Below are 56,707 nucleotides of genomic sequence, written 5' to 3'. Positions count from 1 at the left end.
GCTCGGCTCGGGCCACTTTCAGACGGCCGGCATGTGTTGCGGTTCAGTTCTCCGCAATTCACTCAGCCCCGTCAGGTTGTTTTTCGGGTTGACGCAACCCCGCCGATGCTGACCGTCGACCTGCCGAAGCATGAGGTCTCCTCGTCTCAGGCGCTGATTTCCGGCTCACGGGAAGAGGACGCCCGCCTGCGACTGCTCGACGCGCAAGGCAGGGAGGCTGCCGAGCTGTCCTTCCCGGACCGCACCCATTGGCGGGCGACGTTGAAGGGGCTGATCGAGGGGGAGAATCGCTTCCAGGTCGAAGCCCGCGATGCCTATGGTAATCGTTTGCGCCTGCCATTGCGGATCATCCGAAAAATGCCGATGTCCCCGCCGCCTGATACTGCTCCCGGTCCATCTTCATCCGTCCCGGTTGCCTCGGCGCCGCTGACTCCGGTTGTTGCCGTCTCTCCCCCGGGGAAGACCGGTGGATCGGCGCGGCAGACGGCAGGCGGCGGTCATGTCCCGGAGCTGAAACTGCTCAGTCCCGAGCCCCGCACCTATGCAACCGCTCAGCCGTCGGTTGATTACCGGCTTTCCGATCCGACGGCCCGGCTTGACGTCGAAGTCGATGGAAAACCGGTCGGAATGGTTGATGGTCGACTGCCGCCTCTTGCTGACGGTACTCACCGGTTGCGGCTGAAAGCCGTGGATGCGAACGGCCATACAGCCGTGCAGGAGGTGACCTTCTCGATCGATACGACCGCGCCCGAGTTTGCCGTTCAGTTTGATCCTCGGCCATTGTCGGTGAAACAGTTGACTCTGCGCGGCACCCGTGATCCGGGAGCTTTTATCGATCTGCTGGCGCCGCCCGGCGTGGTGGTCGGAGCCACCCGCTATCCCGTGGAAAACCGTTGGGAGATTGATCTGGACAAGTTGCCGGAAGGTGAGCTGCCCCTGCATTTTTCAGCGCGTGACCGTTTCGGCAATACCAGCCATAAGGATATCAGCCTGCACATCGACCGGACCCCGCCGCACCTGGAGGTCAGCTCGCCCCGGCCCGGCCCCGGTCATGATCCCCGGCCGCCGCTGCTGGTGAAGGGCGAGGGTGGCCCCATGGCCGTGCTGCTGAACGGCCAGCCGGTGCCCGCCGATGCGGGGCAACTCGGTCCGCTGGCTGACGGCAGCTACATCCTGCTGGTGCGGGAACAGGATCTTGCCGGCAACCAGAGCCAGCAGCGGGTCGCTTTTCAGGTCGATACCAGGCCGCCGGAGGTGGTGATAACATCACCGGCGCCGGGGGCGCGGTCCTCCGCCTTTCCGATTGTCGATTACCGGGTGAGTGACGGCAGCGTTCGGGTGCTGCTGGATGACAAACCGGTAGAGGTGACGCCGGGAACCGCCCTGCCGAGGCTTGCCGATGGTCCCCACAGGCTGCAGGTGGTTGCTGTCGATGAGGCCGGCAACGAGGGGCGGGCGGAGGTTGAATTCCTCGTTGACAGCACTGCGCCCGAGGTGGTCCTGCTGTCGCCGGCAAGCGGCCTGACCGCGGACAACACGCCCTTGCTCGAATACGAGGTGGACCGGGGTGAAGTCCGCGTGCTGGTTGATGACAAGGTGGTCGACAAGCGGTCCGGGATGTTTCTTGATCCTCTCTCCGAAGGGGAACACCTGGTGCGGGTTGAAGCCTGGGATGAAACCGGAAACGTCGGTTTCGCCGAACGACGGCTGATCGTGTCAACCGCCCGCCCCGCGCCGGCCGCTGAAGATGAAATTATCGACGACCTTGTCGAGTTCAGCGTGTCTCTGACCCCAGAAGTGGTGTCCCATCGTTACGACGGACTGCTGACCCTCAAGGTCGGTCCTCTTCGCCGGGCCGGGACGACGCTCTATCTGGAACAATGGATTGACAAGAACGGCAATGGGGTCGCCGACTCGGGCGAACAGATCGTCCGGGTGTTCAAGCTGGTGGACGGTCTGGCTTCTCCGAGTCCCCGAGTCCCCGGCGATATTGACGGTAAGGCGGATCGCATGATCACCACCCGTTTCAGTCTCGACCAGCTGCACGACGGTTCACCGGGGCCGATACAGTATGTGCTGCTTGCCATGGGTGACAGTCATGTCGCTGAAACCGTTTTCCGGGTCGTCCCCGAACCCTGATCCAGTCTGCAGAACGAGATGGTGATGTGGAGAGAGCTGTTGACAGCTTATCCCCCTTCTTCTACATTACGCGGCGGCTTGCCGAACGTCACTCATTTCCCCGAGAGGTTCCCGTGGATGTAACCATTGTTATTCCGGCCCGCTACGCTTCGAGTCGTTTTCCCGGAAAGCCGCTGGCCACCCTGCAGGGTCGTCCGATGATCCAGTGGGTCTATGAGCGCAGTTGTTCGGCCCGGTTGGCCTCCCGGGTGCTGGTGGCGACCGATGATGAACGGATCGCCGACGCGGTACGCGCCTTCGGCGGCGAGGCGGTTCTCACCCGCGCCGACCACCCGACCGGAACCGACCGTCTGGCGGAGGTTGCTTCCGGGCTGGAAAGCGAGTTGATCGTCAATGTCCAGGGGGATGAACCGTTGATCGAGGCGGCGGTGATCGATCGGGCGATCGCGCCGCTGATCGAGATGCCCGACCTGCAGATGGGAACCCTGTGCGCGCCGTTGAAGGGGCCTGATGAATTCCTTGATCCCAACGTGGTCAAGGTCGTCTGCGATCAGCGGCAGATGGCGCTCTATTTCTCGCGGGCACCGATTCCATGGCCGCGCGATCATGCCCGGCAGCTCGAAGAGAATTGGGATCGGTGCCCGGCCTTCAGGCATATCGGGCTCTATGTTTACCGGCGGGAATTTCTGCTCCGTTACCCGACCCTGTCGCAGACGCCCCTGGAGATGCTCGAATCCCTGGAGCAGTTGCGTGCCCTGGAGCATGGCGTCGGCATCAAGGTCGTTCCCACGGAGCATGCCGCCATCGGCGTTGATACCCCGGAAGACCTGGCCAGGGTTGAGCGGATACTGGCCGGCCGCTGATCGGTTGTCTGTTTGCGGTTGATGCTTTCCATTTATCGGTGTGGTGTGTAAAATCATTTTTTCAGTGCCGGTCGGATGATGGCCGAGTGAACAGGATCCTGAGTCGGTGAGTTTATGCCGGATGGAGAGTGCAGGTGCCTGCCCTGGATACGGTTCCCAAAAATCTGAGGTGCATAGGTTCACCGGTGATTTTCAGGAATCGCAGGCAGGGCAGTGACGTGTGCTGTCCGCCGGTGATGAAACTCACTGATTCAGGATGATATGCAAGGAGTTTTCATGAAAACCAAGTTTCTTTTTATTACCGGCGGCGTGGTCAGTTCTCTCGGCAAGGGACTCTCGGCCGCCTCCATCGGGGCGTTGATGGAGGCGCGCGGGCTGCGGGTTTCGATGCAGAAAATGGACCCCTATATCAACGTCGATCCGGGTACCATGAGCCCTTTTCAGCATGGCGAGGTTTTCGTCACCGACGACGGCGCTGAAACAGACCTCGACCTCGGTCATTATGAACGCTATACCTCGGCCGGGCTGAGCCGCAAATCGAATTTCACCACCGGCCAGGTTTACGACTCGGTCATCCGCAAGGAACGTCGCGGTGACTATCTCGGCGGCACGGTCCAGGTCATCCCCCACATCACCAACGAAATCAAGGCCAAGATTCTTGAAAATGCCAAGGATGTCGACCTGGCCATTGTCGAGGTTGGCGGTACGGTCGGGGATATCGAATCACTGCCGTTCATGGAGGCGATCCGCCAGTTCCGCACCGATCGTGGTATCGATAACGTGCTCTACATTCACCTCACCCTGGTGCCCTATATTCCGACGGCCGGAGAGCTGAAAACCAAGCCGACCCAGCACAGCGTCAAGGAATTGCGTGAAATCGGCATCCAGCCGGACATCCTGTTGTGCCGCTGTGACCGTGAGATTCCGCGGGACATGAAGGCGAAGATCGCGTTGTTCTGCAATGTCCGTGAAGAGGAGGTCATCACCGCCCGTGATGTCGCTTCGATCTATGAAGTGCCGATTGCGCTGCATGAGCAGGGGCTCGACGAACGGATCATCGAGAAACTCAATATCTGGACCAAGGCCCCGGATCTCACCGGCTGGAAGCGCATCATCAACCGCATTCAGGAACCGGCCGGTGAGACGACCATCGCTATTGTCGGCAAGTATGTTGATCTGACCGAAAGTTACAAGTCGCTTTCCGAGGCCCTGGTTCACGGCGGAATCGCCAACAATTGCCGGGTCAACCTCAAGTATGTTGATTCGGAATCGATCGAGCGGCATGGCATCAATGATACCTTCGAAGGAGTCGATGGCATCCTGGTGCCCGGCGGTTTCGGTGAGCGCGGCAGTGAGGGGAAAATTGCCGCCATCGGCTATGCCCGGGAAGCGCGGATCCCCTTCTTCGGCATCTGCCTCGGCATGCAGATGGCGGTGGTCGAGTACGCGCGCAATGTCTGCCGCATCGAAGATGCCCATTCCTCCGAGTTTCACGACCAGGCCAAAAACCCGGTGATCCACATCATGGAGGAACAGAAGAAAATCAAGGGGAAGGGCGGCACCATGCGTCTCGGTGCCTATCCCTGTGAATTGGCCGAGGGCTCTCTGGCCCGCCGCATTTATGGTACCGACCTGATTTCGGAGCGGCATCGGCATCGCTTTGAATTCAATAACGGCTATCGCGAACAGTTGCGGGAATGTGGACTCGGACTCTCCGGGATCAATCCCGAATCGGACCTGGTCGAGGTTGTGGAACTGGCCGATCATCCCTGGTTTCTCGGCTGTCAGTTCCACCCGGAATTCAAGTCCCGGCCGATGGATCCGCATCCCCTTTTTGAATCATTCGTCGGCGCCTGCCTGAAGCAGGGCGACGGGAAGGATTGATATGCAGTCCGTTGATGTAGCAGGTGTCAGGATCGGTGGTGATGCTCCCCTGGCGCTGTTGTCCGGCCCCTGTGTGATTGAAAATCTCGATCTGACCCTGCGGATCGCCGAATATCTGCAGAGGTTGACCGAAAAGCTCGGTGTCGGACTGGTCTTCAAGGCCTCCTATGATAAGGCCAACCGCTCCTCGTCCCATTCTTTTCGCGGGCCGGGTCTGGATGAAGGACTTGAAATCCTGCGGCGGGTCAAGGATGAGTTCGGTCTTCCGGTGGTGTCCGATATCCATGATATCAGTCAGGTGGCCGCCGCCGCCGAGGTTCTGGACCTGCTGCAGATCCCGGCTTTTCTCTGCCGCCAGACCGATCTGTTGCAGGCCGCCGCCCGAACCGGCAAACCGGTCAATGTGAAAAAGGGCCAGTTCATGGCCCCCTGGGATATGCGCAACGTACTGACCAAGCTGGCCGAAGCCGGTGGCGACAAGGTTCTGCTCACTGAACGCGGCAGCAGCTTCGGTTACAACAACCTGGTGGTTGATATGCGTTCGCTGGCGCTGATGCGGGAGTTCGGGGTGCCGGTGGTTTTTGACGCGACCCACGCCGTTCAGCTGCCCGGCGGCGCCGGCGACGCTTCCTCCGGACAGCGGGAATTCGTTGCCGGGCTTTCCCGCGCCGCTGTCGGCATGGGCATTGACGCACTTTTCTGGGAGGTTCACGAAGACCCCGACCGGGCTCTTTGTGACGGCCCGAATTCTTTGTCGCTGGACAGCCTTGAGGGCCTGTTGACCCAGGTGCTGGAGATTGACCGGCTGGTCAGGACGGTCAATCGTGTTTAACGGACAGAATTCTATGATTGATATTGCAAAAAAGGTTCTGCAGGTTGAAGCCGATGCGGTCCTGGCGCTGCAGCAGCGACTGGACGGCCAGTTCAGTGCCGCGGTGGAGATGATCCTCGCCTGTCGCGGACGGGTGGTCATTTCGGGTATGGGCAAGTCGGGGCTGATCTGCCAGAAGATTGCCTCAACCATGGCTTCAACCGGCACCCCGGCGCTCTTTCTGCATCCCGCCGAAGGTATTCACGGTGATCTCGGCATGATCATGAAGGATGATGTCATCATCGCCGTGTCCAATTCCGGAGAAACCGAGGAGGTGCTGCGCATTCTGCCGGTTATCCGTCGTATGGGGGTGCCGTTGATCGCCATGACCGGCAATCCGCAAAGCACTCTCGCCAAGGCCGGGGATGTCAGCCTCGATGTGTCCGTCGCTGAAGAGGCCTGCCCGTTGGGTCTGGCTCCGACCGCCAGTACCACCGCCACCCTCGCCATGGGGGACGCCCTGGCGGTTGCCCTGCTGGACCGACGTGGTTTCAAAGAAGAGGATTTCGCTCTTTTTCATCCCGGTGGAGCGCTCGGCAAGAGGCTGCTGCTGAGGGTTGAGGATCTGATGCACTGCGGTGAGGAGATTCCCCTGGTTGACGAGGAGACCCTGCTGCGCGACGGGTTGTTCGAGATTACCAGCAAAAAACTCGGCATCACCGGTGTTGTCGATTCTCAGGGCGGCCTGCTCGGAGTCTTCACCGATGGTGACTTGCGGCGTTGCATGGAACGTGGTTACGACGTCCTCAATTCTCCGATCAAAGATGTGATGACGGCCAGTCCGAAGCGGATACTGCGCAACGACCTCGCGGCCAAGGCCCTGCAGCGTATGGAGGCCCACTCGATAACCTCCCTGTTTGTCTTTGCCGACGATCAGGCGGCGGAACCGGTCGGGATTGTCCACCTGCATGACCTGCTCAAGGCGGGGGTGGTCTGATGGAGAACAAACTGCGAACCGTGAGGTTGCTGTTACTCGACGTTGATGGCGTTCTGACGGACGGCCGGATCATCCTCAGCGACTCGGGCGCGGAGACCAAGGCCTTCAATGTGCGTGACGGTCATGGATTGAAATTGCTGCAGCGGGCCGGTATTCAGGTCGGCATCATTACCGGGCGGCAGTCACGGGTGGTTTCCCATCGGATGCGGGAACTCGGCATCGATCTGATCGTCCAGGGGGCCCGGAACAAACTGGAGCCCTATCTGCGGATATTGTCGGATCTCTCCCTGTCTCCGGAGCAGGTTGCCTATATCGGTGATGATATTGTCGATCTGCCGATTCTCACGCGGGTCGGATTCTCCGCGACCGTTGCCGACGGTTGCCCCGAGGTCCGGGAACGGGTCGATTTCGTTTCCCGTTATCCCGGCGGCGGCGGCGGTGTGCGGGAGGTCTGCGAAATACTGCTCAAGGCCCAGGGACACTGGGAGCGGCTGATGGCCCCGTACCTGGCTTGATGACTTCTTACAATTCCTGTGCCAAGTCCCTTCCCGATGCTTTACTCCCCTCGGCGGCAATGCTATACTGGCCCCGTTTATGAAGCAATTTTTTTCCGCCCGACATTTGCTGGTTGTTGCCATCCTGGTGCTTTCCGGGATGCTGGTGCTGGTGATCTCCCGGCGCTACACGCGTATTGAACCGGTTGCGGTGGACGTGCCGGCGGCAGGTGCCGATCTCTCCCTGGCTAAAATCGACTACACCGAAACCCGGGGCGGGAAGGCCTTCTGGCGGTTGCGTGCCGACCGGGCCAGTTATGATCTTGAAACCGGGCGGAGTCGTTTGCATAATGTCCACCTCCGTTTTTTCGGCGCGGGTGAATCCGGTGTTCTGACCCTGGATGCCCGCCGGGGAGTGTGGGATGAAAAGGCCGGTGAACTCGTGGTTTCCGGTAACGTTGTGGCCCGCAGTGAGCGGGGGTATGAATTTTCCACCGATCGTCTCCACTATCGCCAGGCCGAACGACTGCTGTGGACCGATCAACCGGTGAGATTGAGTTCCGGGCAGTTTGAGGTTGAAGCGACCGGGATGCGATTGCTGGTTGATCAGCGTCGGCTGAAGCTCCTGGCCAACGTTCGCTCCAAATGGCTGATCAGGCCGGATGACGAGGAAAAGGGATGAAAACCTACCTGTTGCTGATCTTTCTCTGCCTCTTTTCCGGTGCGGTTCGGGCGGCTTCTGTTGCGCCCGGGGATGCCCCTTTGGAGATTACCTCCCGGCAGCTGGAAGCGGATGATGCCGCCGGGACCGTGACCTTTATCGGTGACGTCGAGGCCCGCCAGGCGGACCTGGTGATCCATGCCGGTCGCCTGACGGTGTACTACCGGGGCGAAGCACGCCAGGTTGAGCGGATTGAGGCTGAGCAGGATGTTCGGGTCATTCAGGGACAGCGGGTCGCCACCGGACAGCATGCGCTCTATCAACGCAGCAGCGGCAAACTGGTGTTGACCGGGAATCCGCGCATCAACGATGGTGCGGACCAGGTTTCCGGCGATAAGATCACCGTGTATCTGAACGATAAACGCAGTGTTGTTGACAGTCGCGGGGAGGGGCGGGTCAAGGCCACCTTTCATCCGCGGGGAAAGCAGAGTGATGCGGACGCTGCGCGCTGAAGGTCTCTGCAAGAGCTACCAGAAGCGCCAGGTGGTGCGGGATGTCGATCTGCAGGTCTCCTCGGGACAGGTGATCGGTCTGCTCGGCCCCAACGGCGCGGGCAAGACGACCTCCTTCTACATGGTTGTCGGGCTGGTGCGCCCCGACCGGGGGCGGGTCTTTCTGGATGACTGTGAACTGACCGGCCTGCCGGTCTACAAGCGTGCCCGGGCCGGTATCTCCTATCTGCCCCAGGAAGCGTCGGTCTTTCGCAAACTGACGGTTGAGGAGAATCTGCTGGCCATTCTTGAAACCCTTGACATCGGTGCCGTCCAGCGGACCGAACGGATGGAGCAGTTGCTGGAAGATCTGCGCCTGACGCATGTCGCCAAAAGTTATGGTTACGCGTTGTCGGGCGGGGAACGACGGCGCCTGGAAATTGCCCGCGCCCTGGTTATCGAGCCGGTTTTTATTCTTCTTGATGAACCTTTTGCCGGTATCGACCCCCTGGCGGTGATCGATATCCAGGGAATTATTGATGGTTTGAAAAAAAATGGCATCGGTGTGCTGATCTCTGATCACAATGTTCGTGAAACCCTCGATGTCTGCGATCGCGCCTATATTCTCAATGCCGGTGAAATTCTCGAATTCGGAACGCCGGAAGAAATTGCCGGCAGCAGCCGCGCCCGGGAAATCTATCTGGGTGAAAAGTTTCGTCTTTAGAAATGAAATGGCTGGTGGTAAGCTCTACCGGAGCACGCACTGAATGGAGTCCTGATGGCCCTGGAATTACGTCAACAACTTAAGATGAGCCAGCAGCTGGTGATGACGCCCCAGCTGCAACAGGCAATCAAGCTGCTCCAGCTCTCCCGTATGGAGTTGCTGGATATGGTTCAGCAGGAGCTGGAAGAGAACCCGATTCTGGAAGAGAGTGGGGAACAGGCGGAGGAAAAGGAATCCGCGGAAAATGAAGTTGAAGATGTAGCGGAAACTGCCGCCGACACCGAAAAGTCTGAAGCGGAACCCGCCAACGAGAATGCCGAGGAAATGCCAGAAGATCCGGCAGGGCTCAAGGATGAGATTGACTGGCAAGCCTATCTCGAAGGTTACACCCAGTCGGGAACCACCGCCGATATCTACGAAAGTGACGACGATCGCCCTTCCTACGAGAACCTGCTGACGCGCAAGAGTACCCTTGCCGAACACCTGATGTGGCAGTTGAATCTGTCCCGTATCGTTGACTGGAAACGTGCCATCGCCGCCGAGATTATCGGCAACCTTGACGCTGACGGCTACCTGCAGGCTTCACTGGAAGAGATTGCCGGAGCCTGCCGGGTGACCGCCGAACAGGTCGAGGAGGTTCTGCTGCTGGTTCAGCAGTTTGACCCGCCGGGGATTGCCTGCAGAGATCTGCGGGAATCCCTGCTGCGCCAGGTTGAACATCTCGGCATGCAGGGTTCTCTGGTTGAGCGGGTGCTGCTCGATCACATCCGGGAACTCGAGGCCCGCAAGTATCCCGTCATTGCCAAGGCGCTTGGCGTCAGTCTCGATGAAGTCCTCGGTGCGGCGAAAATCATTTCCAACCTCGACCCCCGTCCCGGCAGCGCCTATGGCGAGGAAGATGTTCATTACATCACCCCGGACATCTTTGTCTACAAGATCAGTGATGAGTACGTGGTGGTGTTGAACGATGAAGGGCTTCCGAACTTGCGCATCAATTCGTTTTATCGCAACGCCCTTTCCGGCAGCAGGGAAGTCGATGCCAAGGCAGGTGAGTATATCCAGGAGAAAATGCGCGGCGCGCTCTGGCTGATCAAGAGTATCCATCAACGTCAGCGCACCATCTATCGGGTCACCAAGAGCATTGTCAAGTTTCAGCGCGAATTCTTCGACAAGGGCATTGCCTATCTCAAACCCCTTGTGCTGCGTGATGTTGCCGAAGACATCGAAATGCACGAATCGACGATCAGTCGGGTGACCACCAACAAGTATGTGCAGACGCCGCAGGGTCTTTTTGAGTTGAAGTTCTTTTTCAATAGCGGTATAAGCACAACCGGCGGGGACACCATCGCCTCCGAAAGTGTCAAGAGCAAGATTCAGGAAATTATTTCCGGAGAAAATCCGAAAAAACCCTATTCAGATCAGAAGATTGTCGAAATTCTGCGTGAATCCGATATCGATATCGCCCGGCGCACGGTGACCAAGTACCGTGAGATGCTCGGCATCGGATCGTCCACCGAACGTAAGCGACTCTTTTAGGCTGGTCAACGGTCAACGGGGCGATATACTTCAGCTATCGATAACGCCCCACGAGGCATTACCAGGAGGTAGATTCATATGCAAGTTGCCACAACTTTCAGACACATGGAAGTAAGTGCACCCGTTCGTGATTATCTGCAGGAAAAACTCTCCAGGGTCAAGAAGTACATCGAAGAACCGATCGATGCTCAGGCGGTTCTTTCGGTCGAAAAGAAGATCCGTCATCGAGCCGAGGTGACTCTGGTCGCCAAGGGAATTACCATCAAGGGCACCGAGACCACCAACGACATGTACGCGGCCATCGATGCCGTGGTCGACAAGATTGAACGTCAGCTGAAACGCTACAAGGATCGCCTGAAACGGCACAAGCCTTTGTCCGGGAGAGAGCGGCAGGTTCAGAAAACCGTTCTCAAGGCGGAGAGTGTTGATGAAGAGGGTTCCTCGGAACCGATCATTATTCACTCCCACAGTTTTTCGGTCAAGCCGATGTCGGTGGAAGAGGCGGTCATGCAGATGGATCTGCTGCACAAGGATTTTCTTGTTTTCACCAATGACCGAAACGAAGACATTAATGTGGTCTATCGCCGCAAAGACGGCAACTACGGCCTGATCGAACCTCAACAGGGAGCCTGATCTCACATCGGTTCAGGGGGAGAGTCCCGCCACTCTCCCCCTGACTTGTATCCGAACTCAGTCAGAATTATGAAGATTATTGATCTACTTGACCCCGCTGCGATCTCCGCCGACCTGCAAGCTTCCACCAAAGCGGAGGTCCTCGGAGAGTTGACCGATGCCCTGATGCGTGTTGAACCGTCTCTTGATCGCGATGAGGTGGTCGCGATCCTCCAGGAGCGGGAACAGCTCGGCAGCACCGGGATCGGCGATGGAGTTGCCATTCCCCATGGCAAGTTGAGAAAGCTGGACAAACTGTTGATTTCCTTCGGCCGCAGTCGCGGCGGAATCGATTTTGATTCGATGGACGGGCGTCCGGCCCAGCTTTTTTTCCTGCTGGTCGCGCCTGAAGAGTCGGTCGGCGTCCACCTGAAGACCCTGGCGCGCATTTCCAAGCTGCTGAAAAATCCCTCCGTCCGCCAGGCACTCCTTGATGCCGAGGATGCCGAAAGCATCTACGGAATTATCGCTCGTCAGGAGGAGTCCCTTTAGCGTCCCCCCAATGTTTTCATAGCATGGCCCGTGCCGTCCCGGAACAGGCCCCGACTTTTCAGAGGACCGATCCGCATGCCCGGAATCACGATCCAGGATATTCTGAGTGAAAAGGAAGCCGGCCTTGACCTGGAATTGCTGGCCGGTGAAAAGGGCCTGTTGCGTCATGTTCAGGTTCCCCGAATCCAGAAACCCGGTCTCGCTCTTGCCGGGTACGTGACCAATCTTCATCCCGACCGTCTGCAGGTCCTCGGTTCAACGGAACTGAGCTATCTCAACCATCTTCCGGTTGATCTCGCCGAGAAGAACCTGGCCAAACTCTGTAACGTCGATATCTGTTGTTTCATCATCACCAAGGGGCAGGAGCCGCCGTCGATGCTGGTGCGGGAAGTCGAGGCTCGGGGTATTCCCCTGTTGCGGACTCATCACCAGAGTTCCACCTTCATTTCGCTGATCACCCAGTTCCTGGAAGAGCGTCTGCTGCCGTCAACAACGATCCATGGTGTCCTGGTCGATGTCCTCGGTGTCGGGGTGCTGCTGCACGGCAAAAGCGGTATCGGCAAGAGTGAAGTCGCTCTCGACCTGGTGCTGCGTGGCCATCGACTGGTGGCTGATGACGTTGTCAAGGTGAGGATGAAATTGCCGGCGGTTCTTTTCGGTGAGGGGATGGATCTACTTCACTATCATATGGAGATTCGCGGGCTCGGCATTATCAATATCAAGCACCTGTTCGGTGTTGCGGCCATCCGGGAAAGAAAGAAAATTGACCTGGCCATCGAGCTGGTTTCCTGGGAGGACGGACACGAATATGACCGTCTCGGGCTGGAGGAGGAAAAATACAAGGTTCTCGGGTTGGGGATCCCGCTGCTGAAGATCCCGGTTCGTCCGGGACGGAATATCACCAGCATTGTCGAAGTGGCGGCTCGGAACCAGTTGCTCAAGGAGATGGGATACAACAGCGCGGTGGAATTTCAGGACCGGCTGGAAAAACGCATGGCAGAAACCGCCTGGTTGCATTCCCACACCATTATCGGAGATAATCTCGAATGAGCGCCAAACGGGTTCTTGTCATTACCGGGCTGTCGGGTTCCGGCAAGAGCTGCGCCGCCCGCGCCCTTGAAGATGTCGGGTTCTTTGTCGTCGACAACCTGCCATTGCCTTTACTGCCGCAGTGCCTCGGTCTGGCGACCACCTTCCAGCCCGAGGGGGGTGAGTTGGCGGTGGTTGTCGATGTGCGCAACCGCGACTACCTGGCCGAGGCCCGCAGTACTTTCGAAACCCTTGCCAGGACCGGTTTCGAAATCGAGATTTTCTTTTTCGAGGCCAATAATGACGTTCTGACACGTCGTTTTTCCGAAACCCGACGCCGGCATCCCCTGGCCAGTCAGGACCAGGTTGTTCATGGGATCGAACTGGAGCGGGCGCTTCTTGCGGAGATGAAGCAGCTGGCGACCCATTTTATTGATTCTTCCTGGCTGACACCTCACCAGTTGCGCAACCAGGTGATACGTCTGGCCAGTGGGGATCAGTCAAGTCAGCAGCTTGCGGTTCTGCTGCAATCCTTCGGTTTCCGTTTCGGGGTGCCGGTTGAGTCAGACCTGGTTTTTGATGTTCGGTTTCTTCCCAACCCGCATTACCATCCCGATCTGCAGCCGTTGACCGGTACGGATCAGAGAGTTCGAAGTTTTTCTCTTGAAAATCCGGTCGGCAGGTCTTTTCTGCAGAAACTTCAGGACATGCTGCAGTTTCTGCTGCCCCAATACCGTCAGGAAGGGAAGAGTTACCTGACGGTCTCAATTGGTTGTACCGGCGGCCGCCATCGCAGTGTCGCGGTGGTTGAAACCCTGCGCGGCCTCCTGCCCGGTGAAGGATTGCATGTCGATGTTCTCCATCGGGATGCGACCAAGAGGTGAATCAATGATTGGTCTGGTGGTTGCGACCCATTCCCGGTTGGCGGCGGAGATGCTCAATGCCGCCGAAATGATTATCGGCCCCTGTCTTAATGCCCGCGCGGTTGCGATTCTCAAGGAGCAGGGTGTCGAGGAGATTCGCTCCGAGATTGAAGCTGCTGTTGCCTCGGTGTCCGCTGACGGGGATGGTGTGGTGATCATGACCGATATGTTCGGAGGGACGCCTTCGAACGTCAGTCTGTCATTTCTTGAACCGGGAAAAGTCGAGATCGTCACCGGGGTTAACCTGCCGATGGTGATAAAATTCTTCAACAGTCAGGAGTCTCTTTCACTGGCCGAACTTGCCGCCCTGCTCAAAGCTTATGGCCAGCAGAGTATTACCCTGGCCAGTGATTTTTTGCGTCAGTAGTTTTATCAACCTGAATCAGGCAGGAATTTTATGCTCCGGCGGTGTGGGTGCCCTGATTCCGGCTCAAGGATATAACGAATGAGTGTTGTTCTCGCCCGTATTGATAACCGGTTGATTCACGGCCAGGTCCTGGAGGCCTGGGTGCCTCATACCCAGGCGGACTGTATTGTCGTCGCCAGTGACAAAGTGGCCGGGGAGCCTTTACGCCGCGCAGTGATGACCGCTTCCGTACCGAAGAATATCAAACTTGTTATTGGTGGATTGACCGAGCTGGCTGAGCTGGTCCGGCAGGGGATGTTTGCCGGTCGACGTGTTCTGCTGTTGTTTGAAACGTCCGCTGACGCTCTGCAGGGTCATCGGCTGGGATTGCCCTTCGACCGCCTCAACCTGGGCAACATGCACGCAGGAGCGGGCAAGCTGCGCTGTTCCTGTACCATCTCGCTCGATGACGACGACATTGTCAACCTACGTCGCCTGGAGGAAGAACAGGGAGTGAAGATCGTGTCCCAGTGTATTCCCGCTGATCGCGAGCGTCCCTGGCGCAAGCTGGTGCAGACGGGAGCCTGAGGTGAGCTGGACCGTTTTGTTGTCGGGAGGACTGATCGCCATTGTGGCCGGGCTTGATCGCACCGCCCTGCTGCAGATCATGTTGTCCCGGCCGTTGGTGGCGGGATCCCTGCTTGGCTGGTTGCTGGGCGTCCCTGAAAGCGGGTTGCTGATCGGGGCACTGTGTGAACTGCTCTGGCTGTCGCGCATGCCGGTCGGTGCCGCGATTCCGCCGGATGACACCCAGGTCGCTGTCGGTGCCACCTGCCTGACGGTTCTGCTCAATCCCGCGGGTGGGTTTGCTCCGGAACCGGTAGCGCTCTTTGCCCTGTTGCTGGCAATGCCGCTGGGAAAGGTCGGTCAATGGTTCGACCGGTTGGCGCGAAACTGCAACAGCCGGCTGTTGCGACGCGCTGAGAGAGCCGTGGCTGACGGTCATGAAGAACAGATTGAACGCCTGCATCTGCGGGGCGTGCTGCATTTCGCCGGAGCGGCTCTGGCGACCTTCGTGGTTGTCGTGGCGGGGGGGATGCTGATCGGGATGCCCCTGCTGCCAAGGGCTGTTCACCTGCTTCAGCCGCTGACCGGTGAGTTGGAACTGCTTTTTCCCCTGGTCGGGGCGGCGGTCATCCTGGCGACTCTGCATGTCAGCCGTGCTCTGACCCTGTTCAGTACGTCGTTCGTGACCGTGCTGCTGACGATCTGGCTGCTATGAAGAACGCCCGAGGACAGATCAATGCCCTGCTGGTTGGTCGTTGCGCGTTGCGATCCTTTCTGCTTCAGGCCAGCTGGAATTTCGAATCTCTGCAGGGATTGGGAGCCCTTTATGTTCTGGCCCCGGCGTTGCGCTGTCTCTACCGGGGAGAAGAACGAAAACAGGCTTTTCAGCGTCATCTCGGCTATTTCAACAGCCATCCCTACCTGGGAGCCGCCATTCTCGGATCGGCCATTGCCCTGGAGACGGATGCCGTTGCCGGGACCCCGCAGGACGGGGTTTCGGCAAGTGATTTCAACGGCATGATGATGGCGCCTTTCGCCGCCATGGGGGATGCTCTGTTCTGGGGGGGGATTCGTCCCCTGGCTGCGGTGCTGGCCCTGTTTTTCGCGGTCCGCGGATCGTTGCTGGCCTGTGCCGTGTTGCTGCTGGTTTACAACCTCCCGCACCTGTTCTTTCGCTTCTGGGGATTTTTTCGGGGCTGGCAGCGGGGTGCGGGGATTGTTGCAACCATCCAGCGCTGGCATCTGCCCGATCTGGCGATCCGCATCAAGGAGGCAGTCGTTATCCTGCTGGGTGGTTTGTGCGCTATGTGGGTTTCGATGATGCTGCATGACAAGGGGCTGCCGCCCGCGGTCGGTTTTGTTGCTCTGCCGGTGGTCGGCTTCTGTTGCTGGCTGGCGCGCAAGGGTGTTTCTCCTCTGGCCATGATCTACCTGGGGACCTTCCTGACGCTTGCAGTGAGGGTCCTGAAATGAACCTGAATCAGTGAGCCCCTTGTTGGTGGATAGCACAAGTCATTGATCTGTCTGAGCTTCCCCAAAATCACCAGCGAACCTGTGGGTGCGCTTCAGATTTTTGGAAATCTCATTCAGACCAGGTACTTGCACTCTCCATCCAACAGGAACTCACGGATTCAGGATGATAGCTGAAAGGCAACGCTGAATAATGATCGAAAAGGAATTTACTATTATCAACCGGTTGGGACTGCATGCCAGGGCGGCTGCGCAACTGGTGCAGACCGCCGGACGATTCTCGGCGGATGTCCTGGTCAGCAAAGACGACCTGGAAGTCAACGGCAAGAGCATCATGGGAATTCTGATGCTGGCCGCTCCCCGTGGATCGACCATTTCCGTCAGCGTCAACGGCCCTGATGAAGAGGCGGCCCTGAAAGCATTGGAAGAACTTATTAATGATGGCTTCGGTGAAGACTGAAATAAGTCCCGACACATTTCTGGTTGGTATCGGTGTGTCCCCGGGGATTGCCATCGGCGCGACTCACCTCGTCAACCGCGCCCGTATGGCCGCGCTTGAGCGTCGTATCCGCAAGAGCGACGTCGATGTCGAAATAGCGGCCTTTGAGGAAGCGGTTGAGATTTCCCGGCAGCAGCTCCACGAGGTCAAACGGCGGGTCGCCGATCGCCACCTGGCCGAACATCTGTACATCATTGATACGCACCTGCTGATCCTGGAGGATCAGATGCTGCACGCCGAAACCCGGCGTGGTATCCGTGAAGATCTGCTCAATGCCGAAGGGGCGCTGAAGCGCGCTCTCGACCAGTTCCGTTCGGTGTTCGAGAGCATTGAGGATGAATACCTGCGTGATCGCGGGTCGGATGTGGAATCGGTTGGAGAACGGCTGTTGCGCAATCTTACGGGAGAGTCGGAACAGTCGCTGTCCGGCATCGATCGAAAAGTCGTGGTTGTCGCCCACGACCTTTCACCGGCCGATACCATGCAGATCGACAAGGACAAGATCATCGGTTTTGTCACCGATGTCGGCGGCCGTACGTCGCATACCGCAATTCTGGCACGATCCCAGGGTATCCCGGCGGTTGTCGGATTGGAAAACGCGACCGCGCTGATCCCCGGCGGCACGCCTTTGATCGTCGATGGCTCCAGCGGCACCGTTATTCTCAACCCCACGCCGGAAACGTTCCGGGAATACCTGCAGAAGAAGCAACGTTACGAATATGGTGAAAGGGAACTGCTCAGTTACCGCAGCCTGCCTGCTGAAACTCCTGATGGCCATCGACTGGTGCTGCGATGCAATGTTGAATTACCGTCCGAAGTACCCCATGCCCTCGCCCAGGGGGCCGAAGGGGTCGGCCTGTTCCGCTCCGAGTTCCTGTATCTCGGCAGACAGTTTCCCCCGGACGAGGAGGAGCAGTTCGACGCCTATCGCGAAATTGCCACCGCCATGGCGCCCCATGAAGTCACAATCCGCACCCTCGATGTCGGTGGTGACAAGTTCGTTCCCGAGATCAATCTCTCCGATGAGGTGAATCCGGCTCTCGGATTGCGCGGAGTCCGCTTTTCCCTGGCCGACCGGCAGCTTTTGAAAATCCAGTTGCGGGCCATCCTCAGGGTGTCGGCCCTGGGACCGGTCCGGGTGATGTTCCCGATGATTTCCGGTGTTTCTGAAATCCGCGCCTGCAAATCGATTCTTCATCAGGCCATGGCCGAGTTGAGTCGCGAAGGTATCGATTTTGACGGCAGGCTTCCGGTCGGCATCATGATTGAGACTCCTTCAGCCGCCATGATTGCCGACAAGCTGGCCCGCGAGGTCGATTTCTTTTCGGTCGGCACCAATGACCTGATTCAGTATTGTCTGGCGGTGGATCGGTCCAATGAACATGTCGCCTATCTTTACGAACCCCTGCATCCGGCCATTTTAAGGGCCCTGCAGATGATCTGCAGTGCCGCGCGGCAGGCGGGGATCAAGGTGGCGATGTGCGGCGAGATGGCTGCGGAACCCCTCTACCTGCCGATCCTGATTGGTCTCGGTTTCGGTGAACTCTCGATGAATGCGCCCTGTATCCCGCGCGTAAAACGGGTTGTGCGCCAGATTCGTTATTCCGAGGGAAAAGAATTGCTCGAAAAACTGCTGCAGATGTCGACCGTTGCAGAAGTCACCCACTGCCTCGAAGAAGAAATGATGACCCGGATTCCCGACCTGTTCGGCAAGACGGATATCTAAAGAGGGTGAACAGGCGATCAATCTTGACAGTTTCGTGTTTGGCCTCCTAGAATGACCCGCTTATATCTCACGCATAAACTGAAGGAGTATGCCCCATGGCTATGACCGACTTTCTGTTTACCTCGGAATCTGTCAGTGAAGGACATCCTGACAAGGTTGCCGACCAGATATCCGACGCAATTCTCGACGCGATTCTCACTGAGGACAAAAAAGCGCGTGTGGCCTGTGAGACACTGGTCACAACCGGGATGGCGATGATCGCCGGTGAAATTACCACCAGTGCCTATGTCGATATGCCGGAAATCGTTCGGCAGACCATCCGCGAGATCGGTTACGACGATTCGGCGATGGGGTTCGACTGGGAAACCTGCGCGGTGATGACCAGTATCGACCGGCAGTCGCCGGATATCTCCCAGGGCGTGACCGAGGGAGAGGGCCTGTTCACGGCCCAGGGGGCCGGGGACCAGGGACTGATGTTCGGCTATGCCTGTAATGAAACCCCTGAGCTGATGCCGATGCCGATCATGTTCGCTCACAAGCTGACCCAGCGGTTGGCCGAGGTGCGCAAGAGCGGTCTGCTCAATTTCCTTCGTCCGGACAGCAAATCCCAGGTTTCGATCCAGTACATCAACGACAAGCCGATTCGGGTCGACGCGGTTGTTATCTCCTCGCAGCACAACCCCGATGTTACCTACGACAATCTGCGCGAAGGGATTATCGAGGAAGTGGTGAAAAAGATCATTCCGGCCGACCTGATCGATGAACAGACCAAGTACTTCATCAACCCGACCGGGCGTTTCGTGGTCGGCGGACCGATGGGTGACTGCGGCCTGACCGGACGCAAGATCATCGTTGATACCTATGGTGGCCAGGGCTCGCATGGCGGTGGTGCCTTCTCCGGCAAGGATCCGTCCAAGGTTGATCGCAGCGCGTCCTACATGGGGCGTTACGTGGCCAAGAATATTGTCGCCGGCGGGCTGGCCGATAAATGCGAGGTCCAGCTGGCCTACGCCATTGGCGTCGCCGAACCGGTTTCGGTCATGATCAATACCTTCGGCACCGGGAAGATCCCGTCCAACGATATCGCCAGGATCGCGCAGGAGGAATTTGACCTGACCCCGCGCGGTATTATCGAGACTCTCGACCTGCTGCGACCGATTTATCGTCGCACGGCCGCCTATGGCCATTTCGGCCGCGAGCTTCCCGAGTTCACCTGGGAACGTACCGATCGGGCCGACAGCCTGAAAAAGCTGGCGGGACTCTAGCCGGTTCAGGAGGCAGGAGCGGGACTGTAGCTCGAGCCCCCGATTTTCCGGTAGACGGCGGGCCGCGAGTCCCGCCGTTTTTTTAATGACCGCTTCCAGGGCGAACCAGCCGCAGCTTTCGATCATTGTCCCGGTTCTCAACGAGGCGGCGGCGATTGCCGACTTTCTTGCCATGCTGCAGCGGCAGGATGGGCTCTTTTTTGAAGTCATCTTTGCCGATGGCGGTTCAGTCGATGAGGGACGGGAACTTGTCCGGCGGCGAGCGCAGAAAGGTTTTGCGACCCGCTGGATAGAGGCGCCGCGGGGCAGGGCGGTCCAGATGAATCGGGGGCGGGCGGCAGCTCGCGGCCGATTTCTTCTTTTTCTGCATGTTGACAGCCGATTGCCGGACAGTCATGCGCTGGCAACAGCTGTCGAACAGCTTGCCGCGTCCGGTGAGGGGATGATTGCCGGTCATTTCCGGCTTCTTTTCGGCGACGCGCCGCCCGCCCTGCGGGAAAAACTGCTCTATTGGGAAATCAAGGCCCGTCTCGACCGCCCCGGCTGTACCCACGGCGACCAGGGGATGCTGATGGCGGCAACCGTCTTTGATGCCCTGGGCGGGTTCCCCGAAGACTGGCCGCTGTTTGAAGATACCCGTCTGGCAGAGCGGCTCAGGCAGCGCGGTCGATGGTTGCTGTTGAACGCCGAGATCGAGACCTCCGCGCGTCGCTTTGCCCGTGAAGGGTTGCGTCAACGGCAGCTGCTCAACGCCCTGCTGATGAATTTTCGTGCCCTGGGGATGACCGAGTTTTTGACCGCGACCGGGCCGATCTATCGTCAACAGGCGGAAACCGGTGAATTGCGGCTTGCTCCATTCCTGCGGCGCTTTCAGGCCATGATCGCCGAACGCCAGTTGCAAAAACGTCTGCAGCTCTGGTACCGGACCGGTCGCTATGTCCGCGGTAATGCCTGGCAGTTACTGCTTGCCCGGCGGATACGCTCCGGGCGCTGGACCCTGGAAACATCTCCGGCGGAGATCGAGCGGCAGCTGCGCGGGTTTGATCGTTGCTTCAACCTGTTGACCGACAATCCGGTCGGTCATGCCCTGGCGGGATTGTTGACCTGGATCTGGTTTCAGCTGCAGTTGCGGCGGGAATGCGGAACGGATGCCTGAACCGGTGCGGATCACCGTTTCAGGGTAACCCTGGGCCCGTTCTGATCGGGCGGCATAACAAGGAGTTGATAAATGATGACTGCAAAGCAGGATTTCAAGGTCAAGGATATCGGCCTGGCCGATTTCGGTCGGCGGGAAATCGAACTGGCCGAGGTTGAAATGCCGGGCCTGATGGCCCTGCGCGAAGAATATCGTGAACAGAAGCCGTTGCGGGGCGCGCGTATCACCGGTTCGCTGCACATGACCATCCAGACCGCGGTGCTGATCGAAACCCTGGTTGAACTCGGAGCCCGGGTGCGATGGGCATCCTGCAATATCTTCTCAACCCAGGACCACGCCGCAGCGGCGATTGCCGCGGCCGGTGTCCCGGTGTTCGCCTGGAAGGGGGAAACTCTTCAGGAATACTGGTGGTGTACAGAACAGGCCCTGTCCTGGCCGGATGGCGAACTGCCGAACATGATTCTCGACGATGGCGGAGATGCCACCATGATGGTACTCAACGGTGCCGCCTGGGAACGGCAGGGGCTGCCCGAGGTCAAGACGGACGATCCGGAGGACTGGATCGAGCTGATCAACTGCCTGCGACCGACGATCGAAGCCGGCAGCGGACGCTGGAGTGCCACCTGTGATTCCATCCGCGGGGTGACCGAAGAAACCACCACGGGCGTTCACCGCCTTTACCAGCTGCAGCGGGACGGTCAGCTTCCTTTTGCGGCGATGAATGTCAATGATTCAGTCACCAAGAGCAAGTTCGACAACATCTACGGCTGTCGTCACAGCCTGGTTGACGGCATCATGCGCGCCACCGACGTGATGCTTTCCGGCAAGGTCGCCGTGGTCTGCGGCTATGGGGATGTCGGCAAGGGGTGCTGCCAGTCCCTGCGCGGGCAGGGGGCCCGGGTGATTGTCACCGAGATCGATCCGATCTGCGCTCTGCAGGCGTTGATGGAGGGTTACGAAGTACGTACTCTCGACGAGGTGGTGGAGAAAGCCGACCTGTTCGTGACCACCACCGGCAACCGGGATATCATCACCGCCGCGCAGATGCAACGGATGAAACATAACGCCATCGTCGGCAATATCGGACATTTCGACAATGAAATCGACATGGCCGGACTGGCGAGAATTCCGGGGGTCCGCAAGGTCAATCTGAAGAATCCGCAGGAGCATGGCAACCAGGTCGACCAGTGGGTTTTTCCCGACGGGCACGCGATCATTGTGCTGGCCGAGGGGCGATTGCTCAACCTCGGCTGTGCCACCGGCCATCCGTCCTTCGTCATGTCCAACAGCTTCAGCAACCAGGTCATTGCCCAGATCGAACTCTTCTGCAACGGCGATCGCTATGACAAGGAGGTTTACGTGTTGCCGAAGCGGCTTGATGAAAAGGTCGCCCGGTTGCATCTCGACAAGCTGGGGGGCAGTCTCACCCGGTTGACTGCCGAACAGGCCGACTATCTCGGCGTGCCGGTCGACGGGCCCTACAAGCCGGATCATTACCGGTATTGACAAGGGATGCCGGGCAAGCCCCGGATCAGCAGCAACAGCAAAGGCCCCGCGGTGAATGCCGCGGGGCCTTTGCTGTCATGGAGGCACCTGTTTCAACGAATCGTTGCTTCGTAGATATTGCTCTGCCGGCCGCTCGGGTTCTGGATTCGGAACCGGACCCGCTGCAATTGCCCGCTGACCTGGTAACGGGTGTAGCGCAGGGTGTTGCAGTCGATATATTCGACGTTGTCCTTGTCGCGGGGATGGAAACGGCCGTAAGCGCTGATCGGCTTGCCGTTGACCAGCAGTTTCGACCGGGGGCTGAAGTTGCGTCCGGAAATGATCAGCTGATAGGCGTTGACCAGGTCATCACCGACACTGATGTCGTCGATGGTCGGTTGATCGGAAACCGTGATGTTGAAAGGGATGGATGTGTCGCCGGCCGGATTGACGACCTGAACCCGGTGGTTGCCTGCCGCAAGCGGGGGCAGGGTCGCGCTGAGCGATCCGGATTCGGAGCGTTCGGTGGCCACGGCCGCGCCGTCGAGCAGAATCTTGGCCCCCTTGGCAAAGCCGCTGCCGGTGATCTGAAGTTCCGTGCCGTTGTCAGATGCCTGGCAGTTATCGATCTTGGCCGGCGAAATCCCCTTGATAAGCGGCCGTTTTTCCACCAGGTGCAGAATAAAGGCCTGCTGCGAGGTGGTGTTCCCCTCGGTGACGAAGATGACATAGTCTCCGGGGGCGAGACCCTCCGGGATGCGGACCGACAAGCGACCGTTCTGCAGGGTCGCCGGCGTCAACATGGAGTTGCCGAGCATGACCAGGGTCCGCTGGGAAAACGGCCCGCCGGTAAGGGTTACTCTCTCCCCCGGGGAGGTGGTCGAGGGTTGTACCGAGGTGATGTCGAGAGCCTGGCCGGAGACGGCCGGGCCGAGGCTGAAGAGCAGCAGCAGAATGATTCGTATCATGGCATTTTTCATCTCCAAACTAAAACATATCCCCGGGGCAGTTCAAGCAGGTCTGATTTGCCCGTGGAACGTTTCCCTTTGTGTTGTGTTGCTACTGGCGGGTGTTGAGCAGCATCCATGTGCCGAGCATGCCAACCAGCAGGTTTCCGGACCAGGCCGCCAACCAGGGGGGCAGGGCGCCCGCATAGCCGAAGGCGAGCAGGGTCGCCTGCAGCAGGAAATAGCTGATGCCGATGGCAATGCTGATGCCGATCCCAAGCGCCAGGTTGCTGGCGCGACCACGCTGCAGGGCGAAGGGGATGCCGAGGAAGGCCATCACCAGGCAGGTAAAGGGGGTCGCGATGCGGGCCTGCAGGTCAACCCGGGCGCGGGTGGCGTCGTAGCCTTCAGCTTCGAGTTGACGCACCTGGCGGTAAAGGTCCTGCAGTCGGGCTTCATCGTTGCGGCGCACCGCGGCATTGAAGTTTTCCGGTTTTTTCTGCAGAGGATAGGGCAGCAACTTCTTTGCCGAGAAATTCTTCAGATTCCGTTCGCCGGAGAAATCATGGATTTTGACGTACTCCAGAATCCATCCCGCTGACGCGTCGTAATACGCTTTTTTGGCATCAAGACGGCGTCTCAGGTGAAAGTTCTGATCCATTTCATAGATCGTGACACCCTGCAGCTGATTTTTCTTCGGTTCGGCGAGACGGATGAAGATGATGTTGCGCCCCTCGCGGAACCACAGCGAGTCCCTCTTCATGGCCAGCGGAGGCTGCCCGCTGACTTCGGTGCGCATGATGTACTCGGTTTTGTGGGCCGCCAGGGGAGTGACCAGGTCCCCGCCGACCAGCAGCAACAGTGATACCGTCAGGGCGGCCAGGACCAGGGGGCGGGAAATGCGTACCAGGCCGATACCGCAGGCGCGCATGGCTGTCAGTTCGCCGTGCCGGGACAGGCCGCCAAGGGTCAGGAAGGTTGCCAGCAGGACTGCCAGGGGGGTTATGTCCTTGAGGATGATGGGGATTTTCCAGAAGAAGTAGGCCAGGTACAGGTTGATGGCCGCCTTGTGTTCAAGAAAGTCATCCACCTTTTCGAAAAATTCGACCAGAAGATAGATGCCGCCGAAGGCGGCCAGGGCCAGGGCGAATATCCTGACGTAGTTTTTCAGCAGGTAACGGTCGAGCAGGCGCATGTCAGTTCTCGCGGCGGCCCGGTCGCCAGATGCCCTGGACCAGGCGGATCAGGTGGTCGAGATGGCGCAGACGACGTTCATGCAGGGCCTGCCGGTAAAGAACGGTGCCGAGCAGCAGAAACAGCAGTGGCGGCGTCCAGAGGGTCAGGGCTGCCGGCCAGTGCTGTTCAACCACCAGGGTTCCGGCAAATGAGGTTGCCAGGTAGTAGGAGAGGTAGACCAGCAGACCGATGGCGAAACCGCCGCCCTTGCCCGACCGGTTGGATTGTATGCCGAGCGGCAGGGCCAGCAGGGCGAACAGCAGGGGGATTGGAATCATGCTGAAACGATGGTGCAGCTCGGCCCGGCTCTTGAATTGTTCCGCAATGGAATCGGTGTTTTTTACCCGTTTCAGCAGGTTTGCCAGGGAGAGTTCCTTGACTTTCTGACGGCCGGGGGGCTGGCCGACCTGGTCGAGAGGCAGGTTGATCGCATAGTTGTTGAAATCAATCACCTGGTAGGTGTCTTCGGTGCTGTCCTGCGGGTAGCGGTGGATCTGTCCCCGGCTCAGTTGCAGGGTCAGGCTCTGACGTTTCGGGTCGGAAAGGAAACGACCTGATTCGGCGACAATCGTTGAGGGGGTCGTCCCCATGCGTTGATCGGAAATGAAAACGCCTTCAAGCGTTGAGTTGCGTTCGTCGAGGTTGTCGGCATAGAGAACCATCCCCGGAAACTCTGTCTGGAAAACCCGCGCCTGCAGACCGACACTGGTTCGTTGGCTGAGAATTTTGAAAATCCGGCCACGAAACGCGGAATAGCCCAGAGGTTTCAGGTAGAGGGTCAGTGAGGCGGTCACCAGGCAGGCCACGAGGGCCATGATCAGCGCCGGACGCAACAGGTGGTTGAGGCTGAGTCCGCTTGCCTTGAGGGCGATGATTTCCGCATCGGCCGAAAGCCGGGAAAACGCCAGCAGGGTTCCAAGCAGGATGGAGAGGGGCAGGGTGATGCTGAGAAAGGAGGGCAGCAGATCGACGAGCAGGTGCAGGATATCCTGCAGGGGAACCCCGTTGTTGATCACCAGACGGGCCAGTTTGAGAGTTCGCCCGGCAAGCAGCACAAAGGTGAAAACCAGCAGCGACAGCAGGGTCGGTGCGGCGATTTCCCTGAGAATATATCGGTCGATCCGGGTCATCAGCATAACCGCATCATACTATTATAGGGGTGCCGGGATGTAAACCTGGATGGGTGTCGCGGAGTGCTTTTTTTCACTTGCCTGAGCTCCTTCGGCATGTTATAGAAACGCGTTGTCCAATTCACACGTCTCCTGATCCGGTCGGGGGTCTTCCGGCACTGCCTGGAAGCCGTTCGGAGCTGAGGGGGGCGGAGGTTCAAACCACCTAGCAGAGGAGCAGTATCCGATGGCCCAGATCACCATGAAACAATTGCTTGAGGCCGGTGTCCATTTCGGTCACCAGACCCGCCGCTGGAACCCGAAAATGAAGCCCTATATTTTCGGCGCCCGCAACGGCATCTACATTATCGACCTGCAGAAAACGGTTCGATACTTCAAGACCGCCTACGCCTTCGTCCGCGACGTCGTCGCCGACGGTCAGAAGGTTCTCTTCGTCGGCACCAAGAAGCAGGCGCAGGATTCGATCCGCGAAGAAGCCCTGCGGGCCGATCAGTTTTTCGTCAACAACCGCTGGCTCGGCGGCATGCTGACCAACTACGCGACCATCAAGGCCAGTATCGAGCGGTTGAAGAAAATCGAGGCCATGTCCACTGACGGCACCTACGAGCTGCTGACCAAGAAAGAGGGGCTGCAGCTTGACCGTGAGAAGACCAAGCTGGAAAAGAACCTCGGCGGGATCAAGGCGATGAACAAGCTGCCCGGTGCGGTTTTTGTCATCGATCCGAAGAAGGAACAGATCGCCGTTCATGAAGCGCGCAAGTTGAAGATCCCGGTGGTTGCCGTGGTTGATACCAACTGTGACCCGGACGAAATTGACTATATCATCCCCGGCAACGATGACGCCATCCGCGCCATTCGCCTGTTTGCCTCCAAGATGGCCGATGCCTGTATCGAAGGGGCTGAACTGCGGCAGGCGGCGTTGCGTACCGAGGCTGAGGGCGGTGAAGAGGCGGCTGCCCCGGAGGTTGCCGCCGAAGCCGTGACGACCGAAGGCCCCGAGGTGATCACCAAGACCGAGGCTCCGGTTGAAGCACCGGCTGAAAAACCGGTCGAAGCTCCGACGGAAGGCTGATTTTCAAGTCAGCAGAAAGCACTTGAGGCGGCCGGGTATCCTGGCCGCCTTTTTTCCACAAGCACTGATAAGTCTAAGCAAGCAGGGTTCAGGTCTGCGTGACCGGGAACCCGAGGAGGATGACGTGGCAACAATTACTGCGAAAATGGTTTCCGAACTCCGTGGCAAAACCGGTGCCGGAATGATGGATTGCAAAAAAGCGTTGAACGAAACTGACGGCAACATGGAAGAGGCGATCGACTACCTGCGCAAGAAAGGGCTTTCCGCCGCCGCCAAGAAGGCCGGCCGGGTGGCCGCCGAGGGGATGATCGCGGCTGCCGGTTCCGGCAATGCCGCCGCCCTGGTCGAGGTGAACGCCGAAACCGACTTTGTCGCCAAAAATGATAAATTTCAGGCCTTTTCGAAGGGGGTCGCGGAAGCGGTTCTGGCATCCGCTCCGGCCGATGTCGAAGCCCTCAAGGCGGTTGAATTTCCCGGCAGCGGCCGGAACGTCGGAGAGGAGCTGACCCACCAGGTGGCGACCATCGGTGAAAATATGAACCTGCGTCGTTTCGCCCGCTTTGAAGTCGCTTCCGGCTCTGTCGCCTCCTATATCCACGGCGGAGGCAAAATCGGCGTGCTGGTTGAACTCTCCTGCAGCGCCGGCGACAGTGAAGCCCTTCAGGGGCTGGCCCGCCAGATCGCCATGCATGTGGCGGCAGCCAATCCTCAGTACCTGACGCGTGACGAGGTTCCCGCCGAAGTTGTCAATCGCGAAAAGGACATCATGCGCACCAAGGCGATTGAGAGCGGCAAGCCGGAAAATATCGTCGACAAGATCATCACCGGCCAGATCAACAAGTTCTTTGGTGAAATCTGTCTTGTCGAGCAGGCTTTTGTTATCGATCCCGACCAGAAAGTCGGCAAGGTGGTGGAGTCGTTCGGCAAGGAAAATGACTGTGAAATTCAGCTGACCCGCTACGTGCGCTACCAGCTGGGCGAAGGAATTGAAAAGAAAGAAGACGATTTCGCCGCTGAAGTTGCCGAACTCGCGAAATAAGCAGCCGGGAGGTTTCATGGCCGAAGAGCCGAGATTCAAAAGAATCCTGCTCAAGTTGAGCGGAGAAGCCCTTGCCGGTGAGCAGGGTTACGGTATTGATCCTGTTGTTATTCAGGATATTGCCGAAGAAATCCGTGATGTTGTCCGCCTCGGCGTGCAGGTGGCCCTGGTGATCGGCGGCGGGAATATTTTCCGTGGCCTGGCGGCTTCGTCGCGCGGTATGGACCGGGCCAGCGCTGATTACATGGGCATGCTGGCCACGGTCATGAACAGCCTGGCGATGCAGGATGCCCTGGAGAAGCTTGGCGTGCTGACCCGGGTTCAGTCGGCGATCGAGATGCAGGAAATTGCCGAACCCTATATTCGTCGCAGGGCGATGCGCCACCTTGAAAAGGGACGGGTGGTGATCTTCGGCGCCGGCACCGGCAATCCCTACTTCACGACCGACACCGCGGCCAGTCTGCGCGCCATGGAGATCAGTGCCGAGGTCATTCTCAAGGCGACCCGGGTGGATGGTGTTTATGATACTGACCCGATGAAAAACCCCGATGCGGTTAAATTCGACAGCCTGACCTATCTCGATGTTCTGGAGAAGGGGCTGCAGGTCATGGATGCGACCGCCACTTCGCTGTGTATGGACAACCAGTTGCCGATCGTGGTATTTGATTTGACCGAAAAAGGCAATATCCGCAGGGTTGTCCTCGGGGAAAATATCGGCACGACTGTCAAAGGAGGCTGAGAGATGCTCGATGAGGTGAAGAAAAAAGCCGGCGCTGCCATGGACAAGGCGATTGAGGCTCTCAAGCGGGATCTCGGTAAAGTTCGAACCGGTCGCGCCTCCCTCTCGTTGCTGGAGGACGTCAGAGTTGACTATTACGGCACCCCGACTCCGCTCAACCAGGTCGGCACCCTGGCGGTACCCGAGCCGCGGCTGATTACCATCCAACCGTGGGAAAAACAGCTGATCCCCGAGATTGAAAAGGCTATTTTCAAAGCTGATCTCGGTCTCAATCCGTCCTCGGACGGGCAACTTGTGCGTATTGCGATTCCCGCTCTTACCGAAGAGCGGCGCAAGGAGATGGTCAAGGTCATCAAGCGCATGGGCGAAGACTGTAAAATTGCCATTCGCGGTGCCCGGCGTGATGCCAATGACGCACTGAAAAATCTGCTCAAGGAGAAGGATATTACCGAGGATGAGCAGAAGCGTACTGAAAAGGATATCCAGGATCTTACCGACCGTTATGTGAAGAAGGTCGATGATGTTCTGGACGTAAAAGAACAGGAAGTCATGGAGATCTGACCTCCATGAAATTAACGACCAAGGAGAAAGAAAAATGCTGAAAATTACTGATGAATGTATTTCGTGCGGGTCCTGTGTTGACTCCTGCCCGGTTGGCGCCATTTCCGAAGGCGACAGCAAGTATGAAATCGGTGAGGATTGCACCGAGTGCCAGGCCTGTGTCGACACCTGCCCGGTCAGTGCGATTGTCGAATAACCGGAATCAGTTCTGAACCAAACAAAAGGGGCGCCTGCAGGGCGCCCCTTTTGTTTGGTCGGCAGGCGGTTGCCTGGATGATGGTTTCATGGTATTTTCAACGCTTCAATGAAATAGGGCATTGACAAGGGCCCAGAGGGTAGCCCGTGTTGCTGCAATCCTGACTGCCGGTTTTGGCCCGGCCTGATCCGATCCCCTGCCGAGTGAGATTCTGAAGATGCACATCCCCCGACATCTGGCTGTCATCATGGACGGCAACGGCCGCTGGGCCGAAACTCGTTGCCTGCCCCGTATTGCCGGGCATCGTCAGGGCGTCAGGACGGTGCGGGAAATTGTCCAGGAGTGTCAACGCCTGGGAGTGGATTATCTGACTCTTTACGCCTTCAGTTCCGAAAACTGGGGCCGTCCCGATGACGAGGTGTCGGCCCTGATGGAACTGCTCAGTATTTACCTGCGCGAGCAGTTTGACCTGATGCTGGAAAAACGCATCCGGTTGCGGGTGATCGGTGAGATTGAACGCCTGCCGCTGCCGGTCCGCCGGGTTCTTGAAGAGACGGTCGCCAAAACCGACGACCATGATGGCATGGTCCTGACCCTGGCTCTTTCTTACGGCGCGCGAAACGAGATTTTGCGTGCTTCCCGGCGTCTGGCCGCCCGGGTCGCTGCCGGTGAATTGTCGCCTGACGCGATTGACGAAGAGTTGTTTGCCGACAGCCTCGATACCAACGGGATGCCCGATCCCGACCTGTTGATCCGTACCAGTGGCGAGATGCGCATCAGTAATTTTCTGCTCTGGCAGATCGCCTATGCCGAAATGGTTTTCACACCGGTGCTCTGGCCTGATTTCGGGGTGGAAGAACTGCACTGGGCTTTGACTGAATTCACCAGGCGCGAACGCCGCTTCGGGTTGACCCGTGACCAGGTTGACCGTCGTTCAGGGGAGAAGGGCCATTAAACAACGCATTCTAACCGGTCTTGTCCTGCTTCCGCTGCTGATCCTGCTGCTGGTTTATGCCGGTCCCGGGTTGTTCCTCGGATTCCTGGCGGTTGTCTCCCTGGTGGCCCAGCATGAATACCAGGCGATGGCGGTGCCTTCCTGTGGCCGATTGATCCAGGTTCCGGCGCTCGCTGTCGGCCTCGGCCTGATGGTGTTCGCCGGCCTTGGCCAGTCCGCTGCGGCGCTCTACCTGCTGGTTGCCGGCGTATTGTTGCTGGGGGCGCTGTTTCTTTTTCACCATCGTGATATTCATCTGGTCGCCCGGGACCTGGGACTGACCCTGTTCGGTATCTGCTATCTTCCGTTGTTGCTGGCCATGGTGGTGTTGCTGTTTGCTCTGCCCGACAGCGGGCGACAATGGGTCGGCCTGGTGCTGCTGGTCGTGATGCTGGCGGACACCTTTGCCTATTTTGTCGGTTCGGCAATCGGAAAAACTCCTCTCTACCCGGCCGTCAGCCCCAAGAAAAGCCGTGAAGGGGCAGTCGGCGGCCTGGTCGGCAGTCTTATCGGCGGGCTGCTGGCGCAACTCAGCTTCTTTCCCGAGCTCGGATGGGGACACGCCTGCCTGGTCTCGTTGCTGCTGAGTGTCTGCGGCCAGTTGGGCGACCTGTTCGAATCCCTGCTCAAGCGCAGTTTTCAGGTCAAGGATTCCAGTCAGTTGATCCCCGGTCACGGCGGACTGCTGGACCGCCTCGACAGCCTGTTGTTTGCCTTTCCCGCCGCCTTTTTCTACGCCAGCCTGTTTTGGGGAGATTGATCGGGATGCGCAAAGGACTTGCCCTGCTCGGCGCCACCGGTTCCATCGGTTGCAGTACCCTGGAAATCGTCGATGCCCACCCGGACCGTTTCAGGGTCTGCAGTCTGACCGGTGGCCGCAACCTGCAACGGCTGCTGGAGCAGGTGCGTTGTTACCGGCCGTCTCTGGTTGGTGTTCTCACTGCCCGGGATGCTGAATGGTTGCGGGCCGAACTGCGGGATGACGCAATCGAAGTCTGTCACGGTGAGGAGGGCCTGGTCCGGTGCGCGGCCGTACCCGGAGCCGATATCACCGTGTCTGCCATTGTCGGTGCCGCCGGCCTGGTTCCGACCATGGCGGCGATCGAGGCCGGGAAGGATATCGCCCTGGCCAACAAGGAAACCCTGGTCACGGCCGGCCCCCTGGTGATGGCCGCGGCCCGCCGCCGCGGTGTCTCCATCTTGCCGGTTGACAGCGAACATTCGGCCATCTTTCAATCTCTGCAGGGGCAGCAGGGCAATGCCGTACGGCGCGTGATTCTGACGGCATCCGGGGGACCGTTCCGCGAGACGTGCCTGGCTGATCTGCAGTCGGTCACCCTTGCCCAGGCTCTCAATCACCCCAACTGGAGCATGGGGCAGAAAATCACCATCGACTCGGCCACCATGATGAACAAGGGGCTGGAGGTGATCGAAGCCCGTTGGCTGTTTGATCTCGAGCCGCGGCAGATCGATGTTCATATTCATCCCCAGAGCATCATCCATTCGATGGTCGAATACCGGGACGGTTCGGTGATTGCCCAGCTTGGCGTGCCTGACATGAAGGCACCGATCGCCTACGCTCTGTCCTATCCGGAAAGGATCGAACTGCCGCTCGCGCCCCTCGATCTTTGTCGACTGGGACAGTTGACATTTTCAGAACCCGATCCGAAACGCTTCGGTTGTCTGGGACTCGCTTACCGTGCCCTTGAACTGGGCGGTACCGCGCCGGCGGTCCTCAATGCCGCCAACGAGGTTGTTGTCCAGGCTTTCCTGGACGGCCTTATCGGTTTTATGGAGATTCCGAAACTGATCGCTTCAGCCCTTGACCGGCACCAGGTGCAGGCGCTCGATTCGATTGACGACGCCCTGCAGGCTGACCGCTGGGGCCGTGAACAGACCCGGCAACTTATCGAAGCCGGAGAAGAGGTTGCTCGATGATTACCCTGTTTTCAGGAATCCTGATGCTCGGGGTGCTGGTGTTCGTCCATGAACTCGGGCATTTCTGTATCGCCAAGTGGAGCGGAGTCAAGGTCCTCAAGTTTTCGCTCGGGTTCGGTCCGCAGCTTTTCTCCCGCCAGTGGGGTGAGACCGAGTACCTGATCAGTGCCATCCCTCTCGGCGGGTACGTGCAGATGCTCGGTGAGGGCGGCAGTGAAGATGGCGAGGAGGCCGAATTGAGCGAGGCGGAGAAGGCCCGCTCGTTCGCCCATAAGCCGATCGGCATCCGTACCGCCATCGTTGCCGCCGGGCCGATCATGAACCTGGTGCTGCCGTTTGTGTTGCTGCCGATATCATTCCTGATCGGGGTCAATGTCCCGGCTTTTCTTGATTCAGCGCCCTGTGTCGGTTACGTGGTTGCCGACAGCAGTGGAGCCGCCGCGGGGATCAGGGCCGGGGACTGTATCCTGGCCGTCAATGGTGATCCGGTTGCCAGCTGGAACGAGACCAACCAGGCCTTGATCGGGCATGCCGGGTCGCAGTTGGTGCTGTCCGTTGATCGTTCCGGCCGGCAGCTTGAGCTGCCGTTGAAGGTGATCGGGGACGATATCGAGGATCTGCAGTTACAGGCACTCGGTCTGTTGCCGCCCCGGGCGGCAACCGTCGGCGCCGTTTCTCCCGAGATGCCGGCCGGGAAAGCCGGCATGCAGGTCGGAGACCGGATTCTGGCGATTGACGGTACACCGGTCACCTCCTGGTATGATCTGAAACGGTTGATCCAGCAGGGCGGCGGGAAATCCCTGGAGTTTACCCTCGAACGCGGCGGGATGCAGGTCAGGCTGGACATCGCTCCGGAATCCCGGGATGGGGGCTACCTGATCGGCATTGCTCCCGCCGAGGAGAGCGTCTTCAAGCGGTTCGGGCTCGGCGCGTCGATTCGGGCCGGTGCCGGACAGGCTGTTGACATCATCAAACTGACCCTGGTGTTTATTCAGAAACTTTTTTCCGGCCATGTTTCCGCCAAGAATATCGGCGGCCCGATCATGGTGTTCCAGATGGCCGGGCAGGCGGTTCAGTCCGGGGTCACCACGGTGTTGACCATTCTCGCCTTTCTGAGCATCCAGCTGGGGATTCTCAATCTGCTGCCGATTCCCATCCTCGACGGCGGGCACCTGTTCTTCTACCTGTTCGAGTTTGTCTTCCGGCGTCCCTTGTCGATGCGTGCCAGGGAAATGCTGCAGCAACTCGGGCTGGCCCTGATCGTGATGTTGATGGTACTGGCCTTCTATAATGATTTCACCCGTCTGGATCTGTTCGGAGGTCTGTTCAGCTGGCTTTCGGGAGGGGCGGGTGGCTGATTTTCTGCTGGCGGTTGACACTTCAACGCCCGGTGGCAGTGTCGCTCTCTACGATGGGGATCAGTTGCTGGCCGAATTCTTTCGTCGTCTTCCGGGCACCCACAGCGACTGGCTGCTGGCGGCCATTGAACAGCTGCTCGGCACGGCCGGGATCCAGGTCGGGGATCTGGGGCTGCTGGCGGTGGTTCGGGGACCGGGCTCTTTTACCGGCCTGCGCGTCGGGATGGCGACCGTCAAGGGCCTGGCGATCGGCTCCGGTGTGCCGGTTGTCGGCTTGTCCTCGCTGGCGGTTCTGGCCGCGGCTGTTCCTTTTGCCCGCATGCCGGTCTGTACACTGCTCGATGCCCGAAAAAAAGAAGTCTATGCCGGGCTGTTTGACACCTCGCGGGGACAGCCGGTTGCCCTGGGCGAGGAACGGGTTCTGGATCCGGAGAAACTGCTGGCAACCCTGGACGGCGATATTCTCTTCGTCGGAGACGGTGCCATCGCCTATCGTACCCTGATTGTCGCCCGCCTTGGCGAGCGCGCCCATTTCGTTCCGGCGGCCCATGCCGCGCCTCGCGCCGGCGTGATCGGGAGGCTCGCTCGTGATGCCGCAACCTCCTTGGGAACGACATCTCTCGCGGCGCTGAAACCGGTTTACCTGAGAGCTTCAGAAGCCGAAATTAACTGGGAAAAACGCCATTCTGCCGGCTGATTCGCGGTTGACAAGGCATTTCCCTTTGGTTATTTTAGATCCACCGAATCGTTTCCTTTTACCCCAACTGCAGGAGGTGGCCAATGCCGGTGAGCGATCAGGTTCTGGTTGAACAGCTCTGCAACGAAAACCCCCGTTTTCGCAAGCTGTATGAAGAACATTTATTGCTTGAAAAGCAGCTCAATGAAATGGACCAGAAGACCTATATGACGCCGGAAGAAGAGTTGGAGCGAAAAAAAGTACAGAAGTTGAAATTGGCCGGCAAGGATGAGATGGAAGGGATCTTGAGGTCACTCCGATCCTGAAATTCCATCACAGACCTGTTGGCAAAGGGTTTGAGCCGGGCGGCTTGAACCCTTTGCTTTTATGGGGGGATTTTCCACCTGAGAGGAGTTGCACAAACCATGAGCGATAAACGCAGCGACGCAATCACCAGGGGCTTCGAACGCACGCCGCACCGGGCCCTGCTCAAGAGTACCGGTGTTCCGGAAGGGCAGATGGATCGCCCCTTCATCGGCATCGCCTCCTCCTTTACCGACCTGATTCCGGGACACACCGGCATGCGCGACCTGGAGCGGTTTATTGAGAAAGGCGTTCACAGTGGCGGCGGTTATTCCTTCATCTTCGGCATTCCCGGTGTCTGCGACGGTATCGCCATGGGGCACAAGGGGATGCACTACTCGCTGCCGACCCGCGAACTGATTGCCGACATGGTGGAGTCGATCGCCGAAGCGCATCGGCTCGACGGCCTGGTACTGCTGACCAACTGCGACAAGATCACCCCGGGGATGCTGATGGCGGCGGCCCGGCTCGATATTCCCGCCATCGTCGTCACCGCCGGACCGTCGATGACCGGCACCGGGCGCGAGGGCAGGCGTTTCTCCTTCGTCACCGACACCTTTGAGGCGATGGCGCAGTACAAGGCCGGCGTGATCGATGATCAGCAGCTGAAGATGTGCGAGGATCATGCCTGTCCGACAGCCGGTTCCTGCCAGGGGTTGTTTACCGCCAATACCATGGCGATTCTCACCGAGACCCTGGGCATGAGCCTGCCGCAGTGCGGGACGGCGCTGGCGGTCTCGTCCCTGAAGCGGCGAATTGCCTTTGCCTCCGGGGAAAAGATTGTCGACCTGGTGCGTGACGGCATCACCCCGCGGCAGATTCTGACCCGGGCCGCTTTCGAGAATGCCATCCGTGTCGACCTTGCTCTCGGCGGCTCGTCCAACACCGTTCTGCACCTGCTGGCGATCGCTCACGAGGCCGGCGTCGAACTGCCGCTCGAACTTTTTGATGAACTGGGTCGCACCACCCCGCAGCTGGCCTCGATGAACCCGGGTGGACAGCACTTCATGGAAGATCTTGATGCCGCCGGCGGGGTGCCCGGAGTTCTTCATCAGCTGGGTGACAAGGTCAGGGACAATCCGACCCTGTTCGGTCTTGGTGTCCGGCAGATCGCGGACAGCGTCGCCTCGGTTGACGAGGAGGTTATCCGGCCGCTGGACAACCCGGTCCGCGCCGAAGGCGGACTCGCCATCCTGCACGGCAATCTCGCCCCGAAGGGGGCGGTGGTCAAGCAGTCGGGGGTTTCGGAACAGATGATGACCTTCGAAGGTACCGCCCGTTGTTTCGATTCCGAAGAGGCGGCCATGGATGCCCTGATGGGGGGACGGATCAAGCCCGGTGACGTGGTGGTGATCCGTTACGAGGGACCCAGGGGTGGACCGGGGATGCGGGAGATGCTGGCTCCGACGGCGACCCTGATGGGGCTTGGCCTTGGTGACAGTGTCGCGCTGATTACCGACGGCCGTTTCTCCGGCGGCACCCGCGGCCCCTGCATCGGTCATATTTCGCCGGAGGCAGCCGAAGGCGGGCCGATTGCCCTGGTCGAGGACGGCGACCGGATCCGCCTGGATATTCCCAACCGCAGTCTCAGCCTGCAGGTCGCCGATGAGGTTCTGCAGCAGCGCCGGGCGGCCTGGAGCATGCCCGAGCCGAAAATCCGCAGCGGCTGGCTGGCCCGCTACGCCAAGGTGGTGACGTCGGCTCATACCGGGGCCATCTGCGAATAGCTCTGGACCGGGCGTTCCGGCCGTCCGCAGTCATGCAACGCCGGGTTTCTGTTTGTCCGGCGGCGGGTTCCGCCGTTTTCGGGATAGGGGAGTTGTTCTGAATCAGTGAGTTCCTGTTGGTTGGAGAGTGCAAGTGCTTGGTCTGAATGAGATTTTCAAAAATCTGAAGCGCACCCACAGGTTCGCAGGTGATTTTTGGGAAGCTCAGGCAGGCCAATGACTTTGTGCTGTCCGCCAGCAAGGGACTCACTGATTCAGGACTTTGCCAAGGATCGCGTCGGAGGAGATCCGGTTTTCACCGTCGGCCCGATCGCAGTCTTCATTTTGGGGAGGAGGTTTTTGTGAAAAAGACAGGTTCACAGATTTTATTGGAATGTCTGCAGATGGAAGGGGTGGATACCGTTTTCGGTTACCCCGGGGGCGCGGTTATCAACATCTATCATGACCTTGTTGACTATCCCGGTCTCAACCACATCCTGACCCGGCATGAGCAGGCCGCGGTTCATGCCGCCGACGGTTATGCCCGTGCCACCGGCAAGGTCGGCGTGGCCATCGCCACCAGCGGTCCCGGCGCCACCAATACCGTGACCGGAATCGCCACCGCCTACATGGATTCGATCCCGATGGTGGTCATCACCGGCCAGGTGCCGACGCCGCTGATCGGCAACGACGCCTTCCAGGAGGCGGACATGGTCGGCATCACCCGGCCGATCACCAAGCACAACTACCTGGTGAAGGATATCCGGGACCTGGCACGCATCATCAAGCAGGCTTTCTACATCGCCCGCACCGGTCGTCCCGGCCCGGTCCTGGTTGATCTGCCGAAGGATGTCCAGGTGGCTACCCATACCTTCTCCTACCCGGACAAGGTTGAGCTGCGCGGCTACAAGCCGACGGTCAGCGGCAACATCCGCCAGGTGGAAAAAGCCGCCAAGATGATTCTTGCCGCGCGCAAACCGGTCATCTACGTCGGTGGCGGCGCGACCCTCTCCAACTGTCCCGAGCAGCTGAGGCAGTTCGCCGAAACCATCCAGGCGCCGGTGACCACGACCCTGATGGGGATGAGTTCTTTTCCCAGCCGTCATGAGCTTTCTCTCGGCATGCTCGGCATGCACGGTACCTACTATGCCAACATGGCGGTGACCAACAGCGACCTGCTGATCGCCATCGGCGCCCGTTTCGATGACCGGGTGACCGGCAAGATCGCCACCTTCGCGCCCCATGCCAAGATCATTCATGTCGATATCGACCCGACCTCGATCAAGAAGAACGTCCGGGTTGATCTGCCGATTGTCGGCGATCTCAAGGATGTGCTGCAGAACCTGGTCCGGAAGCTGGCCGAACATGCGGACGAAGTGGCCGACATGACGACCGAGACCGAAAGCTGGCGCCGTCAGATCCTGGACTGGAAAACGGAGCACCCGCTGACCTACCAGCCGTCGGAAACGGAAATCAAGCCGCAGTTTGTGATCGAGAAGATCCGCGAACTCTCCAATGACGACGCGATCATCGCCACCGAGGTCGGCCAGCACCAGATGTGGACCGCCCAGTTTTTCCAGTTCACCCAGCCGCGGACATTTCTCTCCTCCGGCGGCCTCGGCACCATGGGCTATGGACTGCCGGCCGCGCTCGGCGCCCAGGCGGCCTTTCCCGAACGGCAGGTGATCGACATCTCCGGGGACGGATCCTTCCAGATGAACTCCCAGGAGATGGCCACCCTGGTCCAGTACGGCCTGCCGGTGAAGATCGTGATCCTCAACAATAATTACCTGGGTATGGTCCGGCAGTGGCAGCAGCTGTTCTTCGATCGTCGCTACAGCCAGACGGTCCTTGAACTGCCGATCGATTTCGTCAAGCTGGCCGAGGCGTATGGCGCCACCGGTCTCCGGGCCGACAAGCCGGACCAGGTCGAAGAGACCATCAGGCAGGCCTTTGCGACCCCGGGACCGGTGATCATGGAATTCAAGGTGGCCCGGGAGGAGAACGTGCTGCCGATGGTTCCGGCGGGCCGCAGTATTCATGAAATGGTGCTGGCCTCCTGACGGCCGACCTTTTATCCAGGGAGGAAATGAACATGCGACACACCATATCCGTGCTGGTGGAAAATGAATTCGGGGTTCTGAGCAGGGTTTCCGGACTCTTTTCCGGCCGCGGGTTCAATATTGAAAGTCTTTCGGTTGCTCCGACCCTCGATCCTTCGGTTTCGCGGATGACCATCGTCACCACCGGTGACGATCAGGTCCTGGAGCAGATCACCAAGCATCTCAACAAGCTGATCGATACCATCAAGGTCATCGATTTTACCGGCACCGACTACGTCGAACGTGAACTGGCGCTGATCAAGGTCAATGCCGAGGAAAGCCTGCGTGCCGAAGTGCTGCGCATCGCCGACATTTTCCGCAGCAAGGTGGTCGATGTCGGGCCCCGTTCCTACACCCTTGAAGTGACCGGGGCGCCCGGAAAGATCAATGCTATCCTCGAACTGCTCCGGCCCTTCGGCATCAAGGAGATCGTCCGCACCGGTCCGGTGGTGCTGGGGCGGGGCGAGAAGGGTGGCAAGGGCTGATACTGCCTGCTGACCGGATGATCTTCAGGGGCGCGACGGGCAAAAGGTTTTTGCACGTCGCGCCCCTTTCATGTTATAAAAGCTGGTCTTTTTCGCGATTGGAACCAGGCCTGCGGGACGGCTTTCGACAGACTCGATTCACGCCTGGTGCCGCTTTTTTCAGAAGGGAATTTTCTGGTGCGCAATCAGAACCAACCGGTGGCCGTGGAGGGTTATCCCTTTATCGCCCTGTTTGCTTTTTTGACCCTGGTCTTCGCCCTGCTGGGGTGGGGACTGCTGACGCTGCTGCTGCTTGCCCTGACCCTGTTCACGATCTACTTCTTCCGCAACCCGGAACGACTGGTGCCTGAAGGGGACGACCTGGTCATTGCTCCGGCGGACGGCAAGGTGGTTTTTGTCGGCGAGGTCGAGGAGGATCGTTATTTCAAGGCCCCGGCGCTTAAGGTCAGCATCTTCATGTCGGTGTTCAATGTCCATGTCAACCGCGTTCCCTGCGGCGGCAGGGTCGTCGACATGTACTATCAAAAGGGATCCTTCTTCAATGCCGCGCTCGACAAGGCCAGTCGTGACAACGAGCAGGCCGGGATTCTGCTCGAAACCGACAGCGGCAAGCAACTGCTGTTCGTGCAGATCGCCGGGCTCATCGCCCGGCGCATCGTGACCTATCCGGGCATCGGCGATGTCCTGCAGACCGGCCGGCGATACGGGTTGATTCGTTTCGGCAGCCGGGTCGATGTCTACCTGCCCCTGGACACCGAGGTCCGGGTACGGTTGGGAGATCGGACCATTGCCGGTGAAACCGTCCTGGGACAATTGCCATGAGCCGTAAAGATTTTCGTGATCGGCGGGAAAATCTCCGCAAGGGTGTCTATATCCTGCCCAACCTGTTCACCACCGGCGGTCTCTTCGCCGGGTTTTACAGCATCATCGCCACCATCCACGGCAATTACGACGTTGCGGCCTGGTTTATCCTGATTGCCACGGTTTTTGACGGACTGGACGGTCGGGTGGCCCGGATCACCAACACCACCAGTCGCTTCGGTGTTGAATATGATTCCCTGGCCGACCTGGTCGCCTTCGGGGTTGCTCCGGGAGTGCTGATGTACATGTGGGCGTTGCGCCCCTTCGGCAAACTGGGCTGGCTGGCGGCGTTTCTGTATGTGGTCTGCGGCGCTTTGCGCCTGGCCCGCTTCAATGTCCAGGCCAATACCGTTGAGTCCAAGCGCTTCGTCGGTCTGCCGATCCCGGCCGGGGCCGCCATGGTGGCCTCCTGTGTACTGATCTTCTATTATTTCGGCGGCGCCGGGACCATCCGCAAGGTATCGGTGCTGTTGCTCATCTATTCGCTGGCCGCGCTGATGGTCAGCAATATCAGTTACTACTCCTTCAAGGATCCGGACCTGGTCAAACGTCAGCCGTTCGGCTTCCTGGTGCTGGCGATTTTCCTGATCATCATCATCGTCGCCCGCCCCGAGGTGATGCTCTTTTCCCTCTGTCTGATCTACACCGTTTCCGGTCCGCTGGGGGCTGTGTTCCGTTTCGGGCGGCCGAAAAAGAAGCGGGCCGGGAAAGGTTCGGGGGATGGCGGGGTGGCCGAAACCTGATCCCGTCTTGCCGGCGCGGCCAGGGGGGGATGGACCTGAATCAGTGATGGGCTCACTGATTCAGGATGGAATTTCCCTTGACAGGTTCGGCGTCGGTCTGTTTAAGTTACAGAACACTTTTTGTAAAGGCGTTGAAGAGGAGTAGTAGACACCTCTGCCGTTTCAGAGAGCCGGCGGTCGCTGCAAGCCGGTACGGTAAGCTGTCGAACTCGCCTTGGAGCCGTGGAAGTCAACCGGTCTTTGCCGCCAGCTTCCACCGTCATCCCGCGTCAAGGGACAATCAAGGTTCGTCGCCTGCTTCGGCAGTCGGCGGATGAAACAGGGTGGTACCGCGAAGCGAAAGCTCTCGCCCCTGATCGGGGCGGGAGCTTTTTTACATGGGCGGTTCTTTTCCGCCGACTCGGCGTTGCGTTCCCTCTTTGCTTGTGCGACGTAGCTGCCGCTACGCCTCCGCGCTCATCGGGACGCGCCTTGATTCTGCGAAAAATTCCTCGCCCCTGAAACGGCGGGGGCGATCTTCCCGGTTGATTGCGGGAAAACAGAACAGACAGACAAGCCTTGAAAGGGGGTGGTCCTGGTGGAAGATGACCTGGGTGACCTGGGTCGGACAAGTCGTTCGAAATCTATCGCGTTATACGTTTCAACCCGCAGGGCTGTCCGCGGCAACGAGCTGTTGATGCCCTGCCAGAGGAGGCATTCATGAGCGAACAACGTAAAATTACTATTTTCGATACCACCCTTCGTGATGGCGAGCAGTCCCCGGGCGCCAGCATGAACATTGATGAAAAACTGCGCATCGCCCATCAGCTTGAAAAACTCAATGTCGATGTCATCGAGGCCGGGTTTCCGATTGCTTCGATCGGTGATTTCGAGGCGGTCAAGAAGATCGCCCAGTCGATCAAGGGGCCGCAGATCGCCGGTCTCTGCCGGTCCGGATTCAAGGATATCGACCGTGCCTGGGAGGCGCTGCAGTATGCCGGTGAGCGGGGCCGCATTCACACCTTTATCGCCACATCCGATATTCACATGGAGCGCAAGCTGCAGATGGAGCCTGCACAGGTCCTCGAGGCGGCGGTCAAGGCCGTCGAGCACGCCCGCGGCTATACCGGCAATGTCGAGTTCTCCTGCGAGGACGCGGTTCGGACCCGGTTGCCGTTCCTGGCGGAAGTGGTCGAGGCGGTCATTGCCGCCGGTGCCACGACGGTCAATATTCCCGACACCGTCGGCTATGCCATTCCTTTCGAATTTTACGAGATCATCAAGTACCTCAAGGACCACGTCAAAAATATCGATGACGCGGTGATTTCGGTCCACTGCCACAATGATCTCGGCCTCGCCGTCGCCAATTCGCTGGCCGCCCTGCGCGCCGGTGCCGGTCAGATCGAATGTACCATCAACGGCATCGGCGAGCGGGCCGGCAACTGTTCCCTGGAAGAGGTGGTGATGGCACTGCGCACCCGGCATGACATCATGCCCTATACCACCGACGTCAACACCGAGCATATCTACAACGCCAGCCGGCTGTTGTCGACGGTGACCGGCATCTCGGTGCAGCCGAACAAGGCCGTGGTCGGTGCCAATGCCTTCGCCCACGAAGCCGGTATCCATCAGCACGGCGTGATGATGGACAGCGCTACCTATGAAATCATGACGCCCGAATCGATCGGCCTGAACCGGAACAAGCTGGTTCTCGGCAAGCATTCCGGGCGGCACGCTTTTATCGCGCGACTGGAGGAACTCGGCTACGAACTTCAGAAAGAAGACATCGAGCGCGCCTTCGTCCGTTTCAAGGCACTGGCGGACGCCAAGAAAGAGATTTTCGATGAAGATCTCGACGCCATCGTCGCCGATGAGGTGATCCGGGTTGACGAACGTTTCAAGCTGCTGCAGATGAATGTCTCGTCCGGCTCCTTTGCCGCGCCGACGGCAACCATGGAGATGGATGTCGAAGGAGAGCGGAAGAAGGTGGCCGTTCTCGGCGCCGGTCCGGTGGACGCCGCCTTCAAGGCGATCAGGCAGTTGACCGGCAGTAACGCCGAACTGCGACAGTACGCGGTCGGTGCCATCACCGGCGGCACCGACGCCCAGGGAGAGTGTACCGTGCGGCTGAGTGAGGGGGGACGCGAGGTCATCGGCCAGGGGGCTGATGAGGATATCATCGTCGCCTCGGCCAAGGCCTACATCAACGCTCTCAACAAGATGGCCTCGGTGATCGAGCGCAAGCGCGCCTCGCTCTGATATCCGGGCGGGAAAATAAGCTGAAGCCGGCAGGATGCATCCCCGTCCTGCCGGTCTCCAGATCCTTTCGAACCAGAAAATTGCCAACACTGTCAAGGAGTTGAAATGGGACAGACGATTGCGGAGAAGATTTTCGCCGCTCACCTGCGGGATGAGCCCTTTCCGGGGACCAGGGTCCTGGACCTCGACCGGGTTCTCTGCCACGAGATTACCACCCCTGTCGCCATTGCCGACCTGCAATGGCGGGGTAAGGATCGGGTTTTCGATCCTGACAAGATCAAGGCCGTTATCGACCACGTGACCCCGGCCAAGGACAGCAAGACCGCCATCCAGGCGAAGATGCTGCGGGACTGGGCGCGTCGGCATGAACTGAAGGATTTCTTCGATGTCGGCCGCAACGGTGTCTGTCACGCGATTTTTCCCGAGAAGGGGTTTATCCGGCCGGGTTTTACCGTCATCATGGGGGACTCCCACACCTGCACCCACGGTGCCTTCGGTGCCTTTGCCGCCGGTGTCGGTACCACCGATCTCGAGGTCGGCATCCTCAAGGGGGTCTGCGCCTTCCGCGAACCGAAGACCATCCGCATCAATCTCAACGGCGAACTTCCCGAAGGGGTTTACGCCAAGGACGTGATCCTGTTCGTCATCGGTCAGCTGGGTGTCAACGGCGCCACCGACCGGGTGATCGAGTTTCACGGCCCGGTGATCGAGGCAATGAGCATGGAGTCGCGCATGACCCTCTGCAACATGGCGATCGAGGCCGGCGGAACCTGCGGCATCTGCCCGCCCGACGCGGTCACGGTTGACTATCTCTGGCCTTTCATCGCCGAGGAGTTCACCGACCGGGAGGCGGCCCTCGCCGACTACAGCCGCTGGTTGCCCGACGCCGACGCCGAGTACGACAAGGTTCTCGATTTCGACCTCTCCACGCTGCAGCCGCACGTGACCTTCGACTACAAGCCTGATTGCGTCAAACCGGTGAAAGAGATGGCGGGAACCCGCGTTGACCAGATCTATATCGGCAGCTGCACCAACGGCCGGATCGAAGACCTGCGGGTCGCCGCCGGGATTCTCAAGGGGCGTCGGATCGCCGACTCGGTTCGCGGCATCGTCTCCCCGGCCACCCCGCAGATTTTCCGCCAGGCGATGGACGAAGGGATCATGGATGTCTTCATGGATGCCGGCTTCTGCGTCACCAACCCGACCTGCGGCGCCTGTCTCGGCATGAGCAACGGGGTTCTCGCTGAAGGGGAAGTCTGCGCCTCGACCACCAACCGGAACTTCAATGGTCGGATGGGCAAGGGGGGCATGGTCCACCTGATGAGTCCGGCGACCGCCGCCGCCACCGCCGTAACCGGTGTCATCACCGATGCCCGCGCATTGCTCAAGGAAACCGCGGCCTGACCGCAGAGGAGAGACCATGTCCAGAAAACAGTTCGGCGGTCCGGCGCTGCTGCTTGACCGCTCCGATATCAATACCGATGAAATCATTCCCGCCAAGTATCTGACCGAGGTCACCAAGGAGGCACTGCAGCCCTACATGCTTGAAGATCTCAAGCTGGAAGGGTTCGATCCGGCTTCGGCCGCCGTGCGCGAGGCGCGGGTGGTGGTCTCGCGCGAAAATTTCGGCTGCGGGTCCTCGCGTGAACACGCCCCCTGGGTGTTCGAGGTCAACGGAGTACACACCATTATCGCCGAGAGTTACGCGCGCATTTTCCGCCAGAACATGTTCAACGGCGGCATGCTTGCCATCGAACTGCCGAAGTCCGACATCGACCGGATCTTTGACCTGCAGCAGCAGGGCCAGGTCGAAATCCGGGTGGATGTCGATGCGCAGGAACTGGTCGCCTGCGCCGGTGACAAGGAACTGCGGTTCAATTTTGACATCACGCCTTTTGACAAGGCGTTGGTTGAGGCAGGGGGGTGGGTCGAGTTCGCCGACGCCCGTTATTGAGGGAGGACGCGGCCTTTTCCGCCAACTCTGCGTTGCGACCCTCTTCGCTTGTGCGACGTAGCTGCCGCTACGCCTCCGCGCTCATCAGGTCGCGCCTTGATTTGATGAAAAATCCCGCGTCTTGAGGCTGTGGTGAAAGGATACGCAGATCGTCTTCGTTGAACCGGGAGGGAGGACGCGTGCTTTTCCGCCAACTTGAGCGTTGCGGCCTTCTTTATTTTTGCGACCAAGCGAACGCTACGCCTCCGCGCTCATCGGGGCGCGCCTTGATTTGACGAAAAATTCCGCGTCTCCGGCCATTGTACCGGGTAAGTTGACGACAAGAATCCTTTGTTTTTATGCAAGGCGGGGGCGAACCTTCGGGTTTGTCCCCGCCTTGCATCTTGCGGGAAACCTGCTCAGGGGTTTTTAATATTAAAATCCCTGGAATTCTCTGACATCCTTCCGAAAAGACGTAAAATTCATTAAGGCATTGATCGCATCGGTTTCAAAGGAGGTCATCATGTCGGTTCCGTTCTCTCAACAACTCAGTCGTGACGAACTTGCCCTGCTCAAATTCTATCGGCAACTGCCCCCGGAAAAGCAGCTGGAAATTCTGGAGACGGCCGAATACTCGGTCAACGACCTGTGCCGCATGCGCGAACTTGCCGGGCGGCTGGTAGAAACCCGTCTGCCGGTCGATGACTGGGGATACGCCTGAGAGATCCCGTCCGGGATTCTCTTTCTTCACGGTCGCGGCTTTCTCGTCGACCTCGTTCACTCCCTTCCCGGTAAAATTCGTTGACATCATCTCTGCGCCTTCCTATAGTTGCAACCGCTTGAAAAAAGGTCTTTTCTTTCTTTTTCCGGTTCAATAAACCGGGGTTTGCCCCGGCCAATCTTAGGAGTTGTTGTCATGTCCCAGCAGTATAAAATTGCGGTCCTTCCCGGTGACGGAATCGGGCCTGAAGTCATGGCCGAGGCCATGAAGGTTCTCGATGCGGTCGAGTCCCGTTTTTCGGTACGCTTTGAACGTACTTTCGCCAATGTCGGCGGAATCGCCATCGACCGGGATGGCAAGGCCCTGCCGGAAAAGACCATCGCCGTCTGCCGCGAGTCGGACGCCATCCTGTTCGGTTCGGTCGGCGGTCCGAAGTGGGAATCCCTCCCTCCCGACGAGCAGCCGGAGCGGGGCGCGCTGCTGCCGCTGCGCAAGATTTTCGGGCTGTTCTGCAACCTGCGTCCCGCCATCATTTTTCCGGCTCTGACCGGCAATTCCTCGCTGAAGACCGAGGTCATCGAGGGTGGCTTCGACCTGCTGGTGGTGCGCGAGTTGACCGGCGGGATCTACTTCTCCCAGCCCAAGGGGATCGAAGGGCAGGGGGCGGAGCGGACCGGCTTTGACACCATGCGCTACAGCGAGGTCGAAGTCGAGCGGATCGCCCACGTTGCTTTTCAGGCGGCCCGCAAACGCGTCGGCAAGGTCTGTTCCATCGACAAGGCCAATGTGCTGTCCACCTCGGTGGTCTGGCGCGAGGTGGTGGAGCGGGTTGGAAAAGAATATGCTGATGTTGAACTGACCCACATGTACGTCGATAATGCTGCCATGCAGCTCTGTCGTTGGCCCAAGCAGTTTGATGTCATGCTCTGCGGCAACCTGTTCGGCGATATTCTTTCCGACGAGGCCGCCATGCTGACCGGTTCTTTGGGTATGCTGCCGAGTGCGTCCCTGGCCGAAGGATCCTTCGGTCTTTTTGAGCCGTCCGGCGGCAGCGCTCCGGATATTGCCGGACAGGGGGTGGCCAACCCGATTGCCCAGATTCTTTCGGCCGGGATGATGCTGCGGTACTCGCTGGGATTGACCGAGGCGGCGGATGCCATCGACCGGGCTGTGGAGGCGGTGCTGGATGCGGGCTTCCGTACTGCCGATATCTACCAGGGGCTTGAGGGGGAGACAAAAACCGACACCTCCGGCATGGGAGATGCCATCGTTGCAGAACTCTGATTTTCACGACCTGAATCATGGGTTCAAATCGACCCGGCAGTGCTGCCGGGTCGATTTGTTGCGTGAGGACGCTGGCTTTTTCATCAACTCTGCGTTGCTGCCCCGCTTCACTTGTGCGACGTAGCTGCCGCTACGCCTCCGCGCTCATCGAGGCAGCGCCTTGATTTGATAAAAAATCCAGCGTCTTGGAACTGTGGTGTGGATGGGTCTGATTGTGATAAGTGAAACGGTTGCTCAGCGGTTGCGGCCACCGGGAAATGGAACCATCTATCCCGCGGTTGCCGGGGTGAGGGGGCAGGCATGAACCCGCAAACCGCTCCCGGTCTCGGTCAGTTTCACCCGGGTGACTCATGGTTACACCGTTTCGACGCGCGCGGGAAGTTACTGTTGCTGCCGCTGCTGATCATGGTGACCTTCAGGGCCGCGGGGTTCTCCCTGCTGTTGCCGGCCCTGCTCGGTATCGTTCTGGCGGAGATCAGCGGTTTCGGCATCGCGGCCCTGCTGCGCGGGCTGCGTCCGCTGCGCTGGCTGCTGGTGACGACGGTGCTGCTGCATCTCTTCATGACCCCGGGACGGACTCTCGGGCCCTTTTCCTGGCTTTCCTATGACGGCCTGCTGCTCGGGTTGCAGAATGCTTCCCAGCTGTTGCTGGCGATGCTTTTTGCCTGCCTGCTTTCCCTGACGACTTCTCCGGATGAACTGGCGTCAGCCCTGGTCTCCCTGCTGCAGCCGTTGCGGCGGGTCGGGGTGCCGGTTGCACGCCTGGCGGCATTGCTCAGCCTGACCCTGCATTTCGTTCCCCTGCTGCGTGACGAGGGTCTGGCGGCCTGGCGCCGGTCCGGGGCGCAGTTGTCCGCCCTGAAACGAGGGTCACTGCTGGAACGGGGCCGTGTCGCCGCCGGGTTGATTGAGCCGCTGATGCTGCGCCTGGCCGATCGTGCCGAGCAGATGGCGCGGCGTATGGCCGCGGGGGAGGTGTTGGCCGAAATCGACATCCTGCCGGCCATGAAGACGCCGCTCAGGCTGCAGGTTCTCTGCGGCTGTCTGCTGCTGTTTTTCTGGGGGTGGTTGTAATGCGGATACGGTTGCTGCTTGAATATGACGGGACCGACTTCTGCGGCTGGCAGGTCCAGGCCCGCGGACGCACGGTGCAGGGGACGGTGGAGGAGGCCCTGCGGCAGATTCTGGGGGAGGAGGTGCGTCTTCATTCTTCCGGCCGTACCGACGCGGGCGTTCACGCGCGCGGCATGGTGGCGCATTTTGATCCACCCCGGGAGCTACCGCTGCGGGCCTGGCGCGAAGGGCTCAATGCCCTCCTGCCGGACGACCTGGCGGTACGCGAGGCGGCGGAAGTCGCTGCCGATTTTCATGCCCGTTTTTCGGCCCGCGGTAAATGGTATCGCTACAGCCTGCTCCCATCCCCCTGCCGACGACCGCTGCTTGGTCGCACCAGCTGGCAGATCAGGAGTGAGCTTGATCTGCCGGCCATGGTGACCGCGGCCGCTGATTTTGTCGGTGAACATGATTTTTCCGCCTTTCGTGCCGCCGGGTGCGCCGCTCGCACCACGGTGCGGCGCATTGACAGTATCGACCTGGTACGGGAGGGTGAGTTGCTGCACTGGGATATCCGGGGCAGCGGCTTTCTGAAAAACATGATTCGCATCATGCTCGGCACCCTGGTGGAAATCGGGCTCGGCAACCGGCCGACGACCGATGTCAGGGAGCTGTTGGCCGGCTGCGAGCGTTCCCGCGCCGGTCGTACGGCGCCGCCGCAGGGACTCTGTCTGCAGGAGGTTTATTACTGATGCGGTGACCGGGCGGGAAAGCTTGCTCTTGCAAACCGGCGGGGGGCGGCTATAGTCAATCAGGTGCTGTTCTGTCCTGTTGCCGGAGGTTCCCGTTGAAACGAGCATTGCGCATTCTGGTCCCGATCGATTTTTCCAGTTACAGCTGGCAGACCCTTCACTTCGCTCTGAGTCTGCAGGATATGCTGGAACCGGTGCTGGTGCTGCTGCATGTCCTGCCGGTCGCCGACTACAGTGAGTTGGGACTGTCCATCGGGATGGACCAATCGCCGCCGGAACGGGATGTGCTGCAGCACCTGCAGCGCGAGGCGGTTTCTCATCTCCCGGCGGTCAATGCTCCGAAGGTTTTGTATCGGGTCGGACACGGGGTGCCGTTTACCGAGATCTGCCGATTCGCGGAAGAAGAGAAGGTCGACCTGATTGTCATCGGCACCCATGGTCGCACCGGATTGTCCCACCTGCTGATCGGCAGCACCGCCGAACGGGTGGTGCGTCATGCCTCCTGCCCGGTACTCTCGATCAAGCCGAAACTCCTCTGATTCTCGAGTGCAATCCATCGAGTCGCCGGGCCTGGATCGGTGAAGGCAACGAAGCAGGTTCATCCGTCACGACACCCGAATCCTGAAATTGCCGGTGGATTTTGGCTTGACATGACAGGTTTTTTAAACTAGTGTTCGTTGTTCTGTGAGCCCCGTATAAATCACAGTTTAAGAATAGAGAGGATCGCATGAGTACCAAAGCTGCTAAACCTGCCACCGTGCAGAAAAACTGGTTCGTCGTTGACCTGGAAGGCAAAGTCCTTGGCCGGGCCGCGGCGCAGATTGCCCATGTGCTTCGCGGCAAGCACAAGCCGATCTACACCCCGCATGTCGACACCGGCGATTTCGTCGTCGTCCTGAATGCCGACAAGGTGAAGCTGACCGGCAACAAGCTCGCTGCCAAGACGTATTATCGGCACTCCGGTTTTCCCGGCGGTCTCAAGGAGATCACCGCGGAAAAACTGCTGGAGAAGAAACCCGAAGAGTTGATCAAGGCTGCTGTCAAAGGGATGCTGCCGAAGAATAAACTCGGTCGCCAGATGTTCCGCAAGCTCAAGGTCTATGCCGGTGCCGAACATCCCCACGCAGCTCAGCAGCCCAAGAACCTGGACATTCAGGGCTGAGATTCAGGAGATAGATGATGGCTGAACAGAGATTTTACGCCACTGGCAAGAGGAAGACTTCGGTTGCCCGTGTCTGGATCAAGCCGGGGAACGGTGAGATTACCGTGAACCAGAACAGTATCGACCAGTATTTCGGTCGTGAAACCTCCAAGATGGTTGTTCGCCAGCCGCTGGAATTGACCGACAACCTCGGTAAGTGGGATGTCTGGGTCAATGTCTGTGGCGGTGGTGCTTCCGGCCAGGCCGGTGCCATCAAGCACGGCATCACCAAAGCGCTGGTCGAGGCCAATCCCGAACTGCGCGGCGTGTTGAAAAAGGCCGGGTTCATTACCCGTGACAGCCGTGTCAAGGAACGTAAGAAATACGGTCGCCGCGGCGCGCGTCGGAGCTTCCAGTTCTCCAAGCGTTAACCGCAACGGGCCTTTTTTCGCCCGCAGCAATTGTTTCAACCTTGCGAGGGGAGCCCGATACGGCTCCCCTTGTTTTGTTAGGGCGCCGGCTTTTTCATCAACTCTGCGTTGCAGGCCCGCTTCGCTTGTGCGACGTAGCTGCCGCTACCCTGATTCAGTGAGTTCCTGTTGGATGGAGAGTGCAAGTGCTTGGTCTGAATGATCTTTTCAAAAATCTGAGGTGCACCCATAGGTTCGCTGGTGATTTTTGGGAAGCTCAGGCAGATCAATGACTTGTGCTGTCTGCCGACAAGGGACTCTCTGATTCAGGGTTATGCCTCCGCGCTCATTGGGCTGCGTCTTGATTTGATAAAAAATCCGACGCCTTGGAACGGCGGTGCGGATATGGACCCGATCAACGTTGTTGAAACTTATGCTGGCCGGCTTTTTCATCAACTCTGCGTTGCAGGCCCGCTTCGCTTGTGCGACGCAGCTGCCGCGCTCATTGAGGCTGCGTCTGGATTTGATAAAAAATCCAGCGTCTTGAAACTGTGGTGCAGATTGGTCTGATTCAGGGAACCCGTGGATTCGGGTTGGAGCTTAAGCGTATGAATATCAAAGTTGCCGTTGTCGGCGCCAGTGGTTACACCGGGGTGGAGTTGCTCCGGCTGTTGGTTGGACATCCGCAGGCCGAGTTGGTGTGCGTGACCTCGCGGCAGTTCGCGGGGCAGCCTGTGGCGCGGGTTTTTCCCTCCCTGGCGGGACGCTGCGAGCTGGTTTTTGAAAATCTCGCCGCGGCGGAGATCGCCGCCCGCGCCGAGGTTGTCCTGACCGCCCTGCCGCACCAGGCGGCGATGGCGGTGATCCCCGATCTGCTTGTCGCGGGTTGCCGGGTGGTTGATCTTTCGGCCGACTACCGGCTCAGGGACGCCGCGGTTTACGAGCACTGGTACCAGCCTCACAGCAGTCCGCAGCTGCTCGCCGAGGCGGTTTATGGTTTGCCCGAGCTGTTTCGTGAGCAGGTGCGTCCGGCCCGCCTGGTCGCCAACCCCGGTTGCTATCCGACCAGTGTCGCTCTCGGGCTGGCGCCGCTGTTGCGGCAGGGGTTGATTGACCCCGATTCGCTGATCATTGACAGTAAGTCGGGGACCAGCGGGGCGGGGCGGGGCGCAAAGCTCGGCAGCCTCTTCTGTGAAGTGAACGAGGGCTTCAAGGCCTACGGGGTCGCCGGCCATCGGCACACTCCCGAGATTGAACAGACCCTGAGTATTCTTTCCGGACGGGAGGTGACGGTCAGCTTTACCCCGCACCTGCTGCCGGTCAGTCGCGGCATTCTTTCCACCTGCTATGCCGCGTCAAGGCAACAGTTGTCAACGGCTGACCTGGTCGAGATCTATCGGCAATTCTATGCCGACGAGTATTTTGTCCGGGTTCACCCGGTCGGCAGCCTGCCGAATATCAACCAGGTTGCCGGCAGCAATTATTGTGACCTCGGCATGGTTGCCGACGAACGGACCGGGCGGATCATTGTGGTCGCGGTTATCGACAACCTGGTGAAGGGGGCGGCCGGGCAGGCTGTCCAGAACCTCAACCTGCTGGCCGGCCTGCCGGAACAGACCGGGCTGGAAGCCCTGTCCGCCTTTCCCTGATGCTGGAAGGAGCCCGCTGAGATGACCTGTGGAACGGATCATTGCGCCTGCACCTATACCACCTGCAGCCGACGCGGCAACTGCTGTGCCTGTGTCGCCTATCATCAGAGCAGGGGGGAATTCCCCGGCTGTTTCTTTACCCCGCAGGGGGAACGCAGCTATGATCGTTCGCTGCGGAATCTGATTCAGGATCGGGGATGAGCAGGGCGTCGCATTGACGCGGAGGGCGGACAACGCGGCAGACAGGCGTTTTTGTTCAACCTGTCAGACCGCGGAATGCATCTCCGCCTGCCAGGTGACGAACCGGTTGCGGCCTTCTTCCTTGGCGCGGTAGAGGGCCCGGTCCGCCAGATCGAGCAGTTCGTAGATGTCCTTGCTGTCGTTGGGGTATTCAGCGATGCCGAGGGAGAGGGTCAGCGTTCCGTTCGGCTGGCTTTCCTCTTCGCCGGGGAAGCTGTCGTTCATGACGCAGGAGCGCAGTTTTTCCGCCGCCGCTTCCGCACCGAGTTTATCTGTTTTCGGCAGCAGGACGATAAACTCTTCTCCACCGAAACGACCGACGAGGTCGATGCCGCGGGTATTCTGCAGCAGGATATCGGCCACCTTCTTCAACACAATATCCCCCCGCAAGTGCCCGTGCGTATCGTTGAACGCCTTGAAATGATCGATGTCGGCCATGATCAGGCTGAAATGAGAATGGTAGCGCTGCGCCTGCGCGACTTCGCGCTTGAGAATCATCTGGAAATGCCGTCGATTGGCCAGTCCGGTCAATTCATCGGTATTCGAGAGACTGCGCGCCTGTTCATAGAGCTGGCTGTTCTCGATGGCGATGGCGGCCTGGTTGGCGACCGCCTGGACCAGGTTGATATCACTTTCGGAAAAGGCGTTGGTTTCGATCTTGTGCAGGTTCAGGACCCCGGAGAGGCGCTTTTTGACCACCAGCGGCACGCTGACCATTGAGCCGCCGCTGTGGCTCTTGCCCTTGTAGCCGAGGTTGCGTTTATCGTTCTTCAGATCGGGAATGGAGAGCAGTTGCTGGGTCAGGGCGGCTTTGCCGGTGATTCCTTCGTCGAGACGGAAGGTCATGCCCTGCAGCAGTTCCGGGTCGATACCGTGGGTTTTGCGCACCAGCAGTTCTTCGCTGCCGGCATTGTAGGTGAACAGCACCATCCGGTCGCAGTGGATCAGATCCTTCAGCACCCCCATCATCCGGTCGAACAGGATGCCCAGGTCGAGGGTTGAGGTCATGGCGCGATTGAGCTGAAACAGCCCCGACATCTCCTTCAGGTGGGCGCGCAGTTCGTGATTGGCGCGTTCGATTTCGGCGTTCTTCGCTTCCAGCAGCTCGCGGTATTTAAGCTCCTCCCGCTGTTCCGTCAGTTGCCGCTGCTGGTCGATCTTCTCCTTGTAGAGTTCGTCAAGTTGGCTCACCATGCTGTTGAAGGATTGGGCCAGTTTGCCGATTTCATCATTTCCGAGGTCGGGCAGACGATAGTCAAGCTGCCCGCGGCTGACGGTTTCAGTGGCCTGCAGCAGGGTTTCCAGCGGCCGCAATTGTCCGCGGATGAAGCGCAGGAAGAAATAGCCGAAGATGATCAGGGCCAGCAGGACAGTGATCGCCGAGCGGGTGGCCAGGCTGCGTACCAGCATGCCGAGATCGCGGGTCGGCAGGCTGACGCCCAGCAGAACCAGGTCCGAGGTTCCCAGGGGGACGGCAAAAAACTGGGTGCGGGTGGTGGCGGTCGCTTTGTTGACCCGGCGTCCCGCGATCAGGCGACTGATTTCGTCGGCGGACAATCGCGGCGGGGAGGCTTCCGGCCGGTTGCTGACCAGGTGGTTGCCGTTGCGGTCAAGCAGGTGGCAGTCCCCCCGGCTCGGTTTCATCAGGGAACGGAAGAACTTCTGTCCCAGGGTCCGCCTGATCATGATATAGCGCTGATCTCCGGCTGTGTCCTTGAGGGGTTTGACCAGGACCAGGGCGGGACTGTCCGGCAGGGCGGGAAAGAAGCGAATCCTGGTCCTGCCGCTGCGCCGGGCATGGGTGACCATCTGCTTCAGCTGCGGTTGCTCAAGGCTTCCGATCTGCTGTTCAGACCAGATGCGGACGCTCAGCTCCTGGCTGGAGAGGCCGTTGAGGTGTGCCGCCAGGGGAATGGTTCCGGTTTCTTCGGGGTCATCAGGAGACAGGGCCACCAGCAGGTTGGCGAAGGTTGTCAGCCTTTGCTCCTCGTTTTTAATCGCCATCTCCAGCAGGCTGTGCTGGTCGTCGAGTTGCTGATCGATTGACTCGGAGAGTGAATCGCTGGTCAGTTGAACCGAGCCGATGGTGGCGGTCAGCCCGAGCAGGACCAGGACCAGGAAAAAGGGCAGCAGGATTTTCTGGGAGAGGGGCAGATGGTTGAACCTTGTGAGCATCGGGAGACTCATCCTCCGCTTCAGGCTGCCGAGGCTTCTTCTTCAAACATGCGGATGAAGGCCATGGCAACATCGGGATCGAACTGGCCGCCGGCATTGCGGCGGATCTCCTCAATAGTCACCTCATGACTCAGTGCCTTGCGGTAGGGCCGGTCGGTGGTCATGGCGTCGTAGGTGTCGGCAACCGCCAGAATCCGCGCTTCAAGCATCAGGTCGTTGCCGGCGATTCCTTTCGGATAGCCGCTGCCGTCATACCGTTCATGGTGCTGCTGGATAATGGCCCGGACATCACTGAGGAAATTGATCGGTTCGAGAATCTTGACGCCGATACTGGGGTGCTGGCGAAGGATTTCGATATCTTCACTGTCCAGCTTGGCGGTCTTGTGCAGCAGTGATTCGCAGATGCCGATCTTGCCGATGTCGTGCAGGATGGCCGCCTGTTCGAGCCGTTTGAGGGTTTCCGCCGGCAGGTTCATGAATTCGGCCAGGCGCAGGGCGTAACGCTTGACCCGTTCGGAGTGGCCGCGGGTGTAGGCGTCACTGGCCTCGACCGCCGACACCAGCGCCTGCACCGTGCTCAGGTAGGTACTCTGCTGTTCTTCGTAGAGCCGGGCGTTCTTGATGGCGATGCTGGCCTGGGCGGCGATGGTGGTCAGCAGTTCCAGGTCTTCACCGTCGAAGGGGTTTTCATCCCTGCGGTTGGCCATGGTCAGAGTACCGATGACCTCTTCGCCGATCACCAGCGGGGTGCAGATGACCGTTTCGCGGGTGAATCCCAGGCGGCTGACCCGGCTGAATTCGCGCGATTCATCGATGTTGCTGATCAGCAGCGCCTGGTTGTTTTTGATCACCCAGTGGGACACCCCGCCCGGTTTGATCGGGATGCGCATCCCCTTGTCGATATGCTCGGGCAGCCCTTCGGCGGCGCCGATCTTCAGCGTCCAGGAATCACGGTCGAGCAGCAGCAGGTAGCCGACGCGCGCCTGCAGCGTTTCCACCGTGCGGTGCAGCAGCAGGGCGAAGAGGCGTTCGATGTCCATGGTCGCGTTGATCGACAGCCCCAGTTTGTGCAGGGCCTGCAGTCTGCTGACAGCCTCTTCGAGGTTGGTGTTGCGGTCTTCGAGTTCGCCCGCAAGGTCGGCGATCTTGTAGTTGGCTTCCTCGATTTCCTCGATCCGTTCTTCGAGGGTGATGTTGAGATATTCGATCTCCTTGAGGCGCTCCTCAAGGGTGATGTTCATGTTGCGGATTTCATCGTGGTGGGAGAGTTTTTCCTCGGCAATGGCCATCTCCCGTTCGTGATGAACCGTCTGGTCGAGCAACTGCTTGACGCGGTCGACCATCAGGTTGAACTTCTCCGACAGCAGCTCCATCTCGCGGGAACTGCGGATCTTGGTGCGGGCCCGCTCGAAATCCCCCTTTTCCAGGAAATTCATGGCGACCGCGAAACGGCGCAGGGGGCCGTCGACGTAGAAGAGGATGAACCCACCGAGGGTGATGATCATGATCGCCGCCATCCCCAGCGAGGTCAGCAGGGTTGCCTGGCGGCCCTTGCGCTGCATCATCGCCATCTCGGAGAGCGAGAGGTGGACATTGAGGATGCCGAGAACCTTGGCTTCGGGATCGTGGCAGCGGTGGCAGGTGGGAGCGTTGTTGATCGGCACCAGGGTGGTGTGGTGGTCTGTCCTGCTGGTATCGTCGATATAGGAATAGTTGCCGGAACGATAGGCGAGCAGATCCGAGGCGGCGATCAGGTCACCGGTCTCCTCGGCATCGGCGGAGATCAGGATGCGTCCCGACTCGTCGAAGATCCGGACCGATTCAATCGCCGGTTCCCGACTGATGCGCTCCAGGATACGGGCCACCTCGCTGTTCTGGCCGCTGGCCATGTTGGCGATGATACTGTTGCGGATCGTCTCGCCCAGCACCCGGCCGTTCTGGTCGGCGAATCGCTGCAGCATCGCCTGCTGGGTGTCGAAGTTGTGCCACACGGCCAGCGCCACTGCGATCAGCATGATCAGGGTCGTCAACCCGAGGATTTTAATTTTCAGTGAATTCATGCCCGCAACAAAACCCAGTACTGATTTCAACCCCGGTCCCGCCGGAAGACGGGGTCGTTGGCCAAAAGCCCGAATCGTGACCGATCACCCTGTGCTGCCATCGGTCGTCACCTAAGCCAGGTACCTGTGGTAACGATCGGAAATTACAACGCAATTCAAATCTCATGGAAGCAATCTTGACAGTGTATACGGCAGTTTCTAAACTGCCCTGTCACAATTGACAGTGGATTTGGTCTGCAATATGCCTGCCATGAAACCCTTGGAATTTTATGAGGAATTTCTTATGAGTCAGCTGCTCATCGCCTGCGGCATGGTCATGATCCTGGAAGGGATTCCCTGGTTCCTTTCTCCGCAACGGATGCGGCTTTTCGTCGTCCAGCTGGCGTCCATGCCCGACGCCGCCCTGCGCCTGGCGGCGCTGGCGAGCATGGGGGCGGGGTTGCTGCTGGTGTACCTGGTGACGCGGTAGCTGGTTCAGGGGGATGATTTGCTGCCGTGATGCGTGTACAGGTGGCCTTGTTGCTTTCTCCACTCACGTGATGCTTTCGTAAAAACCTCACCTGTGAATCGTCTGGAGGGCTATGGTGCCCTTGCAACTGGACAGTTTGAATATGGCGGTTGAAGCCCTGGAAAGATCCCTGCGCGCGGCCGAAGAAGAGACGGACGGGTTGAGCG

58 protein-coding genes and 1 other annotated feature (1 of these 59 cut by a window edge) are annotated in these 56,707 nt (G+C 59.2%); of the genes, 53 read left to right on the top strand and 5 right to left on the bottom strand.

Annotation, left to right across the window (positions count from 1 at the left end):
* The 23 genes from B5V00_RS09740 to ahcY form a co-directional block, all read left to right on the top strand.
* Positions 1–2,139 carry the 3' portion of an Ig-like domain-containing protein gene (locus tag B5V00_RS09740; protein ID WP_085010599.1) on the top strand. It extends 756 nt beyond the left edge of the window, so the window shows 2,139 of its 2,895 coding nt (coding positions 757–2,895); its start codon lies beyond the left edge, outside the window; its stop codon occupies positions 2,137–2,139.
* A gap of 113 nt (positions 2,140–2,252) precedes the next feature.
* Positions 2,253–3,002 carry a 3-deoxy-manno-octulosonate cytidylyltransferase gene (kdsB, locus tag B5V00_RS09735; protein ID WP_085010598.1) on the top strand — a complete coding sequence of 250 codons (750 nt, stop codon included), beginning with the start codon at positions 2,253–2,255 and terminating at the stop codon, positions 3,000–3,002.
* A gap of 276 nt (positions 3,003–3,278) precedes the next feature.
* Complete coding sequence (locus tag B5V00_RS09730; protein WP_085010597.1) at positions 3,279–4,886, top strand: CTP synthase; 1,608 nt, start codon at positions 3,279–3,281, stop codon at positions 4,884–4,886.
* A 1-nt stretch (position 4,887) separates the two neighbouring features.
* The gene (gene kdsA / locus B5V00_RS09725) at positions 4,888–5,718 is read left to right on the top strand and encodes a 3-deoxy-8-phosphooctulonate synthase (protein WP_085010596.1); all 831 of its coding nucleotides are present in this window, start codon (positions 4,888–4,890) and stop codon (positions 5,716–5,718) included.
* A gap of 13 nt (positions 5,719–5,731) precedes the next feature.
* The gene (locus B5V00_RS09720) at positions 5,732–6,694 is read left to right on the top strand and encodes a KpsF/GutQ family sugar-phosphate isomerase (RefSeq protein ID WP_085010595.1); all 963 of its coding nucleotides are present in this window, start codon (positions 5,732–5,734) and stop codon (positions 6,692–6,694) included.
* A complete protein-coding gene (locus B5V00_RS09715; protein WP_085010594.1) occupies positions 6,694–7,209 on the top strand; it encodes a KdsC family phosphatase in 516 nt (171 codons plus the stop codon). The genes B5V00_RS09720 and B5V00_RS09715 overlap by 1 nt, the downstream gene beginning before the upstream one ends.
* Before the next feature lie 79 nt (positions 7,210–7,288).
* Positions 7,289–7,870, top strand: a complete 582-nt coding sequence (lptC, locus tag B5V00_RS09710; RefSeq protein WP_085010593.1) for an LPS export ABC transporter periplasmic protein LptC — start codon at positions 7,289–7,291, stop codon at positions 7,868–7,870.
* Positions 7,867–8,361, top strand: coding sequence for a lipopolysaccharide transport periplasmic protein LptA (lptA, locus tag B5V00_RS09705; RefSeq protein ID WP_085010592.1), 495 nt, complete (start codon positions 7,867–7,869; stop codon positions 8,359–8,361). Before lptC ends, lptA begins: the two co-directional genes overlap by 4 nt.
* Positions 8,342–9,064 carry an LPS export ABC transporter ATP-binding protein gene (gene lptB / locus B5V00_RS09700; RefSeq protein WP_085010591.1) on the top strand — a complete coding sequence of 241 codons (723 nt, stop codon included), beginning with the start codon at positions 8,342–8,344 and terminating at the stop codon, positions 9,062–9,064. Before lptA ends, lptB begins: the two co-directional genes overlap by 20 nt.
* A 54-nt stretch (positions 9,065–9,118) precedes the next feature.
* Positions 9,119–10,600 (top strand): RNA polymerase factor sigma-54, encoded by a 1,482-nt coding sequence (rpoN, locus tag B5V00_RS09695; RefSeq protein ID WP_085010590.1) that lies wholly within the window; start codon positions 9,119–9,121, stop codon positions 10,598–10,600.
* Between the two features lie 78 nt (positions 10,601–10,678).
* Positions 10,679–11,233 carry a ribosome hibernation-promoting factor, HPF/YfiA family gene (gene hpf / locus B5V00_RS09690; RefSeq protein WP_085010589.1) on the top strand — a complete coding sequence of 185 codons (555 nt, stop codon included), beginning with the start codon at positions 10,679–10,681 and terminating at the stop codon, positions 11,231–11,233.
* A 69-nt stretch (positions 11,234–11,302) separates the two neighbouring features.
* Positions 11,303–11,764 (top strand): PTS sugar transporter subunit IIA, encoded by a 462-nt coding sequence (locus B5V00_RS09685; RefSeq protein ID WP_085010588.1) that lies wholly within the window; start codon positions 11,303–11,305, stop codon positions 11,762–11,764.
* A gap of 75 nt (positions 11,765–11,839) precedes the next feature.
* The gene (gene hprK / locus B5V00_RS09680; RefSeq protein WP_085010587.1) at positions 11,840–12,814 is read left to right on the top strand and encodes an HPr(Ser) kinase/phosphatase; all 975 of its coding nucleotides are present in this window, start codon (positions 11,840–11,842) and stop codon (positions 12,812–12,814) included.
* Positions 12,811–13,677, top strand: a complete 867-nt coding sequence (gene rapZ / locus B5V00_RS09675; RefSeq protein ID WP_085010586.1) for an RNase adapter RapZ — start codon at positions 12,811–12,813, stop codon at positions 13,675–13,677. The genes hprK and rapZ overlap by 4 nt, the downstream gene beginning before the upstream one ends.
* 4 nt (positions 13,678–13,681) lie before the next feature.
* Positions 13,682–14,083 carry a PTS sugar transporter subunit IIA gene (locus B5V00_RS09670; protein ID WP_085010585.1) on the top strand — a complete coding sequence of 134 codons (402 nt, stop codon included), beginning with the start codon at positions 13,682–13,684 and terminating at the stop codon, positions 14,081–14,083.
* Between the two features lie 78 nt (positions 14,084–14,161).
* Entirely contained in the window at positions 14,162–14,650 is a 489-nt protein-coding gene (locus B5V00_RS09665; protein WP_085010584.1) for a PTS sugar transporter subunit IIB, read from the top strand.
* Between the two features lies 1 nt (position 14,651).
* Positions 14,652–15,344 (top strand): PTS sugar transporter subunit IIC, encoded by a 693-nt coding sequence (locus tag B5V00_RS09660; protein ID WP_172399696.1) that lies wholly within the window; start codon positions 14,652–14,654, stop codon positions 15,342–15,344.
* The gene (locus B5V00_RS09655; protein WP_085010582.1) at positions 15,341–16,102 is read left to right on the top strand and encodes a PTS system mannose/fructose/sorbose family transporter subunit IID; all 762 of its coding nucleotides are present in this window, start codon (positions 15,341–15,343) and stop codon (positions 16,100–16,102) included. The genes B5V00_RS09660 and B5V00_RS09655 overlap by 4 nt, the downstream gene beginning before the upstream one ends.
* 190 nt (positions 16,103–16,292) lie before the next feature.
* Positions 16,293–16,559, top strand: a complete 267-nt coding sequence (locus B5V00_RS09650; protein ID WP_085010581.1) for an HPr family phosphocarrier protein — start codon at positions 16,293–16,295, stop codon at positions 16,557–16,559.
* Entirely contained in the window at positions 16,540–18,324 is a 1,785-nt protein-coding gene (gene ptsP, locus B5V00_RS09645; RefSeq protein ID WP_085010653.1) for a phosphoenolpyruvate--protein phosphotransferase, read from the top strand. The genes B5V00_RS09650 and ptsP overlap by 20 nt, the downstream gene beginning before the upstream one ends.
* Before the next feature lie 95 nt (positions 18,325–18,419).
* Entirely contained in the window at positions 18,420–19,589 is a 1,170-nt protein-coding gene (gene metK, locus B5V00_RS09640) for a methionine adenosyltransferase (RefSeq protein ID WP_085010580.1), read from the top strand.
* An 85-nt stretch (positions 19,590–19,674) separates the two neighbouring features.
* Entirely contained in the window at positions 19,675–20,745 is a 1,071-nt protein-coding gene (locus B5V00_RS09635) for a TIGR04283 family arsenosugar biosynthesis glycosyltransferase (protein ID WP_085010579.1), read from the top strand.
* A 72-nt stretch (positions 20,746–20,817) separates the two neighbouring features.
* The gene (gene ahcY, locus B5V00_RS09630; RefSeq protein ID WP_425432583.1) at positions 20,818–22,251 is read left to right on the top strand and encodes an adenosylhomocysteinase; all 1,434 of its coding nucleotides are present in this window, start codon (positions 20,818–20,820) and stop codon (positions 22,249–22,251) included.
* A 92-nt stretch (positions 22,252–22,343) separates the two neighbouring features.
* Here the strand turns inward: ahcY and B5V00_RS09625 are convergent, their stop codons facing one another.
* From B5V00_RS09625 to lptF, 3 genes are all read right to left on the bottom strand, one after another.
* Positions 22,344–23,198, bottom strand: a complete 855-nt coding sequence (locus B5V00_RS09625) for an IPT/TIG domain-containing protein (protein ID WP_172399695.1) — start codon at positions 23,196–23,198, stop codon at positions 22,344–22,346.
* A 91-nt stretch (positions 23,199–23,289) separates the two neighbouring features.
* Entirely contained in the window at positions 23,290–24,372 is a 1,083-nt protein-coding gene (gene lptG, locus B5V00_RS09620; protein WP_085010577.1) for an LPS export ABC transporter permease LptG, read from the bottom strand.
* A 1-nt stretch (position 24,373) separates the two neighbouring features.
* Entirely contained in the window at positions 24,374–25,549 is a 1,176-nt protein-coding gene (gene lptF / locus B5V00_RS09615; RefSeq protein ID WP_085010576.1) for an LPS export ABC transporter permease LptF, read from the bottom strand.
* A 220-nt stretch (positions 25,550–25,769) separates the two neighbouring features.
* On the opposite strand from lptF, the gene rpsB reads away from it, so the two are divergent.
* The 29 genes from rpsB (at position 25,770) to B5V00_RS09475 (ending at position 51,758) form a co-directional block, all read left to right on the top strand.
* Entirely contained in the window at positions 25,770–26,615 is an 846-nt protein-coding gene (gene rpsB, locus B5V00_RS09610) for a 30S ribosomal protein S2 (RefSeq protein WP_085010575.1), read from the top strand.
* 124 nt (positions 26,616–26,739) lie between these two features.
* Positions 26,740–27,654, top strand: a complete 915-nt coding sequence (tsf, locus tag B5V00_RS09605) for a translation elongation factor Ts (RefSeq protein ID WP_085010574.1) — start codon at positions 26,740–26,742, stop codon at positions 27,652–27,654.
* A 16-nt stretch (positions 27,655–27,670) separates the two neighbouring features.
* Positions 27,671–28,393 carry a UMP kinase gene (pyrH, locus tag B5V00_RS09600; RefSeq protein ID WP_085010573.1) on the top strand — a complete coding sequence of 241 codons (723 nt, stop codon included), beginning with the start codon at positions 27,671–27,673 and terminating at the stop codon, positions 28,391–28,393.
* Between the two features lie 3 nt (positions 28,394–28,396).
* Positions 28,397–28,954, top strand: a complete 558-nt coding sequence (frr, locus tag B5V00_RS09595; RefSeq protein WP_085010572.1) for a ribosome recycling factor — start codon at positions 28,397–28,399, stop codon at positions 28,952–28,954.
* Between the two features lie 34 nt (positions 28,955–28,988).
* Positions 28,989–29,150 (top strand): 4Fe-4S binding protein, encoded by a 162-nt coding sequence (locus B5V00_RS09590; protein ID WP_085010571.1) that lies wholly within the window; start codon positions 28,989–28,991, stop codon positions 29,148–29,150.
* A 217-nt stretch (positions 29,151–29,367) separates the two neighbouring features.
* The gene (locus tag B5V00_RS09585; RefSeq protein WP_085010570.1) at positions 29,368–30,105 is read left to right on the top strand and encodes an undecaprenyl pyrophosphate synthase; all 738 of its coding nucleotides are present in this window, start codon (positions 29,368–29,370) and stop codon (positions 30,103–30,105) included.
* Positions 30,065–30,904: a phosphatidate cytidylyltransferase gene (locus B5V00_RS09580; protein ID WP_085010569.1), complete on the top strand. Its 840-nt coding sequence runs from the start codon at positions 30,065–30,067 to the stop codon at positions 30,902–30,904. Before B5V00_RS09585 ends, B5V00_RS09580 begins: the two co-directional genes overlap by 41 nt.
* Positions 30,905–30,909: 5 nt before the next feature.
* Positions 30,910–32,082: a 1-deoxy-D-xylulose-5-phosphate reductoisomerase gene (locus B5V00_RS09575; RefSeq protein WP_085010568.1), complete on the top strand. Its 1,173-nt coding sequence runs from the start codon at positions 30,910–30,912 to the stop codon at positions 32,080–32,082.
* Complete coding sequence (gene rseP, locus B5V00_RS09570) at positions 32,079–33,440, top strand: RIP metalloprotease RseP (RefSeq protein WP_085010567.1); 1,362 nt, start codon at positions 32,079–32,081, stop codon at positions 33,438–33,440. The genes B5V00_RS09575 and rseP overlap by 4 nt, the downstream gene beginning before the upstream one ends.
* Positions 33,433–34,137 carry a tRNA (adenosine(37)-N6)-threonylcarbamoyltransferase complex dimerization subunit type 1 TsaB gene (tsaB, locus tag B5V00_RS09565; protein ID WP_245803943.1) on the top strand — a complete coding sequence of 235 codons (705 nt, stop codon included), beginning with the start codon at positions 33,433–33,435 and terminating at the stop codon, positions 34,135–34,137. Before rseP ends, tsaB begins: the two co-directional genes overlap by 8 nt.
* Before the next feature lie 83 nt (positions 34,138–34,220).
* On the top strand, positions 34,221–34,442 hold the full coding sequence (locus B5V00_RS09560; RefSeq protein ID WP_085010565.1) for an HP1242/YdcH family protein: 222 nt from the start codon (positions 34,221–34,223) through the stop codon (positions 34,440–34,442).
* 99 nt (positions 34,443–34,541) lie between these two features.
* Positions 34,542–36,206, top strand: coding sequence for a dihydroxy-acid dehydratase (ilvD, locus tag B5V00_RS09555; RefSeq protein ID WP_085010564.1), 1,665 nt, complete (start codon positions 34,542–34,544; stop codon positions 36,204–36,206).
* 341 nt (positions 36,207–36,547) lie between these two features.
* A complete protein-coding gene (ilvB, locus tag B5V00_RS09550) occupies positions 36,548–38,248 on the top strand; it encodes a biosynthetic-type acetolactate synthase large subunit (protein WP_085010563.1) in 1,701 nt (566 codons plus the stop codon).
* Positions 38,249–38,280: 32 nt separating this feature from the next.
* Positions 38,281–38,772, top strand: a complete 492-nt coding sequence (ilvN, locus tag B5V00_RS09545; protein WP_085010562.1) for an acetolactate synthase small subunit — start codon at positions 38,281–38,283, stop codon at positions 38,770–38,772.
* A gap of 177 nt (positions 38,773–38,949) precedes the next feature.
* Positions 38,950–39,594 carry a phosphatidylserine decarboxylase family protein gene (locus B5V00_RS09540; RefSeq protein WP_085010561.1) on the top strand — a complete coding sequence of 215 codons (645 nt, stop codon included), beginning with the start codon at positions 38,950–38,952 and terminating at the stop codon, positions 39,592–39,594.
* Positions 39,591–40,376 (top strand): CDP-diacylglycerol--serine O-phosphatidyltransferase, encoded by a 786-nt coding sequence (gene pssA, locus B5V00_RS09535; RefSeq protein ID WP_085010560.1) that lies wholly within the window; start codon positions 39,591–39,593, stop codon positions 40,374–40,376. Before B5V00_RS09540 ends, pssA begins: the two co-directional genes overlap by 4 nt.
* A 122-nt stretch (positions 40,377–40,498) precedes the next feature.
* Positions 40,499–40,733 (top strand) — a binding site (T-box leader).
* 342 nt (positions 40,734–41,075) lie between these two features.
* A complete protein-coding gene (locus B5V00_RS09530; protein WP_085010559.1) occupies positions 41,076–42,614 on the top strand; it encodes a 2-isopropylmalate synthase in 1,539 nt (512 codons plus the stop codon).
* 105 nt (positions 42,615–42,719) lie between these two features.
* Positions 42,720–44,018, top strand: a complete 1,299-nt coding sequence (locus tag B5V00_RS09525) for a 3-isopropylmalate dehydratase large subunit (protein WP_085010558.1) — start codon at positions 42,720–42,722, stop codon at positions 44,016–44,018.
* A 16-nt stretch (positions 44,019–44,034) separates the two neighbouring features.
* Entirely contained in the window at positions 44,035–44,568 is a 534-nt protein-coding gene (locus B5V00_RS09520; protein WP_085010557.1) for a 3-isopropylmalate dehydratase small subunit, read from the top strand.
* A 502-nt stretch (positions 44,569–45,070) separates the two neighbouring features.
* The gene (locus B5V00_RS09515) at positions 45,071–45,268 is read left to right on the top strand and encodes a hypothetical protein (protein ID WP_085010556.1); all 198 of its coding nucleotides are present in this window, start codon (positions 45,071–45,073) and stop codon (positions 45,266–45,268) included.
* Positions 45,269–45,463: 195 nt separating this feature from the next.
* Entirely contained in the window at positions 45,464–46,552 is a 1,089-nt protein-coding gene (gene leuB, locus B5V00_RS09510; RefSeq protein ID WP_085010555.1) for a 3-isopropylmalate dehydrogenase, read from the top strand.
* Between the two features lie 300 nt (positions 46,553–46,852).
* Complete coding sequence (locus B5V00_RS09505; RefSeq protein ID WP_085010554.1) at positions 46,853–47,626, top strand: energy-coupling factor transporter transmembrane component T family protein; 774 nt, start codon at positions 46,853–46,855, stop codon at positions 47,624–47,626.
* Positions 47,626–48,357 (top strand): tRNA pseudouridine(38-40) synthase TruA, encoded by a 732-nt coding sequence (truA, locus tag B5V00_RS09500; protein WP_085010553.1) that lies wholly within the window; start codon positions 47,626–47,628, stop codon positions 48,355–48,357. Before B5V00_RS09505 ends, truA begins: the two co-directional genes overlap by 1 nt.
* Positions 48,358–48,452: 95 nt before the next feature.
* Positions 48,453–48,896 carry a universal stress protein gene (locus tag B5V00_RS09495; RefSeq protein WP_139800722.1) on the top strand — a complete coding sequence of 148 codons (444 nt, stop codon included), beginning with the start codon at positions 48,453–48,455 and terminating at the stop codon, positions 48,894–48,896.
* 188 nt (positions 48,897–49,084) lie between these two features.
* Positions 49,085–49,519, top strand: coding sequence for a 50S ribosomal protein L13 (gene rplM, locus B5V00_RS09490; protein ID WP_085010551.1), 435 nt, complete (start codon positions 49,085–49,087; stop codon positions 49,517–49,519).
* 17 nt (positions 49,520–49,536) lie between these two features.
* Positions 49,537–49,929: a 30S ribosomal protein S9 gene (gene rpsI / locus B5V00_RS09485; protein WP_085010550.1), complete on the top strand. Its 393-nt coding sequence runs from the start codon at positions 49,537–49,539 to the stop codon at positions 49,927–49,929.
* Between the two features lie 240 nt (positions 49,930–50,169).
* Entirely contained in the window at positions 50,170–50,478 is a 309-nt protein-coding gene (locus B5V00_RS16955) for a hypothetical protein (RefSeq protein ID WP_139800721.1), read from the top strand.
* A 38-nt stretch (positions 50,479–50,516) separates the two neighbouring features.
* The gene (argC, locus tag B5V00_RS09480; RefSeq protein WP_085010549.1) at positions 50,517–51,557 is read left to right on the top strand and encodes an N-acetyl-gamma-glutamyl-phosphate reductase; all 1,041 of its coding nucleotides are present in this window, start codon (positions 50,517–50,519) and stop codon (positions 51,555–51,557) included.
* 21 nt (positions 51,558–51,578) lie between these two features.
* Entirely contained in the window at positions 51,579–51,758 is a 180-nt protein-coding gene (locus tag B5V00_RS09475) for a DUF6485 family protein (protein WP_085010548.1), read from the top strand.
* A 63-nt stretch (positions 51,759–51,821) separates the two neighbouring features.
* On the opposite strand, the gene B5V00_RS09470 is transcribed toward B5V00_RS09475, so the two are convergent.
* Together B5V00_RS09470 and B5V00_RS09465 are read right to left on the bottom strand one after the other, a co-directional pair.
* On the bottom strand, positions 51,822–53,972 hold the full coding sequence (locus tag B5V00_RS09470) for a diguanylate cyclase (protein ID WP_172399694.1): 2,151 nt from the start codon (positions 53,970–53,972) through the stop codon (positions 51,822–51,824).
* Between the two features lie 20 nt (positions 53,973–53,992).
* Positions 53,993–56,032 carry an HD domain-containing phosphohydrolase gene (locus B5V00_RS09465; RefSeq protein WP_085010546.1) on the bottom strand — a complete coding sequence of 680 codons (2,040 nt, stop codon included), beginning with the start codon at positions 56,030–56,032 and terminating at the stop codon, positions 53,993–53,995.
* A 283-nt stretch (positions 56,033–56,315) separates the two neighbouring features.
* Between B5V00_RS09465 and B5V00_RS09460 the strand changes: the two genes are divergently transcribed.
* Complete coding sequence (locus B5V00_RS09460) at positions 56,316–56,501, top strand: DUF2065 domain-containing protein (protein ID WP_085010545.1); 186 nt, start codon at positions 56,316–56,318, stop codon at positions 56,499–56,501.
* Positions 56,502–56,707 lie beyond the last annotated feature (206 nt).

It is taken from the genome of Geothermobacter hydrogeniphilus, assembly GCF_002093115.1.
Classification (GTDB): Bacteria; Desulfobacterota; Desulfuromonadia; order Desulfuromonadales; family Geothermobacteraceae; genus Geothermobacter_A; species Geothermobacter_A hydrogeniphilus.
This window is presented reverse-complemented; position numbering and strand designations above follow the sequence as displayed.

Excerpts from the sequence above, each read along its gene's own strand:
- B5V00_RS09730 (WP_085010597.1), top strand. The coding sequence starts at position 3,279 with ATGAAAACCAAGTTTCTTTTTATTACCGGCGGCGTGGTCAGTTCTCTC.
- kdsA (WP_085010596.1), top strand. The coding sequence starts at position 4,888 with ATGCAGTCCGTTGATGTAGCAGGTGTCAGGATCGGTGGTGATGCTCCC.
- B5V00_RS09720 (WP_085010595.1), top strand. The coding sequence starts at position 5,732 with ATGATTGATATTGCAAAAAAGGTTCTGCAGGTTGAAGCCGATGCGGTC.
- B5V00_RS09715 (WP_085010594.1), top strand. The coding sequence starts at position 6,694 with ATGGAGAACAAACTGCGAACCGTGAGGTTGCTGTTACTCGACGTTGAT.
- lptC (WP_085010593.1), top strand. The coding sequence starts at position 7,289 with ATGAAGCAATTTTTTTCCGCCCGACATTTGCTGGTTGTTGCCATCCTG.
- lptA (WP_085010592.1), top strand. The coding sequence starts at position 7,867 with ATGAAAACCTACCTGTTGCTGATCTTTCTCTGCCTCTTTTCCGGTGCG.
- lptB (WP_085010591.1), top strand. The coding sequence starts at position 8,342 with ATGCGGACGCTGCGCGCTGAAGGTCTCTGCAAGAGCTACCAGAAGCGC.
- rpoN (WP_085010590.1), top strand. The coding sequence starts at position 9,119 with ATGGCCCTGGAATTACGTCAACAACTTAAGATGAGCCAGCAGCTGGTG.
- hpf (WP_085010589.1), top strand. The coding sequence starts at position 10,679 with ATGCAAGTTGCCACAACTTTCAGACACATGGAAGTAAGTGCACCCGTT.
- B5V00_RS09685 (WP_085010588.1), top strand. The coding sequence starts at position 11,303 with ATGAAGATTATTGATCTACTTGACCCCGCTGCGATCTCCGCCGACCTG.
- hprK (WP_085010587.1), top strand. The coding sequence starts at position 11,840 with ATGCCCGGAATCACGATCCAGGATATTCTGAGTGAAAAGGAAGCCGGC.
- rapZ (WP_085010586.1), top strand. The coding sequence starts at position 12,811 with ATGAGCGCCAAACGGGTTCTTGTCATTACCGGGCTGTCGGGTTCCGGC.
- B5V00_RS09670 (WP_085010585.1), top strand. The coding sequence starts at position 13,682 with ATGATTGGTCTGGTGGTTGCGACCCATTCCCGGTTGGCGGCGGAGATG.
- B5V00_RS09665 (WP_085010584.1), top strand. The coding sequence starts at position 14,162 with ATGAGTGTTGTTCTCGCCCGTATTGATAACCGGTTGATTCACGGCCAG.
- B5V00_RS09655 (WP_085010582.1), top strand. The coding sequence starts at position 15,341 with ATGAAGAACGCCCGAGGACAGATCAATGCCCTGCTGGTTGGTCGTTGC.
- B5V00_RS09650 (WP_085010581.1), top strand. The coding sequence starts at position 16,293 with ATGATCGAAAAGGAATTTACTATTATCAACCGGTTGGGACTGCATGCC.
- ptsP (WP_085010653.1), top strand. The coding sequence starts at position 16,540 with ATGGCTTCGGTGAAGACTGAAATAAGTCCCGACACATTTCTGGTTGGT.
- metK (WP_085010580.1), top strand. The coding sequence starts at position 18,420 with ATGGCTATGACCGACTTTCTGTTTACCTCGGAATCTGTCAGTGAAGGA.
- B5V00_RS09635 (WP_085010579.1), top strand. The coding sequence starts at position 19,675 with ATGACCGCTTCCAGGGCGAACCAGCCGCAGCTTTCGATCATTGTCCCG.
- ahcY (WP_425432583.1), top strand. The coding sequence starts at position 20,818 with ATGATGACTGCAAAGCAGGATTTCAAGGTCAAGGATATCGGCCTGGCC.
- B5V00_RS09625 (WP_172399695.1), bottom strand. The coding sequence starts at position 23,198 with ATGATACGAATCATTCTGCTGCTGCTCTTCAGCCTCGGCCCGGCCGTC.
- lptG (WP_085010577.1), bottom strand. The coding sequence starts at position 24,372 with ATGCGCCTGCTCGACCGTTACCTGCTGAAAAACTACGTCAGGATATTC.
- lptF (WP_085010576.1), bottom strand. The coding sequence starts at position 25,549 with ATGCTGATGACCCGGATCGACCGATATATTCTCAGGGAAATCGCCGCA.
- rpsB (WP_085010575.1), top strand. The coding sequence starts at position 25,770 with ATGGCCCAGATCACCATGAAACAATTGCTTGAGGCCGGTGTCCATTTC.
- pyrH (WP_085010573.1), top strand. The coding sequence starts at position 27,671 with ATGGCCGAAGAGCCGAGATTCAAAAGAATCCTGCTCAAGTTGAGCGGA.
- frr (WP_085010572.1), top strand. The coding sequence starts at position 28,397 with ATGCTCGATGAGGTGAAGAAAAAAGCCGGCGCTGCCATGGACAAGGCG.
- B5V00_RS09590 (WP_085010571.1), top strand. The coding sequence starts at position 28,989 with ATGCTGAAAATTACTGATGAATGTATTTCGTGCGGGTCCTGTGTTGAC.
- B5V00_RS09585 (WP_085010570.1), top strand. The coding sequence starts at position 29,368 with ATGCACATCCCCCGACATCTGGCTGTCATCATGGACGGCAACGGCCGC.
- B5V00_RS09575 (WP_085010568.1), top strand. The coding sequence starts at position 30,910 with ATGCGCAAAGGACTTGCCCTGCTCGGCGCCACCGGTTCCATCGGTTGC.
- rseP (WP_085010567.1), top strand. The coding sequence starts at position 32,079 with ATGATTACCCTGTTTTCAGGAATCCTGATGCTCGGGGTGCTGGTGTTC.
- B5V00_RS09560 (WP_085010565.1), top strand. The coding sequence starts at position 34,221 with ATGCCGGTGAGCGATCAGGTTCTGGTTGAACAGCTCTGCAACGAAAAC.
- ilvD (WP_085010564.1), top strand. The coding sequence starts at position 34,542 with ATGAGCGATAAACGCAGCGACGCAATCACCAGGGGCTTCGAACGCACG.
- ilvN (WP_085010562.1), top strand. The coding sequence starts at position 38,281 with ATGCGACACACCATATCCGTGCTGGTGGAAAATGAATTCGGGGTTCTG.
- pssA (WP_085010560.1), top strand. The coding sequence starts at position 39,591 with ATGAGCCGTAAAGATTTTCGTGATCGGCGGGAAAATCTCCGCAAGGGT.
- B5V00_RS09530 (WP_085010559.1), top strand. The coding sequence starts at position 41,076 with ATGAGCGAACAACGTAAAATTACTATTTTCGATACCACCCTTCGTGAT.
- B5V00_RS09525 (WP_085010558.1), top strand. The coding sequence starts at position 42,720 with ATGGGACAGACGATTGCGGAGAAGATTTTCGCCGCTCACCTGCGGGAT.
- B5V00_RS09520 (WP_085010557.1), top strand. The coding sequence starts at position 44,035 with ATGTCCAGAAAACAGTTCGGCGGTCCGGCGCTGCTGCTTGACCGCTCC.
- B5V00_RS09515 (WP_085010556.1), top strand. The coding sequence starts at position 45,071 with ATGTCGGTTCCGTTCTCTCAACAACTCAGTCGTGACGAACTTGCCCTG.
- leuB (WP_085010555.1), top strand. The coding sequence starts at position 45,464 with ATGTCCCAGCAGTATAAAATTGCGGTCCTTCCCGGTGACGGAATCGGG.
- B5V00_RS09505 (WP_085010554.1), top strand. The coding sequence starts at position 46,853 with ATGAACCCGCAAACCGCTCCCGGTCTCGGTCAGTTTCACCCGGGTGAC.
- truA (WP_085010553.1), top strand. The coding sequence starts at position 47,626 with ATGCGGATACGGTTGCTGCTTGAATATGACGGGACCGACTTCTGCGGC.
- rplM (WP_085010551.1), top strand. The coding sequence starts at position 49,085 with ATGAGTACCAAAGCTGCTAAACCTGCCACCGTGCAGAAAAACTGGTTC.
- rpsI (WP_085010550.1), top strand. The coding sequence starts at position 49,537 with ATGGCTGAACAGAGATTTTACGCCACTGGCAAGAGGAAGACTTCGGTT.
- argC (WP_085010549.1), top strand. The coding sequence starts at position 50,517 with ATGAATATCAAAGTTGCCGTTGTCGGCGCCAGTGGTTACACCGGGGTG.
- B5V00_RS09475 (WP_085010548.1), top strand. The coding sequence starts at position 51,579 with ATGACCTGTGGAACGGATCATTGCGCCTGCACCTATACCACCTGCAGC.
- B5V00_RS09470 (WP_172399694.1), bottom strand. The coding sequence starts at position 53,972 with ATGCTCACAAGGTTCAACCATCTGCCCCTCTCCCAGAAAATCCTGCTG.
- B5V00_RS09465 (WP_085010546.1), bottom strand. The coding sequence starts at position 56,032 with ATGAATTCACTGAAAATTAAAATCCTCGGGTTGACGACCCTGATCATG.
- B5V00_RS09460 (WP_085010545.1), top strand. The coding sequence starts at position 56,316 with ATGAGTCAGCTGCTCATCGCCTGCGGCATGGTCATGATCCTGGAAGGG.